Annotated in this window: 62 protein-coding genes and 1 other annotated feature (1 of these 63 running past the window's edge); of the genes, 3 read left to right on the top strand and 59 right to left on the bottom strand. The window is 34.5% G+C overall.

Annotated elements, in window-relative coordinates; translation table 11 throughout:
• Positions 1-749 precede the first annotated feature (749 nt).
• The 45 genes from HMPREF1252_RS09280 to HMPREF1252_RS05410 all read right to left on the bottom strand — a co-directional run bounded on the left by HMPREF1252_RS09280 (position 750) and on the right by HMPREF1252_RS05410 (position 39653).
• Positions 750-4340: an S-layer homology domain-containing protein gene (locus tag HMPREF1252_RS09280; RefSeq protein WP_023059745.1), complete on the bottom strand. Its 3591-nt coding sequence runs from the start codon at positions 4338-4340 to the stop codon at positions 750-752.
• Between the two features lie 756 nt (positions 4341-5096).
• Positions 5097-6020, bottom strand: a complete 924-nt coding sequence (locus HMPREF1252_RS05200) for a pseudouridine-5'-phosphate glycosidase (protein ID WP_023059755.1) — start codon at positions 6018-6020, stop codon at positions 5097-5099.
• 2 nt (positions 6021-6022) lie between these two features.
• Positions 6023-7084 carry a carbohydrate kinase gene (locus HMPREF1252_RS05205; RefSeq protein WP_023059721.1) on the bottom strand — a complete coding sequence of 354 codons (1062 nt, stop codon included), beginning with the start codon at positions 7082-7084 and terminating at the stop codon, positions 6023-6025.
• Between the two features lie 176 nt (positions 7085-7260).
• Complete coding sequence (locus tag HMPREF1252_RS05210; RefSeq protein ID WP_023059717.1) at positions 7261-7839, bottom strand: thymidine kinase; 579 nt, start codon at positions 7837-7839, stop codon at positions 7261-7263.
• Positions 7839-8324 (bottom strand): ECF transporter S component, encoded by a 486-nt coding sequence (locus HMPREF1252_RS05215; RefSeq protein WP_023059754.1) that lies wholly within the window; start codon positions 8322-8324, stop codon positions 7839-7841. The genes HMPREF1252_RS05210 and HMPREF1252_RS05215 overlap by 1 nt, the downstream gene beginning before the upstream one ends.
• Complete coding sequence (gene hslO / locus HMPREF1252_RS05220; RefSeq protein WP_036746959.1) at positions 8325-9200, bottom strand: Hsp33 family molecular chaperone HslO; 876 nt, start codon at positions 9198-9200, stop codon at positions 8325-8327.
• Positions 9184-9891 carry a class I SAM-dependent methyltransferase gene (locus tag HMPREF1252_RS05225; RefSeq protein ID WP_023059711.1) on the bottom strand — a complete coding sequence of 236 codons (708 nt, stop codon included), beginning with the start codon at positions 9889-9891 and terminating at the stop codon, positions 9184-9186. Before HMPREF1252_RS05225 ends, hslO begins: the two co-directional genes overlap by 17 nt.
• A complete protein-coding gene (locus tag HMPREF1252_RS05230; protein WP_023059687.1) occupies positions 9884-10615 on the bottom strand; it encodes an NAD-dependent deacylase in 732 nt (243 codons plus the stop codon). Before HMPREF1252_RS05230 ends, HMPREF1252_RS05225 begins: the two co-directional genes overlap by 8 nt.
• Positions 10616-10617: 2 nt before the next feature.
• Positions 10618-11349, bottom strand: a complete 732-nt coding sequence (locus HMPREF1252_RS09590; protein WP_162146406.1) for a CPBP family intramembrane glutamic endopeptidase — start codon at positions 11347-11349, stop codon at positions 10618-10620.
• Positions 11350-11541: 192 nt separating this feature from the next.
• Complete coding sequence (gene hpt, locus HMPREF1252_RS05240; protein ID WP_023059716.1) at positions 11542-12066, bottom strand: hypoxanthine phosphoribosyltransferase; 525 nt, start codon at positions 12064-12066, stop codon at positions 11542-11544.
• 159 nt (positions 12067-12225) lie between these two features.
• Positions 12226-13209, bottom strand: a complete 984-nt coding sequence (locus tag HMPREF1252_RS05245) for an amidase domain-containing protein (protein WP_023059735.1) — start codon at positions 13207-13209, stop codon at positions 12226-12228.
• A 144-nt stretch (positions 13210-13353) separates the two neighbouring features.
• Positions 13354-13983, bottom strand: a complete 630-nt coding sequence (locus HMPREF1252_RS05250) for a thiamine diphosphokinase (protein WP_023059693.1) — start codon at positions 13981-13983, stop codon at positions 13354-13356.
• On the bottom strand, positions 13980-14621 hold the full coding sequence (gene rpe / locus HMPREF1252_RS05255) for a ribulose-phosphate 3-epimerase (RefSeq protein ID WP_023059681.1): 642 nt from the start codon (positions 14619-14621) through the stop codon (positions 13980-13982). The genes HMPREF1252_RS05250 and rpe overlap by 4 nt, the downstream gene beginning before the upstream one ends.
• Complete coding sequence (gene rsgA, locus HMPREF1252_RS05260; protein WP_023059727.1) at positions 14621-15472, bottom strand: ribosome small subunit-dependent GTPase A; 852 nt, start codon at positions 15470-15472, stop codon at positions 14621-14623. The genes rpe and rsgA overlap by 1 nt, the downstream gene beginning before the upstream one ends.
• Entirely contained in the window at positions 15469-17445 is a 1977-nt protein-coding gene (gene pknB / locus HMPREF1252_RS05265; protein ID WP_023059697.1) for a Stk1 family PASTA domain-containing Ser/Thr kinase, read from the bottom strand. The genes rsgA and pknB overlap by 4 nt, the downstream gene beginning before the upstream one ends.
• Before the next feature lie 2 nt (positions 17446-17447).
• The gene (locus HMPREF1252_RS05270) at positions 17448-18167 is read right to left on the bottom strand and encodes a Stp1/IreP family PP2C-type Ser/Thr phosphatase (RefSeq protein WP_023059742.1); all 720 of its coding nucleotides are present in this window, start codon (positions 18165-18167) and stop codon (positions 17448-17450) included.
• The gene (gene rlmN / locus HMPREF1252_RS05275; protein ID WP_023059744.1) at positions 18145-19173 is read right to left on the bottom strand and encodes a 23S rRNA (adenine(2503)-C(2))-methyltransferase RlmN; all 1029 of its coding nucleotides are present in this window, start codon (positions 19171-19173) and stop codon (positions 18145-18147) included. Before rlmN ends, HMPREF1252_RS05270 begins: the two co-directional genes overlap by 23 nt.
• Positions 19173-20426, bottom strand: coding sequence for a 16S rRNA (cytosine(967)-C(5))-methyltransferase RsmB (rsmB, locus tag HMPREF1252_RS05280; protein WP_023059734.1), 1254 nt, complete (start codon positions 20424-20426; stop codon positions 19173-19175). The genes rlmN and rsmB overlap by 1 nt, the downstream gene beginning before the upstream one ends.
• Position 20427: 1 nt before the next feature.
• Positions 20428-21129: a zinc metallopeptidase gene (locus HMPREF1252_RS05285; protein WP_008902684.1), complete on the bottom strand. Its 702-nt coding sequence runs from the start codon at positions 21127-21129 to the stop codon at positions 20428-20430.
• A 2-nt stretch (positions 21130-21131) separates the two neighbouring features.
• Complete coding sequence (gene fmt / locus HMPREF1252_RS05290) at positions 21132-22052, bottom strand: methionyl-tRNA formyltransferase (protein WP_023059699.1); 921 nt, start codon at positions 22050-22052, stop codon at positions 21132-21134.
• Positions 22049-22531 carry a peptide deformylase gene (gene def / locus HMPREF1252_RS05295; RefSeq protein ID WP_023059698.1) on the bottom strand — a complete coding sequence of 161 codons (483 nt, stop codon included), beginning with the start codon at positions 22529-22531 and terminating at the stop codon, positions 22049-22051. Before def ends, fmt begins: the two co-directional genes overlap by 4 nt.
• A gap of 7 nt (positions 22532-22538) precedes the next feature.
• Entirely contained in the window at positions 22539-24845 is a 2307-nt protein-coding gene (gene priA, locus HMPREF1252_RS05300; protein ID WP_023059680.1) for a primosomal protein N', read from the bottom strand.
• Between the two features lie 62 nt (positions 24846-24907).
• Positions 24908-25243, bottom strand: a complete 336-nt coding sequence (rpoZ, locus tag HMPREF1252_RS05305) for a DNA-directed RNA polymerase subunit omega (RefSeq protein WP_238318189.1) — start codon at positions 25241-25243, stop codon at positions 24908-24910.
• Positions 25218-25850, bottom strand: a complete 633-nt coding sequence (gene gmk, locus HMPREF1252_RS05310) for a guanylate kinase (RefSeq protein WP_023059703.1) — start codon at positions 25848-25850, stop codon at positions 25218-25220. The genes rpoZ and gmk overlap by 26 nt, the downstream gene beginning before the upstream one ends.
• Before the next feature lie 8 nt (positions 25851-25858).
• Positions 25859-26176: a DUF1732 domain-containing protein gene (locus HMPREF1252_RS09295; protein ID WP_023059695.1), complete on the bottom strand. Its 318-nt coding sequence runs from the start codon at positions 26174-26176 to the stop codon at positions 25859-25861.
• A complete protein-coding gene (locus HMPREF1252_RS09300) occupies positions 26173-26733 on the bottom strand; it encodes a YicC/YloC family endoribonuclease (protein WP_023059748.1) in 561 nt (186 codons plus the stop codon). The genes HMPREF1252_RS09295 and HMPREF1252_RS09300 overlap by 4 nt, the downstream gene beginning before the upstream one ends.
• Positions 26734-26760: 27 nt before the next feature.
• Positions 26761-27273: a molybdenum cofactor biosynthesis protein B gene (locus HMPREF1252_RS05320; RefSeq protein ID WP_023059738.1), complete on the bottom strand. Its 513-nt coding sequence runs from the start codon at positions 27271-27273 to the stop codon at positions 26761-26763.
• 243 nt (positions 27274-27516) lie between these two features.
• Positions 27517-27696 carry a 50S ribosomal protein L32 gene (rpmF, locus tag HMPREF1252_RS05325; RefSeq protein WP_008902692.1) on the bottom strand — a complete coding sequence of 60 codons (180 nt, stop codon included), beginning with the start codon at positions 27694-27696 and terminating at the stop codon, positions 27517-27519.
• 2 nt (positions 27697-27698) lie between these two features.
• Positions 27699-28223, bottom strand: a complete 525-nt coding sequence (locus HMPREF1252_RS05330; RefSeq protein ID WP_023059726.1) for a DUF177 domain-containing protein — start codon at positions 28221-28223, stop codon at positions 27699-27701.
• Between the two features lie 103 nt (positions 28224-28326).
• Positions 28327-28701 (bottom strand): RidA family protein, encoded by a 375-nt coding sequence (locus HMPREF1252_RS05335; protein ID WP_023059739.1) that lies wholly within the window; start codon positions 28699-28701, stop codon positions 28327-28329.
• The gene (rsfS, locus tag HMPREF1252_RS05340; protein WP_023059753.1) at positions 28701-29042 is read right to left on the bottom strand and encodes a ribosome silencing factor; all 342 of its coding nucleotides are present in this window, start codon (positions 29040-29042) and stop codon (positions 28701-28703) included. Before rsfS ends, HMPREF1252_RS05335 begins: the two co-directional genes overlap by 1 nt.
• Positions 29043-29051: 9 nt before the next feature.
• Entirely contained in the window at positions 29052-29945 is an 894-nt protein-coding gene (locus tag HMPREF1252_RS05345) for an LCP family protein (RefSeq protein WP_023059750.1), read from the bottom strand.
• Entirely contained in the window at positions 29938-30504 is a 567-nt protein-coding gene (gene yqeK, locus HMPREF1252_RS05350; RefSeq protein WP_023059749.1) for a bis(5'-nucleosyl)-tetraphosphatase (symmetrical) YqeK, read from the bottom strand. Before yqeK ends, HMPREF1252_RS05345 begins: the two co-directional genes overlap by 8 nt.
• A complete protein-coding gene (gene nadD / locus HMPREF1252_RS05355; RefSeq protein ID WP_023059707.1) occupies positions 30497-31087 on the bottom strand; it encodes a nicotinate-nucleotide adenylyltransferase in 591 nt (196 codons plus the stop codon). Before nadD ends, yqeK begins: the two co-directional genes overlap by 8 nt.
• Entirely contained in the window at positions 31084-31371 is a 288-nt protein-coding gene (gene yhbY, locus HMPREF1252_RS05360) for a ribosome assembly RNA-binding protein YhbY (protein WP_008902699.1), read from the bottom strand. The genes nadD and yhbY overlap by 4 nt, the downstream gene beginning before the upstream one ends.
• Positions 31372-31377: 6 nt before the next feature.
• Complete coding sequence (gene obgE / locus HMPREF1252_RS05365) at positions 31378-32643, bottom strand: GTPase ObgE (protein WP_023059732.1); 1266 nt, start codon at positions 32641-32643, stop codon at positions 31378-31380.
• 100 nt (positions 32644-32743) lie between these two features.
• Positions 32744-33031 carry a 50S ribosomal protein L27 gene (gene rpmA, locus HMPREF1252_RS05370; RefSeq protein ID WP_008902701.1) on the bottom strand — a complete coding sequence of 96 codons (288 nt, stop codon included), beginning with the start codon at positions 33029-33031 and terminating at the stop codon, positions 32744-32746.
• On the bottom strand, positions 33024-33365 hold the full coding sequence (locus HMPREF1252_RS05375) for a ribosomal-processing cysteine protease Prp (RefSeq protein WP_008902702.1): 342 nt from the start codon (positions 33363-33365) through the stop codon (positions 33024-33026). The genes rpmA and HMPREF1252_RS05375 overlap by 8 nt, the downstream gene beginning before the upstream one ends.
• Positions 33365-33670 (bottom strand): 50S ribosomal protein L21, encoded by a 306-nt coding sequence (gene rplU / locus HMPREF1252_RS05380; RefSeq protein WP_008902703.1) that lies wholly within the window; start codon positions 33668-33670, stop codon positions 33365-33367. The genes HMPREF1252_RS05375 and rplU overlap by 1 nt, the downstream gene beginning before the upstream one ends.
• Positions 33671-33683: 13 nt before the next feature.
• Positions 33684-33751, bottom strand: a sequence feature (ribosomal protein L21 leader region).
• 228 nt (positions 33752-33979) lie between these two features.
• Positions 33980-35983: a sodium-translocating pyrophosphatase gene (locus tag HMPREF1252_RS05385; protein WP_023059718.1), complete on the bottom strand. Its 2004-nt coding sequence runs from the start codon at positions 35981-35983 to the stop codon at positions 33980-33982.
• Between the two features lie 21 nt (positions 35984-36004).
• A complete protein-coding gene (locus HMPREF1252_RS05390; protein WP_008902705.1) occupies positions 36005-36232 on the bottom strand; it encodes a preprotein translocase subunit SecG in 228 nt (75 codons plus the stop codon).
• A 165-nt stretch (positions 36233-36397) separates the two neighbouring features.
• Positions 36398-37588: a threonine ammonia-lyase gene (gene ilvA / locus HMPREF1252_RS05395; RefSeq protein ID WP_023059715.1), complete on the bottom strand. Its 1191-nt coding sequence runs from the start codon at positions 37586-37588 to the stop codon at positions 36398-36400.
• A 2-nt stretch (positions 37589-37590) separates the two neighbouring features.
• Complete coding sequence (locus tag HMPREF1252_RS05400) at positions 37591-37815, bottom strand: DUF951 domain-containing protein (RefSeq protein ID WP_008902707.1); 225 nt, start codon at positions 37813-37815, stop codon at positions 37591-37593.
• Between the two features lie 9 nt (positions 37816-37824).
• Positions 37825-38901, bottom strand: a complete 1077-nt coding sequence (locus HMPREF1252_RS05405) for a hypothetical protein (RefSeq protein WP_023059728.1) — start codon at positions 38899-38901, stop codon at positions 37825-37827.
• 95 nt (positions 38902-38996) lie between these two features.
• Positions 38997-39653, bottom strand: a complete 657-nt coding sequence (locus HMPREF1252_RS05410; protein WP_238318190.1) for an S-layer homology domain-containing protein — start codon at positions 39651-39653, stop codon at positions 38997-38999.
• 127 nt (positions 39654-39780) lie between these two features.
• On the opposite strand from HMPREF1252_RS05410, the gene pgeF reads away from it, so the two are divergent.
• Entirely contained in the window at positions 39781-40611 is an 831-nt protein-coding gene (gene pgeF, locus HMPREF1252_RS05415) for a peptidoglycan editing factor PgeF (RefSeq protein ID WP_023059722.1), read from the top strand.
• 102 nt (positions 40612-40713) lie between these two features.
• On the opposite strand, the gene phaC is transcribed toward pgeF, so the two are convergent.
• Both phaC and HMPREF1252_RS05425 read right to left on the bottom strand, forming a co-directional pair.
• On the bottom strand, positions 40714-41784 hold the full coding sequence (phaC, locus tag HMPREF1252_RS05420; protein WP_008902711.1) for a class III poly(R)-hydroxyalkanoic acid synthase subunit PhaC: 1071 nt from the start codon (positions 41782-41784) through the stop codon (positions 40714-40716).
• A gap of 9 nt (positions 41785-41793) precedes the next feature.
• Positions 41794-42864 (bottom strand): poly(R)-hydroxyalkanoic acid synthase subunit PhaE, encoded by a 1071-nt coding sequence (locus HMPREF1252_RS05425; protein ID WP_023059723.1) that lies wholly within the window; start codon positions 42862-42864, stop codon positions 41794-41796.
• 168 nt (positions 42865-43032) lie between these two features.
• On the opposite strand from HMPREF1252_RS05425, the gene HMPREF1252_RS05430 reads away from it, so the two are divergent.
• The gene (locus HMPREF1252_RS05430; RefSeq protein WP_023059724.1) at positions 43033-44715 is read left to right on the top strand and encodes a M3 family oligoendopeptidase; all 1683 of its coding nucleotides are present in this window, start codon (positions 43033-43035) and stop codon (positions 44713-44715) included.
• Between the two features lie 110 nt (positions 44716-44825).
• A complete protein-coding gene (locus HMPREF1252_RS05435) occupies positions 44826-45398 on the top strand; it encodes a stage II sporulation protein M (RefSeq protein ID WP_023059741.1) in 573 nt (190 codons plus the stop codon).
• Between the two features lie 70 nt (positions 45399-45468).
• On the opposite strand, the gene HMPREF1252_RS05440 is transcribed toward HMPREF1252_RS05435, so the two are convergent.
• From HMPREF1252_RS05440 to HMPREF1252_RS05495, 12 genes are all read right to left on the bottom strand, one after another.
• Positions 45469-46185, bottom strand: coding sequence for a hypothetical protein (locus HMPREF1252_RS05440; protein ID WP_023059725.1), 717 nt, complete (start codon positions 46183-46185; stop codon positions 45469-45471).
• 139 nt (positions 46186-46324) lie between these two features.
• Complete coding sequence (gene yihA, locus HMPREF1252_RS05445) at positions 46325-46927, bottom strand: ribosome biogenesis GTP-binding protein YihA/YsxC (RefSeq protein ID WP_023059751.1); 603 nt, start codon at positions 46925-46927, stop codon at positions 46325-46327.
• Complete coding sequence (gene lon, locus HMPREF1252_RS05450) at positions 46924-49224, bottom strand: endopeptidase La (protein WP_008902717.1); 2301 nt, start codon at positions 49222-49224, stop codon at positions 46924-46926. The genes yihA and lon overlap by 4 nt, the downstream gene beginning before the upstream one ends.
• Positions 49225-49237: 13 nt before the next feature.
• Positions 49238-50449: an ATP-dependent Clp protease ATP-binding subunit ClpX gene (gene clpX, locus HMPREF1252_RS05455; protein WP_023059746.1), complete on the bottom strand. Its 1212-nt coding sequence runs from the start codon at positions 50447-50449 to the stop codon at positions 49238-49240.
• Position 50450: 1 nt separating this feature from the next.
• On the bottom strand, positions 50451-51035 hold the full coding sequence (gene clpP, locus HMPREF1252_RS05460; protein ID WP_023059679.1) for an ATP-dependent Clp endopeptidase proteolytic subunit ClpP: 585 nt from the start codon (positions 51033-51035) through the stop codon (positions 50451-50453).
• 91 nt (positions 51036-51126) lie between these two features.
• On the bottom strand, positions 51127-52488 hold the full coding sequence (gene tig / locus HMPREF1252_RS05465; protein WP_023059696.1) for a trigger factor: 1362 nt from the start codon (positions 52486-52488) through the stop codon (positions 51127-51129).
• 25 nt (positions 52489-52513) lie between these two features.
• Positions 52514-52732 (bottom strand): YdbC family protein, encoded by a 219-nt coding sequence (locus tag HMPREF1252_RS05470; protein WP_008902721.1) that lies wholly within the window; start codon positions 52730-52732, stop codon positions 52514-52516.
• 9 nt (positions 52733-52741) lie between these two features.
• Positions 52742-54490 (bottom strand): proline--tRNA ligase, encoded by a 1749-nt coding sequence (locus HMPREF1252_RS05475; RefSeq protein ID WP_023059683.1) that lies wholly within the window; start codon positions 54488-54490, stop codon positions 52742-52744.
• A 62-nt stretch (positions 54491-54552) separates the two neighbouring features.
• Positions 54553-55209 carry a DNA alkylation repair protein gene (locus tag HMPREF1252_RS05480; RefSeq protein ID WP_023059710.1) on the bottom strand — a complete coding sequence of 219 codons (657 nt, stop codon included), beginning with the start codon at positions 55207-55209 and terminating at the stop codon, positions 54553-54555.
• 111 nt (positions 55210-55320) lie between these two features.
• Positions 55321-56013: a V-type ATP synthase subunit D gene (locus HMPREF1252_RS05485; RefSeq protein WP_008902724.1), complete on the bottom strand. Its 693-nt coding sequence runs from the start codon at positions 56011-56013 to the stop codon at positions 55321-55323.
• A 4-nt stretch (positions 56014-56017) separates the two neighbouring features.
• On the bottom strand, positions 56018-57394 hold the full coding sequence (locus HMPREF1252_RS05490; protein ID WP_023059705.1) for a V-type ATP synthase subunit B: 1377 nt from the start codon (positions 57392-57394) through the stop codon (positions 56018-56020).
• Positions 57387-57545, bottom strand: partial view of a V-type ATP synthase subunit A gene (locus tag HMPREF1252_RS05495; RefSeq protein WP_023059752.1) — the 3' end only. Its footprint extends 1611 nt past the window's final position; only the last 159 of its 1770 coding nucleotides appear in the window; its start codon lies beyond the right edge, outside the window; the stop codon is at positions 57387-57389. The genes HMPREF1252_RS05490 and HMPREF1252_RS05495 overlap by 8 nt, the downstream gene beginning before the upstream one ends.

The following is a 57545-nucleotide window of genomic DNA, read 5'->3' on the forward strand; positions in this document are numbered from 1 at the left end:
TCTTTTTTTATGTCCAAATAAAAATTTTCCATAAAATTTATAAAACTAACAAAAAAATAAATTTTATAATCGAATAGGGGCTAAGAACTAGCCCCTTTCACACCACCCATACGTGCCGTTCGGCATACAGCGGTTCAATATTTTCTTGTATAATATTATTTATTACTGATGTTTCTATTTAACTTTATTCTTTTTGTATCCGAACCTTGAGAAATGAATACGTCATTCCTTGTATTCCATCAAGTCATAGTACATCCTTTTCAAATATTACAATAAATATCGTTCATCCCTTCGCTCCATTTCCATTACAGAAACTTCTTCACTACTATGGAGTCTGCTGACTTCTCATAATTCGTTGTTACTACTGAGTCGTCTATGAGACCTCACTGGATAAGCCCTAATACTTTCATCGTTTACTTGCAGAATTTACGCCTTGGGTTTACGGTTACCTTTTGGTCCTTTGCTATCTTTGGCTAGCTTACCCACCTTTTACGCCTTATATTCTGTTCCTGTTCCTCAAGTCACGATTTCGCTATTGCTTCTTCTCTCCTAGATGTCACCATCTAAAACTTGCAAGTCGCTATTAGATTCGTTGATAACTACGCTCTGTAGGGAATTTCATCCCAGCATTAGAACATGCCCGTCATACAAAAAAAGAGATGAATTAATTATTAATTCACCTCTTTTGGAAATATCCTTCTTTAGTGATTTTACATTGCTAGATGATATAAAAATAAAAATAAATCAATCTAATCTCCAATTTCAATATATATTTCGTTAGATACCTTTGATCCGTCAACCTCTATACTTGTAGAACCGTATTCTGGAGTTGATACAACCATAGTATAAATTTTATTTTTTTCTAAAGTTATAAAAGCATCTCCGTATTTATTTATTCTTAAAGTTGCAATTTTTTTACCCTCTTCATAAACTTCAACGGTCCCCTTATTTGGTCCTCCATCTTTTCCCCCAATGTGAATCCAATGTTTAGGAGCATTAACTCTTATTTCTGTAAGCTCTTTTGAAGTTTTTTTATTTACAACTTCTATTTCTTTAGATGCAACAAAATTACCACGTTTATCTTCTATTATTAAAACATATTTTCCATTAGGAATATTTTTAAAAAGAAATTCTCCGCCTAAACCTCCTAGATTTTGCTTTCCTTTGACTTTATTATCTTTTAAGGATTTTATCTTTATTGTAAGTCCATCATAAGCCCATCCGTTATTTGAATAATTATACACGTTTACAAAGCCTTCTAAGCTATCATCTATTTTCCCGAAATTGTAACTATATTGATAAACTTCTTTTGGTCCAAAAAGTTTTGTTTTTTTGTCGATATTAAATATCTTTTCCAGTTTTATTACAGCCATACCACTAGCAGATAACTTTCCGTTGCAGCTTAACTTACCAGTATAATAGTCATTACTTTTATTATTCTTATACTTATAAACAAATTCCCCTTCTCCTTTAAATGTATTTATAAGCTCACTATTGATCATTAGATACATATTTCCTAAAGTAATTAATCCAATATCCACACCAGGGGTAAGTGTCAAGTTTGCATTTCCGATTACTCCAGCTTCAAGTGACGCTTCTGGATATCTTTTACTGCCTCTTGTTCCATAAACATAATTGAAGTCTTTAATTTTGAAAGTTTTATTAATAAAGTTTGGTAGATCTACATGGATATTTGTTAATTTAGCATTTTTCCCTTTAACTGTATAATTGGTATAATTTTGAATTTCTTTATTTGCCAGTGATATTTCATAGGTGTGTCCAATTTTTGTGTTTAAATTTGCATAACAATCAACCTTTAAATTGCCATTCATATCTATATATACACCAGCAAAAACACCTAAAAGACAACCACTCATTGCCCCTTTTGCAGTTTGAGAAGTTCCAGCGGACGTTTTGACCTTGGGCTTAATAGATTTTATTGGAATAGTAATAAACATCAAGTATTTCCTATTGTTATATTTATCTAATACACCCTTTAGTGGTATTTGTAATAAGTGTTTAGATTTAACTTTATTGTCTTTTGTATTACCTTTTAATGAGCTAGATGCTGTAATTGCAAGCTTCATAGAGTTCTTGTCAGTAAGGACACAATCAGATTTCATATACATTCCTACAGGAATTGATATATCTGCGTATTTAGAGTATTTTTCAAAAAGTTTCATTTCTTGGAATTTTACTGTTGAATCTAAATCCAATGTGAGATCTTTGTTATAATTAAAAGATATATCAGCTCCAAAACCTATTTTTGCATTTGGGTTTCCATCGGGATTTCCTTTTTCAGCAAAATATTTATTAAAACCTTTTTCGATATTAACTATTTTATCTCCGTTTATATCAAGATTTGCTGTGTAACCAAAACTTGCACCTACGCTGTTTTTAGATATTCTTTTTACTGTTTTTTTCTTCTTTACATTAAAAGTAGTTTTAAATTTTCCAATATTTACAATCATATCGCTAAATGCAGATCTAGCCATATATGGCTGTATTCCTGAAAATTCTTCTGATTCATCATAATTCATTTCATTAATAGAATTATCTGTTTCTAAATTTTCAGTATTTTCACTGAGTATAGCTTCAAGTTTTTCTTCTAGTAATTCCTTATTATTTATTCCTTCTTCAGTAAGGAATACATTGTCTTCAGATGGCATTAATGCTTCACTTGTAACCATATTAACAACATCTTCATCATAAAGTCCTTCACTTTGATTTTCTTTAAATGCCATTAATATATAATCATCTGGATTTTTCTCTTCAAGATCTTCATCGCTATATCCATCTAAGTCACTTTTTATATCGTTGTAAGTGTAATATCCAGCAAACCCTCTAGAAAATATAACATCATAGTCAAATACAACTATACTACTTCCATCTTCATCAGAGTGAATTTTTTTAAATTCTTCTACAAAGCTAGAGTCTTTTGGATATGCAACATAAACTATATCTGGGTCATTTAATGAGTCATAAACGAATGTAGCTTCTGTAAAGAACTTATCAGTCCATTCTTTTGTTATAGTTGTAATGTTGTCTTTTATTGTTATTTCTTTATTAACTCTTTCAATGAAAACAACTTTTTCTTTAACTGACCCATCTTTCATTTCGAAGAAAACTTCAAGACGGTTACTACCAATCTCTACATTTTCCAAAGGAATCGTAAAATTATTTTCATCATCAAGTTTAGTTTCTCCCTTTTCAGGATTTTGATAACCAAAAGCTCCTCTTCCATACCTAATTTTATTTACTTGATTACCATTTATAACAAATCCCTCTACATTAAGTTGCTTTTCGTCTGTTATTAAAGATTGGTAATCATTTATTCCAATTATATGTGCAATAGCATCATCACGTTCAACCTTATCCTTGTCATAAGGCATTGGTATATCAACTATATCTACAGTACCTTTATTTTCAGAATCTGGATTTTCATTTGGATCCTCAGTTTCATTGCCTGTACCTGGTTCTGTTGGATCAGGTTTTGTGCCAGGATCTGATGGATCAGGCTTTTTACCAGAATCTGATGGATCAGTTGTATCTGGATTTTCGTTAGGTTTGTTAGGTTTATTTGGATCAGCTGGATTAACTATATTACCTGACTTCTTATCATCTTTTGATGGATAGAATGGATAGTAATTATAATAATTAAACCCAGTATTGTTGTTTTCTGATTTCTTGTTCTTATCTAAGTTTTGTGCTACTTCTTTATCTCCATTTTCTTCAATAAGTTTTATTAAATTAAATAAGTTAATAAAAGCTTCTCCCCTAAGTATATTTTTTCTACCTTCAAAAAATGTTGGTTCATATCCTTTATAAAGTCCAAGAGAATTTGCCTTTTTTGCCATAGAAACAACCCAAGAATCTTGGCTTTCTAAATCCGTGAAAGAATGTGACCTATCTTCTTCTAGTTTAATGTTTTTAGTTAAACTAAATAAAATGCTTGCCACTTCATTTTTTGTAATTGTGGCGTTTGGTCTAAATGTTCCATCTGGATAACCCTTTATATAATTCGCCGCACACCCCTTAGCAATTTCCTTATAATACCAAGAATCTTTACTTACATCTGTAAAAGAAACCGCAGTCTCTTCTTTAAATTTGAAAGCTTTATTTATTATTGTCACAAATTCAGCCCTAGTTAAATTAGCCAAAGGACGAACGCTTCCATCTTCATAGCCTTCTACATAGCCATTTTGTACAAGGAAATCTATCTTATCTGCTGCATAGAAATCCTTATAATCTGTTTTTGGTTGAGCTGCCTCCACTGATTCAAACGGTATTGAAGTAAGAATCATAAGCATTGCCAAAACAAATGATAGCCATCTTTTCAATAAAATCTCCTCCTTTTTTATTGTTTTATCTTAATAAAGTATATCATTTAATAAGCTTAAAATCAATTTTATATATTAAAATATATATATTTTATTTTATAATTTTATCTACTTAATTATCTCTACTACAAATCGAATATGGGCTAAGAACTAGCCCCTTTCACACCACCCGTACGTGCCCGTTCGGCATACGACGGTTCAATATTTTCTTGTATAATATTATTTATTACTGATGTTTCTATTTAACTTTATTCTTTTTGTATCCGAACCTTGAGAAATGAATACGTCATTCCTTGTGTTCCATCAAGTCATAGTACATTCTTTTCAAATATTACAATAAATATCGTTCATCCCTTCGCTCCATTTCCATTACAGAAACTTCTTCACTACTATGGAGTCTGCTGACTTCTCATAGTTCGTTGTTACTACTGAGTCGTCTATGAGACCTCACGGGATAAGCCCTAATACTTTCATCGTTTACTTGCAGAATTTACGCCTTGGGTTTACGGTTATCTTTTGGGTCTTTGCTATCTTTGGCTAGCTTGCCCACCTTTTACGCCTTATATTCTGTTCCTGTTCGTCAAGTCACGATTTCGCTATTGCTTCTTCTCTCCTAGATGTCACCATCTAAAACTTGCAAGTCGCTATTAGATTCGTTGATAACTACGCTCTGTAGGGAATTTCACCCCAGCATTAGAACATGCCATCATACAAAAAAACCATAGATATTTCTATCTATGGTTAATTTTTTTATATCTATTTATTCATAGCTACTGCTATCTTAGCTCCTACTTCTGCATTATGTTTTACTAGAGCGATGTTTGCTTCTAGTGATTTACCTTCTGTTGCTTCCAATACTTTTTGTAGTAAGAATGGTGTGGTTTCTTTGCCGTGGATTCCCTTTTCTTCCGCTTCAACTAGGGCTTCTTTAATTGCAGTATTTATTTTATCTTCGTCCATTTGTGATTCTTCTGGAATTGGATTTGCAACTACGATTCCGCCGTTTAGTCCAAGTTCCCATTTTGTGCTTGCGATATTTGCTGCTTCTTCTTCTGATTTAACTTCATAGTCTAGTTTAAATCCTGATCTTCTTGTGAAGAAGGCTGGCATTTCTTCTGTTCTCATTCCAAGTACAGGTACCCCAAATGTTTCTAGGTATTCTAGTGTAAGTCCAATGTCTAGAATTGATTTTGCTCCGGCGCAAACTACTAATACTTCGTTGTTTGCAAGTTCTTGTAAGTCTCTAGAAATATCGAAAGTCTTTTCTGCTCCTCTGTGAACTCCACCGATTCCTCCTGTTACAAATACTTTTATTCCTGCGATTGCACAGGTGATGATGGTAGATGCAACTGTGGTGCCTCCGTTTAATTTATTTGCAACGATGTATGGGTAGTCTCTTCTAGAACATTTGATAATATCTTTTGAAGTAGCCATAAATTTAAGTTCTTCTTCTGAAAGACCTACCTTTATTCTTCCATTTATAATTGCTGTTGTAGCTGGTGTTGCTCCTTCTTTTCTGATGATATCTTCAACTGCTTTCGCTGTTTCTAAATTCATTGGATATGGCATTCCATGGGAAATAATTGTGGATTCAAGGGCAACTATTGGGCGACCTTCTTCCATTGCTTTCTTAACTTCGTCACTGTAATCAACGTATTTTTTTAAAACTTCTTTGTTCATTTTTACCTCACACTTTCTATATTTAATTTATCTGATACTGCTCCTTCTGATTCCAATGTAATTTTGGAACATTTTGAAGCAAACTTAAGTCTGTCTTTGATATCCATATCATTTAAGTATGCGTGGGCATACCCAGCACAGAATGCATCTCCTGCTCCAGAGACGTTCACTATATCCGCCTTAAGGGCACCTTGTTTAACATAATTTCCTTCTGAATAGTAGATTGCTCCTTCCTCTCCCATAGTTAGGACGATTTCTTTTATTCCCTTATCTATTAGAGATTTAAGTGCCTCTTTTAGAGATTTTTCATCCTTAACTTCGATTCCAGATATCTCTTCTATTTCATATTTGTTTGCCTTTAGGATTGAAATCTTCGAAACATGGTCTCTAAGTTTTATTGCTTTATTCACAGACACAGCTTCAACCATGGTCTCAATTCCCAAGCTGAGCAGGTATTCTATAGCATCTTCCCTTAGATTTGTATCGATGACTAACATGTCAAAACTCTTTATAATGCTAGATTTTGTTTTCAAAAATTCTACATTTAAAGAGTCCATAATGTCCATATCTGCAACGGCGTAGATCATGTCGTGGTTTTCATCGTGAATCGCCAAGTACTTAGAAGAATTCTTGCCATGGATCCTCATCATATCCTTGGTATCGCAGTTTACATTTGTAAGAGACTTTTCAATTATTTGAGCCTCCGCATCGGAACCTATAACTCCTATAAAGGAAACTGTTGAGCCAAGCCTTGCCAAGTTTTCTGCAATATTTCTGCCTACTCCTCCAGGAGAAGTGGTTATGTGACCAGGATTTGAATCTCTCATAATAAGTTTTTTAAACGGCACTGAGAGAATATCTGCATTGGCACCGCCTACTACCATTATCTTTTTTCGCTTTCCAAGAATATATCCTCTGCCTTCTATATATCCCTTCTCTGAAAGAGCTGAAATATATGTGGCTACAGAACTTCTAGATATATTAAGCAAATCCGCCATTTCATTCTGTGAGATGGATGGATTTTTTTTAATAAGAGCTAGTATTTCTTCTTCTCTTGGAGTCATATAATCACCTCGACTTTTGTTTATATTATAATCATAAGTCTAGTCTTTTTCAATAGAATTTCTGTGAAGTTTATATTATCTATAAATTTAAAATTTAAAAATTTATTTAAATTTTATTTTGTTACTTTTAAATAAAAAACTTCCAACAAAAAAAGATAGTGTCTCCACTATCTCTTCTATTCGTCTTTATTCTTTTTCATAAGATTGTAGCAGTTTCTACAGATTGGTTCGTATTCGTTTTGCGCTCCGATTACGACCCTTTGGGTGTCGTCTGATTTTCTATGGGAAACCCATGCGTCGCTGCCGCATTTTACGCATACTGCGTGATGTTTGGTGATGTAGTCACAAATTGGCATAAGATCTTTTACAATTTCAAATGGATGAGCTTCGAAGTCCATATCAAGCCCTGCCACTACGACAGTCTTGCCATCGTATAATAGTTTATTTATATCTTCTAAAATCTCTTTTCTTTCGCCGCCGAGGAATTGAATCTCATCTATTCCCACCACGTCAACGGGATTTTCTTCTACAAATTTTACAATATCTTTTACAGAATCAACCATCACCGCTTCTATATAGGTCTTGTCGTGGGTGGTGATTCTGTCCTTCTTATCCCTTGTATCCATTGCAGGTTTAAATGCACAGGTTTTGTATCCTGCAATGGCAAATCTCTTCATTTCTCTTTCCAGACTAGATGTTTTACCAGAAAACATGGAGCCTGTGTGCATGATTAATTTACCTTTATATTGATGCATTATATATTTTTAAGTCCTTTCTTGATTGGAGATATTATAATAAATACCACCACTGCACTTACAATTATCTGTACAACATTTCCAGGTATTGATGCGAATGGTGCTACGAATGAATGATACATAATTGCTTCGCCGAAGTAATATCCTAGTACCTTTATCACTACCATTAGTACAAATCCTATTAAAAGATTTTGTACGTTAAATTTTTTGGTCACATTTCCTAGTACGTATCCCATGATTAGACATGTGATTACTGTAATTGGTGCCCATGCTAAGTATCCAGAGAATATATCAAACATTCCCATACCAAGTGCTCCTGCTATGGCTCCCACATATGGTCCATAGACGATGGATGCCACGAAGAATGGAACATTACCCAGGTGAACTAAGCCTCCGGCAATTGGTCCCGGAACTTTTAGCCATGTAAATAGGAAAATTAGTGCTGCTGATAGAGCTGTGATAGTTATATTTTTTGTACTTTTCATTTATTTCGCCGCCTTTTTAATTATTTCTTCTAAATCTTCTTTGTTAAAATCATATTCCTTTGAACAGAAATGGCAAACCACGTGGGCCTTACCATCTTCTTCTATGATCTTTTCTATTTCGTGGACTCCTATGGATGCTATGGAATCCTCTACCTTTTCTCTGCTACAGTTGCATCCAAATTCTATATCTTTTACTTCTAGAATTTCATATTCCATTTCTCCATAGATCTTCTTTATTATTTCTTCTGGAATATATTCAAGAAGTAAATCCGTTATGGATTTGATAGGTGCCAGATTTTTCTCAATTATTTCTATATTTTCTTCGGGACAGTCAGGCATAAGTTCTAGGATAAATCCTCCCGCTTCTTTTATGCTTAAGTCCACATCCACAAGCACCCCAAGACCAACCGCTGATTTAACTTGGTTGGAATTTAAGAGATAGTATGCAAAGTCATCTCCTATCTCTGATGTTAAAAGTGGTACCGAGCCGGAGTAAGGCTCTTTCATTCCAAGGTCCATTGTGATATTTAATGTTCCCTTGCCTATAAATCCGCTGACGTCAATCTTGCCATCAGATTCTCTCGCAGGCAAATCCACATTGTTATCTACATATCCTTTTATCTTTCCATCATTTTTTCCTGTTACAACTATCCTTCCACCAGGTCCATCTCCTGCAATGATAGCTGTAATGGTATCATTTTCGTTTTTAAGAGTCGACGCCATTATAGATGTTGCAGTAAGTGTCCTACCCAAAGCACATGCAGCTGTTTTACATAGACCGTGGGCAAGTCTTGCATCATTTACCACATCCGTCGTGTCTGCAAACCTCATCTTAATCGTCTTGTCTTTTGAAATTGTACTATAAATTTTCCCCATAACAAACAAACGTGACACGTTTAGCTGTGTCTATACCTCCTTCATCGCTGTAATTATTATATAGTTCTACTCTAAAACCACATCCTTCTAAGTAATTTTTAACAGTTTTAATATCGTGGGCACATTCCACATGATTTTCTATAAATCTTCTGTATGTACCATTTTCTTCTTTTACAAAGAAATTGATATCGTAGTAGTTGAGCCTTTCTTCTTCATCGAAGAAATTTTCCCAAATATAAAATACATTTTCCGTTTCATCTATATAGACCTCTTCCATGTTTTGAAACTTATAAAATGTATTTAAATCAAAAATAAATATTCCGCCTTCATTTAAATTATTGGCTACGTTCTTGAAAATATCTTTTAATTCTTCAGTATCCAAGATGTAGCTTAAACTATCTCCAGAAGATATGATTGCATCATAGGACTTATGCATATCGAAACTTCTCATATCGAGACAGTAGAGATTGCCTTTCACCTTATTTCTTGCCATTGCAAGCATATCCGGTGAAAGATCAAAACCATCTATTTCAAAATCATCTTCTAGGAGCTTCATCATAGTTCCTGTGCCACATCCCATGTCTAGAACCGATTCTTTCCCCTTTAGTTTTTCTTTTATAAACTCTGCAAAACCTTTGTAGTCTAAGTCATACATGAGTTCATCGTAAATATATGCAAAACCCTTATACAATTTTTAGTTCCTCTACAATCTCAGAAAGTACTTTCGACGAATTTTCGTGGAATACAAAGTCCGCTCTATAATCGAATGGAGTCCTATCGTTATTTATTATTATTAAATGAGGAAACATCTCTGGAAAGAAATTGACAGGACTTACCGTTAGAGATGAACCCACTACTATAAGCGTATCCTTTCCACTTGCAGCAGTGTATGCCTTTTGAAAATCGAGAGGCATACTATCTCCAAACATGACTACATTTGGTCTTACTGTCCCACCGCATTTTTCACATTTTGGTGGTATTTCTTTCTCCTCTACCTTTGAAACCAGGTACTCAAAAGGATAGACAGCGCCGCATTTGATGCAGTGGACGTCTCTAGTTTCCCCATGAACTTCAAAAATATTTTTAGATCCTGCTTTAAAATGAAGATTGTCTATGTTTTGAGTTATAATTCCATCCAAGTATCCTAAATCTTCCATCTTTGCAAGAGCGAGATGCCCTTTATTAGGCTTTCTATCGAAGAGATCTTTTAGAATTACATATCCTTCGCTGTAGAATCTCTCTGGTTCATACATTAAAACTTCTCTTGATAGGGCGGTAACTGGATCAAACTTTTGATAGTAGCCTGTGCTTGATCTAAAGTCTGGGATTCCAGAGTCAGTAGATATTCCTGCACCGGTAAGTGCAAATACTCCATTTGAATTTTTAATAAGTTTTGCCGCTTCTTTAATACTCATGACTACCTCCTAAAAATAGATAAGTTGTAAATAATGTAGAGAATAAACTCTGCGAACACTGGAATAAAACTAAACCACTCAAAATCATCTATGGAACGTCTCGGCGTCTTCAAAACTTCACTATTTTGTCTGATGGTTCTCTTTTGGCTCATATATTTAAATATGATTACTAAAAGCACTACACTTATTACAGAAAGAACTGTTAGTACCACTACTGTAAAAGCTTCTGTAGAACCAATGGATTTAGCTAGGTTTGAATTTGAAAAGATGCCGATGAAATTGTCATTAAAAAACTTCGCCACAAGGATTGCTATAATATTATTGGTAAAATGGCTTATGATTGGAGCATAGATAGAACCAGTTAGTTCCATAAGATTTGCAAACAAAATTCCTAGAAGAAATGGTGCCACGAAATTTTGTATATCGAAATGGCTCATAGCAAAGATAAAACTGCTAAGAAGTATTGCAAACTTTCTTCCATAGATATCATAGGCATTTAAAATCATCCCCCTGAAGAATACTTCTTCACAGATTGAAGGTATTAGACAGGCGAATACTAAGTATATCGAGAAAGATGATTTTGTAAATATGTCCTGTGAAAAGTTGTTAAACTCGACAACTTTTGAAATTGCATTTAGAAATAGTCCATTTAATAGAAGTATTATCGGATATGATAGGATCGTTACAAATATTACAAGGACTATATTTATAAATGAAATTTTGTTTACCGACAAAAGTCTCTTAACATTTCCAGAAAAGAATAGAATTATAATGGCAGGTATGAGAAGTAGGAACACTTCTGTAATAAATGTGCCTAGAAAGAAATTTTTTTCTTGGATGGTATTTCCAATGGTTAGAAATAGTATTCCAAAGATAAGACAGAAAATATTGACGGTAAAGATATTTATATTTTTTTGTAATAATTTCTAGTTCTCATAGGTAAATATATAAGGGATATTTCTCATATAATCCCCATAATTTAATCCGTATCCAACTATGAACACATCTTCTATCTTAAATCCTGTGTAGTCTGCTTCCACGTCCACTTCTCTTCTAGAAGGTTTATCTAGAAGCACACAGGTCTTTAAAGATTTTGGATTCTTGCTATTTATATGTTCGATTACAGATTTCAAAGTATGGCCGGAGTCGATTATATCATCGACTATAAGTACGTCTCTTCCTTCAACTTGTGATCTAAGATCAGAGATAATTTTGACTTCGCCACTGCTCTTTTCTTCGTGACCATAGGACGCTGTGGTTAAGAAATCAACTTCCAGTTCCAAATCCATATTTCTAATTAGGTCTGCACAGAAAATAAATGAACCTCTAAGTAGTGATACTACTAGTAGATTCTTGTCCTTATAATCTTGTGTCAGCTCTGCACCTAATTTTTCAATTCTATTTCTTATATCTTCTTCCGAAAAAAGTATTTTTTTAGTCTTATTCTTCATTTTTTCTCCTCGAATTTATTTCTTTTAATTCTAAATAAATCTTATTAAGCGTAAGTTGGATTGTAAAGAGTATGATAATTATAATTGCGAGTACAAAATAAACACCCATAAATCCCTCCTTATTTTATTATACCATTAATTTTCATAAAAAAATCCCACTTAATGAGAAGTGGGAGTAAAATAAATTGTTTTGCTGCCAAGGGGTAAAATTTCATTTCGTCTTGGTTTTGTGTGGGCTGTATACTTCATGGTTACTGTATCTTGGTAGGTTATAAGAGCAACATGGGACGCATCTGTCCAATAGACGATTGACCCGGGCTCAACCTTTCCTCGAAATTTTTCTTGATAGAAAAATCCGTGGCGAGTAAGGTATGGAACAAGCCCTGAACCATCATTTTTAAATCCTGTTGTGATCCAGTTTATTGCTCCTGGATAGAAACTTCCCTTTTCAGATATTCCGCCTTTGTTTATACAGGTGGATACGAAATTGGCACAGTTGTTTTCGTACTCTGGTTCGTCTTTATAATGTTCTAGTGCGTATGTGCAAGCTTCTTTTCTATCATAATTTCCTTCGCCGATTGTTTTTTTGTAATTTATTGCTGCAGATTTTCCAAGACTACTAAGCCTAGCTTCGTCTATCTTAATTGCAGAAAGTTCTAGAGTTTTTTCATGGAGAGGAAATTTTAAATCACCGAAACTACTTTTGCCATTAGGCATGAGAAAAACTAGACTCGTCTTTGATTTATTTTTATAGAAATTATTTGCATAGTTTTCTAAGTACTTTGCATAATCTTTTGCTTCATCTGTGGTCGCATTTTCTCTAAAACTTTTTATAAAAGGTAGGTCATTTGGAGATTTCGTTAGAGTCATATTAAATTCTGTGGTAAATTCCAGTCCTCTATCCGTTTCTTCTGTGGATGTGATTTTGAAATTTTCTATGTCGTAGTATCCTCTGTAATTTTCAATTAAAAATTCTTCCACATCCTTTTCTATATTCTTTACGATTTGTGGTTTTGGAGTAAATAGTTTTATATTTTTTACATTTCTTGCAATCCTAGGGAAGATAAATATTAAAAGTCCTAGGAAAAATATCAAAATAATTATTCTAAATAAAAATGAAAAAAGCCTTCTTAAAAATCTCATAATACACCTCCTAATTATAGTACCAGGAATGTTTTACAAAATTTCTAAGAAGACTCTAAATTTGTTTTAAATTAATATTATTAAATTTTATTTTTTGATGAATTAAAATTAACCTAAACTACTTGAAAATAATTTAAATTAAAATCAATCCTTGGAAAGAATTAAAAATCCTTCTCCATCTATCTTTATCTTCGCAGAATCATCCTTAATTTGATTTGAAGTTGCACGAATTGTGTACCTGTTGAATTTAAAATCTTCCACATCGTAGTGGGCTCCTTTTATTGAAAGTGTGACCTCTTTTGAAACGGGAACTATGGAAAAATATTTGTAATTATTTTTAGGAATTTCAACTTCTTCGTTAGAAATAAATCTAACTTCATTGTGGTCATCGATAAATCTTCCAGCCACATTTTCTTTTTTCAGTCTCTCTAAAAGAAACATGGAAGAAAACATATGGTCAAGTCTCGTTCCCGTTGCAGCGAGAATCACAATATCATCTGCACCCTTTTCAAGTAGCACTTCAAGACATAGTTCTGTATCGGTGAAATCTTTTTTTGTAGGATATTTTTTTATCTTAATATTATTTTTTTCGATAAATTCTCTTCCCACATCATCTATGGAATCAAAATCTCCAAGCACTTCGTCTGGAATTATATCTGTTCCAATCAAATTTTTTATTCCGCCATCAGCAACTATGATGTACCTTCCATCTATATTTTCAAGAAGAGTTTTTTCACTGACCTTAGTGCCTCCGCTTATTAAAAGTCCCTTCATCTTAGTGCCTTAAACCTCTTTATATTTTCTATTGCATCTCCAGTGAATACTCCGGAGCCTGATACCAACATATCTGCTCCTGCTTCATAAAATCTCATTGCGTTATCTAATTTTACTCCGCCATCGACTTCAATCTTTATGTCCAAGTTTTTTTCTTCAATGAGTTTTTTTATTTCTTTTATCTTTTCGAAGGATGACTCAATCATCTTTTGTCCGCCAAATCCTGGATTAACACTCATTACCAGTACAAGATCAACCTTATCCAAGATCCAATTTAATATTGAAATATCATCGGAAGGATTTAGTGCCACTCCAGCTTTAACTCCATAGGACTTAATTAGAGAAAGTGTCCTATCCAAGTGTTTCGTTGTTGAAGGATGCACGGTTATAATATTTGCACCAGCATTTACAAAATCTTCTATAAAATTTTCTGGTCTTTCAATCATTAGATGCACATCGAATGGAATCTCTGTGTGAGGTCTCATCGCTTTTATAATTGGAGCTCCAAAGGTTATATTTGGAACGTAGTTTCCATCCATTACATCTAGATGAACGAAATCTGCTCCTCCAATATTTAATTTTTCAAGTTCTCCTTTTAAATCTGCAAAGTCACATGAAAGCATTGACGGTGAAATCATTAGTACTTCCTCCTATTTTTTAATTCTTCATACAGTCTTATATAACTTTCGTACCTGGTTTCTTCGACTTCCCCATTTTCTAATGCAGCTTTAACTCCACATCCAGGTTCATTTACATGGTGACAGTCGTTAAATTTACAAGAATATTTATTAAACTCTCTAAAATAATATTTCAGATCTTCTGCTTCAACATCTACTTCGTAGCTAGAAAATCCTGGTGTGTCAAAGATAAATGTATTATTTTCTCCAGGAAATATTTCCACATGTCTTGTGGTATGTTTACCTCTATTTAGCTTTGAAGAAACTGTTCCCGTTTCAAGATTTATATTTAAAATATTTGAAATAAGGGTTGATTTTCCTGCTGCTGATACTCCCGATAAGGCTGTAGTTTTACCTTCCAAAAGATTTTTTATACTTTCTTTTCCTTCTCCAGTAATCGCACTGTAAATGAAGGTTTCGTATCCGGCTTTTTCATAAATATTTTTAAGCTCGTTTGCATAATCTTTATCCAAGTCCGCTTTAGAGATGACAATCTTAACAGTCATATCTTCTTTTTCATATTCGGCAAGGACTTTGTCGATTAAAAATATATTTGGGTTGGGATTCTTCGTAGGAATTATCACAAGTGCCAAGTCCACGTTGGCAACAGGAGGTCTCTTTAGCATGTTTTTTCTAGGATGAACATTAGTTATGTAGCCAAGCATTTCCTTTTCAACTTCGAAATCAACGATATCTCCAACTACAGGTTTTTCATCTTTATGGCGAAAAAGTCCACGAGCTCTTGTCTCGTAGACTTTGTCATCTTTTACATAATAAAATCCGCCGGTTAATTTAATAATCTTACCAATCATTTAAGCACCGTTGTATCGACTTCTTCGCCATCTATTGAAAGTACGAATTTGTCTCCAGATTTTCCTTTTATTTCTATTGAAATATCTCCATCTTCAAAAGTTTTGTGGTAGTCGTAAAATACCATGCTTTCTCCATCTCTATACCTAGTAACTACGACTCTATGTCTTTGACCGTCATCGTTTACTTTTGTTTTAAATACTTGACTTACTTCTGAGCTATCACTTTCATTTTCGCTAGGTTCAGTGCTTTGAGTAACAGGTCCACTAGAAACTATTAGATGAACAGTGGAGTTTTTAGCAACTTCTCCGATTGGATCTTGTCTTACGACTTCATCCTTACCAACTTCATTTGATTCTTGGTATTCAACTTCAACCTTAAGGCCACTATCTTCCAAATATTTTTGTGCAACGGTTAGTTTTTCACCCCTGAAGTTGATTGCATTTACAGGATTGTTGTCTATTCCCTTTGAAATTACTAGATCGACAGATTGACCTCTCTTAATTTCAAATCCTGCTTTCGGTTCTGTGGAGATGATCTTACCTGCTTCGATTTCATTTGAATATTCTTCTTTTACTTCACCAATATTAATTGAGCTTGAAGTGAATAGATCTTCTGCTTCTGCTCTAGTTCTATTGATAACATTTGGAATGGTCACTACTTCGTCTAGTTTATTTAAAAATACCTTAATTGTATCTCCAGTCTTTATCATAGTTCCCATTACTGGTTCTTGAGAAAGAACAACTCCATTAGGTCTGTTGTCTTCTTCGTCGTATTCTATTTCAAGTTTAAGTCCAAGGGTCTTTAAGATTGATCTTACTTCAGCTTCAGATTTTCCAAGTAGGTCTGGTGCTTCAAATTCTGTAACTTCTGGTTCTTGTACCTTTGGCTTGTCGTCACTTCTACTTGACATAACTTTTGGAACTATAAATACAAGTAGTGCAACGGTTAGTAGCGCCGCAAGCACTCCTAGTAAAAGTGGTCCAGTAGAATTTTTCTTTGGTTTCTGTCTTTTTTTCTTGAAGTTTTCTTCGTTATTTAAAGCTATATTGCTATAAGGAGAATGATCGGAATCATCTCGTCTTATTACTTTTTTATTTCTGCTTACAGGAGGATCTACTTCCTTTTCTGTAATACTAATGCCTCTACCTAAGAGTATTCCCTTAATCGCTTTTATTGCAGCAGACGCATCTTTGAATCTGTCATCAGGATTTTTCATGGTGAGTTTTTCTACCAATATATCTGCGTCTTCACTTATGTCTGAATAAGTATCTGATGGTTTAGGCATCTTGGATTGAACTTGCATCAGTGCAACTGAAACAGGATTTTCCGCATCGAATGGAAGTTTGCCAGTAAGCATTTCATATAGAACTATCCCCAAAGAATAGATATCGGATCTATTGTCTACCTTTACTCCCCTTGCTTGTTCTGGTGAGAAGTAATGAACAGATCCCATAATAGCATTGGTTGCAGTTACAGTTGTGTTGTCGGCGATTCTTGCGATTCCAAAGTCAGTTACCTTTACCCTGTCATCGTGGGTAATCATGATGTTCGGACTTTTGATATCTCTATGAACTATTCCCTTTGAATGGGCAACCTTAAGTGCATCCAAGATTTGAATAGCGTAGTTAAGCGCTCTCTTTTCAGGGATACGCCCTTCTTCTTTGATAACTTCTTTTAATGTTCTGCCTTCTATATATTCCATTACGATGTAATGTACTTTTAAACCTGCTAGATCTTCTGTTCCAACATCGTAAATACTTACTATGCTTGGATGTGAAATTGATGCAGCAGCAAGTGATTCTCTCTTAAATTTCTTTATAAAACCGGTTTCGTCATTGTACTGTGCTTTTAATATTTTGATTGCGACTATTCTGTCAAGTCTTCTATCATGAGCTTTATAAACGTCGCCCATACCACCGGTGCCAATTTTTTCTAAAATTTCGTATCTAGTTCCTAAAACTTTTCCTATCATTCTTAACACCTACTTGTAAATATTATAAAGGTTATATTATCGACTCCGCCATTATCCAGTGCTTCTTTTAAAAGTTCGTCTGCGGCAGCTTCGAGATCTTCATTCTTTAATATCTCTTCTATTTTGTTATTTGTAACCATGTTGGTTAGTCCATCAGAAGTCATAAGAAATATTTTTCCTTTTATAGGACTGACAAACACATTCTTCTTTTTTAGTTTCGATTCTGTGCCTAACGCTTGAGTCAATACATTTTTGTTCGGATGATTTTTTGCTTCTTCTTCCGATATTTCTCCCATATCGAGAAGGTAGTTTACATAGGTGTCATCTCTAGTCAAAAGTCTTAAACCTTCTTCGTCCATTTCATAAATTCTGGAGTCACCTATATTTGCGTAGTAGAGATTGTCTTCGTAAACAAGACCTAGTGATAGGGTTGTGCCCATACCTGAGTATTTTTCATTTTCCGAAGATAATTTTAGTATTTTTGAGTTGGCTTTTTCTATTGCTTCTATTATAGCCTTCTCAATTTCCTCACTACTTTCTATTTTTAAATCTTTAAAATATTCGCTTATTTCTAGGACGGCAGTCTTGCTTGCAGTTTCTCCTGCTAAATGACCTCCCATCCCATCGCATAAGATGAAGAGGTTAAGTTCAGAGTTCGCATATAAGTAGTCTTCGTTGTTTGCCCTTACCAATCCCTTATCAGTTCGCTTTGCTATTTTCATTTTCCAACCTCTTTCTTCTAAGCTGGCCACAAGATGCAGAAATATCTGATCCAAGCTCTCTTCTTATTGTAGCATTAATACCACCTTTTAAAAGCATATTTTGAAATTTCTTTGCACCTTTTGGTGATGTCTTTCCTTTATTATACTCTTTAATTGGATTTAGTGGAATAAGATTCACGTGTACTTTTATATCTTTTGTAATTCTTATTAGTTCATCTGCATCGATTTCTCTATCGTTTACATCTTTTATAAGAGTATATTCAAGGGTTATTCTCGTGCCTGTCCCTTCACTATAATATTTTGAAGCAGAAAGCACTTCTTCTATAGAATATCTATTTGTAATCGGCATTATCTTTTTTCTATCCTCGTCAAAAGGACTGTGAAGTGAGATTGCAAGATTTATCGGTTTCTTTAACTTTTCTAAATCATATATCCTTGGAACTATTCCACAACTAGAGATGGTAATGGATCTGTTGCTTAGATTTTTTCCATTTTCATCGTGGATGATGTCAAAGAATTTAATTACATTTTCATAATTATCTAGAGGTTCTCCACTTCCCATAAGCACAATATTTGAAATATTTATTCCAAGTTTATTTTCAACTAAATAAATCTGTCCTGCCATTTCCGATGGAGTAAGATTTCTTATAAGTCCACCTTTTGTTGACGCACAAAATGAACAGCCCATCCTACATCCAACCTGTGTTGAGATACACTGAGAGTATCCATGTTCATACTTAAGAAGTACCCCTTCGATTAAATTGCCATCGTTTAACTCAAATAAAAATTTAATCGTTTCATCGATTTTGGAATGGTACTCCTCGAATATCTTTATCTCTCTTACAGGAAGACTTTTTAAATCTTTTGGAAGGTTTGAAGAACTATTCAAATCCCATTTTTTATTTTTGTTGAAGAAGGTAAAAAGTTGTTGTGCCCTGAACTTTTTTTCTCCAATTTCTTCGATATAGGACTTCATTTCTTCAAAAGTCAAATCGTTTATAAACATTAAATCCTCCTCAAAAGACTTATGGAAAATCCATCTGCTTCCATTGTAGCATCCGTCTTAAAGGTATCCTTTCCAAAGGTCTTTATCTTTTCAAAATCTCTATTTTTTTCTAAAAATTTATCTACTATATTTTCGTTTTCTTCTTCTAATACTGAACAGGTTGAATACATGAGAAGTCCGCCTGGTTTTAAATATTTACCTGCGTTATCTAACAGTTTTTCTTGAACACAAGTTATGCTTTTTAAATCTACTTCTTTGTACCTGATTTCTGGATGCCTTCTAATAAGTCCAATGGCTGAACATGGTGCATCCAAAAGCACATAGTCAAACTTTTCATTATACTTTTCGTCGTAAATGGTAGCATCTCTAGTTTCAATTTCTAAATTAGAAAGCCCTAATCTCTTTGCGTTTTCTCTAAGTTCCACCATGTCCTTTATGTCCCAGGCTACTACTCTTCCAGTTTTATTTAATATTTCTAAGAGATGAGTGGTCTTGCCGCCAGGATTTGCGCACATATCCAAAACCAAACTTCCCTCTTTTGGATTTAGAAGTTCAGAAATTAAAATTGAACCAGAATCTTGCACATAAAATTTTCCATTTTTAAATTCATCTGTTTTAAAGATATCCTTTGGATCTTCTACGATAATTCCAGATTTTGTCAGCATATCTTTTTTTACATTATATTTTACGCCTAGAGATTTTATAAGTTCGTCTCTTGTTAATTTTGTGAAGTTTGTCCTTATGGTGAAGTTGTCGTCTGTATTATTTAGTTTAAGTATCTCTTCTAATTTATCTTTTGAATAATTTTTTTCTAAGTAGTCGAAGTATTTTTCTGGGACAGAGTACCTGGTTAAGTAGTAGTCTCTTCCCTTTAAATCCACTTCAAAATCTTTTGTTCTCATAAAATTTCTAAGAAGTCCATTTACAAATCCGACACTTCCCTTGTGGGAAACCTTCTTTGTAAGTTTAACCGCCTCATCTACTATTGTGTAATCCGGTATTCCATCCAAAAAAATATATTGATATAGACTCATTTCCAGTATTATTCTAATATCTTCGTGGATCTTCTCAAACCTGATCTTGGAATTCTTTTTTATAAGATAGTCAAGATAAATTTTATTTCTAAGAGTCCCAGTGGTTATATTTCTAAGTAGAGCAATATTTTCGCTCCTACTTTTATTTAATTCTTCTGATAAAAATGCACCGCTAGATACATTTTTGAGTATCTGCAGTGCTTCTCTTCTAACTGACATACTAATCCCTTCTTGATCTTGCAATTGAAAGTATCCTAAGTAGGTTACCTATTGCAGTTATCATAGATGCTAAATAGGTTAGAGCTGCCGCTGATAGCACGTCCCTTGCCCCATCTAGTTCCTGCTCTGTCATTATATTATCTGCAAGCTGAAGTTTCGCTCTCCTTGATGCATCCACTTCTACTGGAAGTGTGATGATTGTAAATAGAACCGCAACTATAAACATAGCTATCCCAACATTTATAAGTATTTCACTCACAAACATTCCAAGTATTACTAGTGTTATTGCAAAGTTTGAACCTATCTGTGCTGCTGGGGCCAATGTCTGTCTTAAAACAAGCGGTCTATAACTTTCCTTATCTTGAATCGCATGACCTACTTCGTGGGCTGCAACTGCTGCGGATGCGATGGACTCACCGTCATAAACATTCTGTGAAAGGGAAAGTGATTTGTCCCTAGGATCATAGTGGTCCGTAAGTGTTCCGTTAATTCTTCTTATGGTTACATCGCTAAGTCCGTTTCTATCGAGGATTATTCTTGCTACTTCTGCCCCAGTTAGTGAACGAGAATTTCTAATTTTAGAATATTTCGCATAATTTCTAGTTATCTTAGATTGGGCGTAAAGAGCAAGGATAAGTCCTGGTAGTACGTATACCATGTAGGAATAATATCCTAAATATGCTCCACCTGTTTGTCCAAACATTTTTAGCCTCCTATTATACTTCCTTTTTCTATCTTTCTACCTCTGAAAAAATCTTCTGCATCCATCATTTTCTTGCCTGGCCATTGAAGTCTATGTGCCTTTATAGAGCCGTCCTTTGTAGCAATTTCTAAATATTTACTAGATTCTAAAACTTCTCCCGGCTCTCCTTTTCCCTCAGAAACTTCTATTTCATCGAGTTTAATTCTATTTCCATCATATAGGATTGATATTCCATTTTTCTTGGTAAGTCCTCTTGAGAGTCTTTCGATATAATTTTTATCCATAGATGTAAAATCTAAATATCCAAAATCTTTTGAAATCTTTGGAGCGTAGGTGGACTCATCGTCATTTTGCTTAGTCCAATTTAGATTTCCATCTATAAATCTGTTTACAAACTCAACTATTAAGTCTGCTCCCATTTCTGAAAGTTCCTCTTCTAGTTCTTCCACATTCTTCTTTCCGATTTCAGTCTTTCCAACTAGAGAGTAGTCCCCTGTATCTAGTCCTTCTTCCACTTTCATTATGGATACTCCTGCTTCCTTATCACCATTTATGATTGCGAAGTTAATCGGAGCTGCCCCTCTTAGTTTTGGAAGGATAGAAGCGTGAATGTTCATAGGATTATCTCCGGTTAAATTTAAAATTCCATCTCTTAAAATCTTTCCATAGGCGCATACTACTACTAGATCTGCGTTAAATGATTTTAAATATTCTATTGAGTCTGAAGAATTTACATTTTTGGGTTGAAAGACTTCGATATTTCTTTCTAAAGCAGCCTTTTTAACTGGAGGCATGGTAATTTTTTTGCCTCTTCCCGAACTTTTATCCTCATTAGTAACCGCTAAGACTACTTCAAAATTGTCCGCAAGTTTTTCAAATGGTTTAACCGCAAATTCGGGTGTTCCCATGTAAATTATTCTCACTCTTCCACCTCATCATCTTCATCTTTAATACTATGGATTTCTGTAGCAAGATCGGTGTAGAGTATTCCATTTAAATGATCAATTTCGTGTTGAAAAATTCTTGCAGTGAATCCCTCAGCTTCCAAAGTTTTTTCTTCTCCATTTTCATCCATGTAGGTCACTACAATATGGTTTGCCCTATTTACGGTTCCCTGTTTTCCAGGCACGCTCAAGCATCCTTCTGGACCTACTTGTTCCCCATCTTTTTCAATAATTTTAGGATTTATAAATGCTCCTCTAAGTCCGTCTTGGTCGTCTACAGTTATTATTCTTCTAAGAATCCCTACCTGTGGAGCCGCAAGACCTACTCCGTTAGAGTAGTCCATGGTTTCAAACATGTCACTGATTAGGGTCTTCATTCTGTCATTTATATCATTAACTTCTTTTGAAATTTTTCTAAGTATCGGATCTTCATCTGTCCTTATATTTCTAATTGCCATATTCACCTCAAAATTCTATAAATACTTCTATTCTATTATTCTTCATATTCTCTTTTACCCATTCTAACACAGTTAATAACTCATTTCTTCTCTGTGGCATTACTTTTAACATAAATCTCACCTTATATACATTTTTTATCTTTGGCATAGTGGTTACTTGAGAATATTTAATCATGTCTTGACATTTATAAGTTAAAACTTCTAAAAAGTCTTCTGCAAAACTCTTGAGCCCTTCTTCTTTATTGGATGTAAAAACCACTGAGATCAGTTCTTCAAATGGTGGGTACTCCATCTTTTCTCTCACATAGAGTTCGTCTTTGTAGAATCCTTCATAGTCACTTCTCGCCGCATGGGTTATGCTATAATTATCTGGAGTGTAGGTCTGGATTACGCAGCTGCCTTCTATGGATCCTCTACCTGCCCTTCCACTCACCTGGGTGATGAGTTGGAATGTGGTTTCATTTGCCCTGTAGTCTGAAACGTAAAGGCTCATATCCGCTGCAATTATTCCCACCAAGGTCACATTTTCAAAGTCAAAACCTTTTGAAATCATCTGGGTTCCGATTAAGATGTCAATATTTCCTGACTTCATGTTTTCATACATCTTGTCATAGGAATCTTTTCTACCCATGGTGTCCCTGTCCATCCTAAAGACTTTTGCTTCTGGATAGTATTTTTTCACTTCTGCTTCGACCTGTTGAGTGCCTACTCCGAATCTCTTTATAAAGCTTGATCCACAGTTTGGACATGTGGTCACCATTTTTTTCGTCGCTCCACAGTAGTGGCAACGAAGTATATTCATGTCCTTGTGGTAGGTCATGGAGATGTCGCAGTTATCACATTTTATAACTTCTCCACAGGATCTACAGCTTACAAAGTTTGAAAATCCTCTTCTATTTAAAAATAGAATTGCTTGATTTTTATTTTTTATAGTTTCATCTAATTTTTCTTTTAATATTCCACTGAAGATGCTGGTGTTTCCTCTAATTAGTTCAGATCTCATATCTGCTATGTGAACCTTAGGAAGTAGAGCTCCCTTTACCGCTCTATTTTTAAGTTTAAACAGGCCGTATTCACCTTTTTCTGCCTTGTAATAGGAGTTTACTTTTGGAGTTGCAGATCCAAGGACTACTTTTCCTATGCCTTCCATTCTAAATTTTGCAACTTCTAAAGTGTCATATGCATTTTGACTGGTAAAATTATAGGAATTATCATGTTCTTCGTCTATGATTACCATCTTCAAATTTTTAAATGGAGCAAAGACTGCAGATCTCGCCCCTACTACTATGTCTACTTCATCATTCTTTATCTTTAGGTACTGATCAAATCTCTCTCCAAGGGATAATCTAGAATGCAAAATGGAAACTCTGCCCGGAAATCTTCCTCTAAATCTCTCAATCATCTGTGGTGTTAGCCCAATTTCTGGAACTAGCATGCACACCTGTCCACCCTTTTCGATTACATCTTCTGCAAGTTTTAAATATACTTCTGTCTTGCCTGATCCGGTCTTGCCGTGAAGAAGGTTTACAGTTTTATCAGAATTTAAAATTCCGTTAAGGGCATTTAGTTGTTCTTCATTTAAAGGATGCCTTATAGTTTTATATTCTTCTCCGTAAGGATCTCTAGTTTCTTTCTTTTCATAGGTTGTGACTATTTTTTGTTTTACTAGGGTGTTAACGGGAGAGTTGGAGATGGATAGAGCTTCTAAAATATCTTTTAGTTCGCTATCCCCATTTTTTGAAAGGTATTCTATTACATATTTTCCTTGGGTAGATATTTTCTTGTTAAAAAGCAGGTCAAGGTAATCGTCACTTAATCTGTAAATAGTTACAAACTTTTCTTTTACATCGCTTCTTACTTTGTATTTTAAATTTACTAGACCTTTTTCTTTATATGCTTTTAAAACTTTTCTGTCTTCTTCTCTTAGAGTCTTTATGTCTTTATTTAATATTTCTTTTGGAACTTCATTAGAGTCACTTTCTGCGTATACTTCTATGCTCTTAATATCTCCCGGTGGGAGTATCGGTTGAAATGATTTAAAATATCCTCTTAGGTACCTCTTCTTTAAGAATAGTCCAAGCTCGATTAATTTTTCGTCGATGATCGGTTCTTCATCTATGACCTCTAAGATGTCCTTGGTCTTTTCTACGTCACTCTCTTCTAAATTATAGAGTACAAGTCCTATCGCCGTTCTATTTCCTCTTCCAAAGGGAACTACTACCCTACATCCAGGTTCTACATATTCATTTGTTCTATATGTGTAAAGTGTATCGAAACTGGATGCACTCTTATCGATAAATACCTTGATATACATTGTTTCTCCCTATAAAAAAAGTAGGAACAATCCTACTTTAAATCCAATTAGAAAATATTTTATTATTCTTCCTCTACGTCTTCTATAGCTTCAGTCTCTTCTACTGTATCTAGCTTGATTTCTTTTAACATTTCTGCTTTTAGTATATTTAGCTTTTCATTTTTTTGTTCTTCGATATATTCGTCGTATTGGTCGTCAGTCATAGTTGGTCCGTAAACTACATCACCTTTTACAACTTCATCAAGTGCGATACTTACAGGTTTTTGTAGTTCTGTTTCTTCAAGTGGTTCGTTTCCGTCTACGATCTTTCTAGCACGCTTTGAAACAAGCATAACTAGTTTATATCTAGAGTCTGTTACTTTTTTTATTTCTTCAAAGGATGGTATTATCATCGTCATTACCTCTTTCTAACACTTCTGCTTTTATACTTTTAAATCTCTTTGTTCTAAGTTTTTCTGCTGCAATTATATGTTCTATATCTTGCACCGCTTGATCCACCGTATTATTTACCACGAAGAAGTCATATTCCCCGACGAAGTCAAGCTCCTTGTAGGCGTTTGAAAATCTGGTATTTATCTCTTCTTCGGTTTCTGTATCTCTATTTATAAGTCTCTGTTTAAGTTCTGACATGGATGGTGGTAGAAGGAATATAAATACAGCTTCTTTATAGCGCTTCTTAATTTGGAGCGCTCCTTGAACATCTATTTCCAAAAGGACTATCTCGCCTTTTTCTATTTCGTTAAAGACAAATTCCTTTGGTGTTCCATAATAATTCGTATGAACAAAAGCATATTCCAAAAGGCCGTCGTTTTGCACCATGTTTTCAAATTCATCCACCGATACAAAGAAATAGTTCTCACCATTTACTTCTCCTGGTCTAGGTGTCCTAGTGGTTACCGATGTGGAAAATACAATTTCTTTATTTTTTTTCATAAGTGCGGCACTTACTGTTCCCTTTCCACTTCCGGAAGGTCCACTTAGCACCATTAAAAAGCCTTTTGACATGTTGCCTCCTATTCAATATTTTGAATCTGTTCTCTTAGTTTTTCGATTTCGCTTTTAAGATTCACCACAAGTTTCAAAATTTCACTACTTGTGGTCTTTGAACCAATTGTATTTGCTTCTCTGTTGAATTCTTGTAGTAAGAAATCTATTTTTCTTCCTACTGAATCTGTATCCTTTATTATATCATTAAATTGAGAAATGTGGGAGGTTAGACGCGTAATTTCTTCATCAATTGATAGTTTATCTGCCATAATTGCAAGCTCTGTCGTAAGCCTTGGAAGGTCTAAATCTTCCTCTTTTAATCTCTCATATATATTTTCAGTCAATTTTTTTCGTTTTCTTCTATTACTTTTGGAGAGAGAAGTTTTATTTCTTCTACGATTTCTTCTATATTTACAACTTTTGTTTTTAAATCTTCTTTTAGATTTTCTCCTTCAGCTATTCTCATCTCATCCAGATTTTCTACTGCAACTCTAACAGTTTGCAGCACTTGGTTTAAAAGTTCTTTGTCAGTTTCGTTTGTGCTAGATTTCTTCAAGACTCCTTCTAAAAATACTATGTCTTTTAAAGTTATCTTTTCTTCGATTTCCAAAATATTTCTAAGGTCTTCCATATCTCGATAGTAAGCCTTAGCAAGATCTTTGTTTATAGATAACTCTTGAAGATCTGGATTTTGAACATCATAGCTTAGGTATAGGTCTACTTTTCCTCTTTTTAATTTTGATTTTACTTCCTGTCTAATCTTGTCTTCAATGGACATAAAATCCTTTGGAACTCTTAAGTTTAATTCTAAGTACCTGGAGTTTACAGATTTCACTTCCACCTTTGTCATATAATTTTCGCTCTTTACAAGCGCCATTCCGTAGCCAGTCATGGACTTCATAATATCACCAACTTAATCAATTATTAATTATCTTCTGTGTCTTTGAGTTCCTGTTTTTGAACAATCTATCTTTTCTTCAGACATGATTTCTAAAGCATATGGTAGTAGATCAATGATAAACTCAAGATTTTCCTCTGCTGCATCCGGGTTGCCTGGAAGATTTATAATTAGTGTCCCGTGTCTAATTCCACATACTCCTCTTGATAGAATTGCATTTCTAACTTTTAAAGCGGAGCATCTTCTCATCTCTTCTGATAGTCCTGGCACTATTCTTTCACAGACATTTAATGTAGCCTCTGGGGTGTTATCTCTAATAGCACAGCCTGTTCCTCCTGCTGTTACTATAAGTTTTATTTCTTTTTCTGCAGCAAGTCTTATTAGTTCGTCTTCAATTTTGTATCTCTCATCGCTTACTTTTGATTTGCCTATTACGTTAAATCCGTTTTTTTCTAAAATTTCTATGACCTTTGGTCCAGTCATACCTTTTTCATCACTATTAAATGATGAATCATTTACTAAAACAACATGTGCACCAAACATTTTTATCTCCTTTTGTTAGAAAAATTTAAATTTTTTCTTTAAATCTAAAAATTTCTCAAATATATATTAAATATTTTTTATAGTTTTCTTTACATATAATATATCAGAATGACCTTTAAAATGCATTCTTATTTTATATTTTATCTCTAATTTTTTATCTTAAAATCAACTGTTTTTAAATCATTTCTATGTAATTAAAAATAAAAAAAGCGCCACATGCGCTTATTTTATAAGCTGTGGCACTTAGTCCATTGCAATAACTTCTTTTCCATTGTAAAATCCGCAGCTTGGGCACACTCTGTGTGGAAGCTTAGCCTCATGGCAGTTAGGGCATTCTACAACTGTAGCTTTGTTTAATCTATAGCTTGAAGCTCTTCTCTTATTTCTTCTTTGTTTTGATGTTTTCCTCTTTGGTACAGCCATTCTTACACCTCCTCATTAAAGAGATTTAGTAATCCCTCAAATCTAGGGTCAATTTCCCTTTCATGTTCACAATCACAAGGACCTTCGTTTAGATCCTTTCCGCATTTTGGACATAGTCCTTTACAGTTCTCACTACAAAGATGTTTATTATTTGTATCTGAGATGACTTGGGATATGATTATGTCTGAAAGATCGATCCCATCTGCTTTTAGTTCAAAATATTCAGTCATTGCATCGTCGTAATCTTCTAAGTTACCTAAATCTTTTATAAAATAGCAACATACGAATGACTCTACGTCCTTTTGCAATTTCTTTAGACATCTGTCACAAGAAGTATTATACTTATATTTCATGTATAAATCAAGTTTAATTTCTGGATTTAAGTTATATAATACTCCTCTATACTCTATTGGAAACTCTATATCTATTCCGTCAAGTACATAGTCGCTTTCATTTTCTTCAAGAAATCCTTTAATTTCCCAGGTTTTATCTGGAGATTCAAGGAAATTCTTTACATTTAAAATCATATTATCACCTCAAAAGCGCTATAATATTTTATACTTTTTTTGCAAATTTGTCAAGAATTTTAAATATTATAAAAAAATCCCGAGATAATCTCGGGACAATTTTTTAAGCTAATGCTATCATTTCTATTTCAATTGGTGCTCCTTTTGGTAGTGCAGCCACTTGAACGCATGATCTTGCTGGTTTATGATCTGAGAAGTATCTTCCGTATACTTCGTTTACTTTTGCAAAATCGTTGATATCTGCTAGAAATATTGCAACTTTAATTACTTTTTCTAGTGATGAACCTGCATTTTCAAGAATTGCCTTGTTGTTTTCAAGTGATCTTTCTGCAGCTTTTTCAATAGTTTCTGTAACTAATTCTCCTGTTGCAGGGCATAGTGGTATTTGTCCTGATGTAAAAATCATTCCGTTTGCTTTAATTGCTTGTGAATAAGGTCCAACTGCTGCTGGAGCTTTGTCAGTGTGTAGTACTTCCATTATTTTTCCTCCTTTTGATCTTCATCATCCCAAAGTCTTTCCAAATTATAGTACTCTCTTTCATCTCTGTGGAATACATGTACTATTATATCACCATAATCAAGAAGTATCCACCTCATGGAGTTTTGTCCTTCTTTATTATTGACAAATTCTTTTGCTTCTGCCATTTTATCTTCGATTTCATCGGCAAGAGCTCTCACTTGGTTAGAAGAATTCCCGCTTACTATTACAAAGTAGTCGGCAACGCTTGAAAGCCTCTTTATATCTAAAATTTTTATATCTATTCCAAGCTTATCTTCGCAAGATTTCTTAATTATTTCTAACTTCTTATTAGTATCCATAGTACCTCCTTATTCAATTCCCAAACTTCTTACAAGTTCTCTACTCTTTTCTTTGTCGTAAATAAAGTAGGAAATTCTATTAATGTATTTTGGATTTCCTGGCAATGTCATGGTTTCCATATTGCTTAAATCACATCTTGTTATATTTTTACCCATTTCAACCAAGTTTTCAAAAGGAATATTCGTTTTTGTGTGAAGTTTATAAGAATTTAATATTTTTGGTACTCCTAAGATTCCCCTTGGAGTCTTAAGTGTATGAATAAAACTTGATACAAATTCTCTTTGCGCTCCTACTCTTCCTAGGTCCGCATCCTTGTATCCATGTCTAAATCTCAAAAATCCGATGGCTTTATTTCCATCTAGAGTTTGTAGTCCCTGTTTAAGATCTATTACTAGTGGTGGCTCGTCCCATTCGTCGGTGTACTGCATATCCATTGGAACGTCTATTTCTACTCCACCTACTGCATCTACAGAATCTTTTACGAAGTCGTAGTCAATTGCCAAGTAGTAAGGAATATTTGTTCCAAGCATTTCGTTTACAGTCTTAAGGGTAAGTTCTGGACCTCCATAGCTGAAGGAATGGTTTAATTTTTCTTTGTTTCTCTTTCCATCTATGCTTACTCTTGAGTCTCTTGGTATGGATATCAAGCTTATTTTATCAGTTTTGTAGTTAAAATTAAAAAGTATCATGGTGTCAGATCTAGAACTCTTCTTGCTATTTATATCTAGTTTGTCTGCACCCATAAGTAAAAATGTTATATTGTCATTACTTGCCTTAAGGCCTTCTAGTATATCTGAAGGATTGTCTGCTCCCAGTTTTGAAACTGTAAATACGAGCATTCCTGCTGCTATTATTATGACTAGTAGTAGGGTTATAAAAAATGCTTTGAAAAATTTAGCCATTTCTCTTCTCCAATAAATAATTTCTAGTTTCTATAGTGGAAATATCTATAGATGCTCTCTGTTTAATCAAAAATTCAATGTTCATGTCCAGTTTCATGATAGATGCAAGCACTATATCTTCGTAAGCCATATGTCTTACTTCATCTACTCCTTTAAACGCCCTGCTAGGCTCTATATAGTCAGAGATGAAGATAATCATATCGAGCGTAGTCATAGGAATTCTGCCAGTTGTATGGGCTGCTATGGCGTCTAGAATCTCTTCGTCTTCAATCTTGTAATCGACTCTTGCTTTTATAGGTCCCACATAGGTATGGATCAATTTATTATTTTCAAGATACTTCTTAGGTAGCTTAACATTGTATAGTTTTGCTGCGTATTCCTCTCCCTTTGCATACTTTGCACAGTCATGTATAAGTCCTGCTAAATATGCCTTGTCCTCATCTACATTGTAGACCTTGGCAAGCCTCTTTGCTGTATTTGCAACTTGAAGAGAGTGTTCGTACCTAGATTTTTTTAAATTTTTCTTTAAATCTTCCTTAATTAGTTCGATACTAATCATAGAGACCTTCCTTTTCTATATATGAAATAACATCATCTGGTACCAGGTACTTTATGCTTCTACCTTCTTTTACCCTATTTCTTATATCGGTAGAGGAAATTTCGTACCTAGGTATGCTTGCTAAATATATTTCTAACCCAAATTCCTTCTTTAAATTATCTATTTCTTCATGAATCTTTAAATCGTCATCGTAATCAGGTCTAATTGCAACGATAAATCTTGTTAGTTTTGAAATCTTTTCAAAATTTTTCCAAGACCTAAGCAGGAACAAGGTATCTGTTCCGATTATAAAATAATATTCATCTTTGGTTTTGGAAAGTTCAGTCATCGTATCAACAGTGAAAGATTTGCCTTCCCTCTTGGATTCAATATCTAGCACTTCAAAATCCCTATTGTCAGAAGTTGCAATTACTGTCATCTCATATCTTTTTTCGCTTGAAACTTCTAATTTCTTATGAGGAGGATCTCCCGTCGGGATAAAGTATATCTTATCTAGATTAAAATCCTCCTTAATATGCTCAGCTATCATAAGATGCGCCAAGTGAATAGGATTCATAGTGCCGCCCATAATTCCTATCTTCATAGCTCTATCTTTTTATTTTCCTTTGATTCTCTATAAAGAGTTAGTTTTTTCCCTATTAAATTTACAAAATCAGCTCCAGTAGCTTCGATTATTTCATCTACTACTTCTTTTCCTTCTACAGGAGAGTTTTGTAAAAATGTTATTTTTATAAGTTCATGGCTCTCTAAAGACGCGTCTATTTGAGAAAGTAAACCTTCTGTTATCCCACTCTTGCCCACCTGGATAAGTGGCTTTAAATCGTGGGCTAGGCTCTTTAGATAAGCTCTCTGTTTTGAATTAATCATACTACCTCACTTAAAAAATTCGAATTCGAATCCGCCTATGATTACAGTGTCATCATCGGTTGCTCCAAGTTCACGAAGCTTGTCAATGACTCCATTTTTCGAAAGATTTTCTTGGAAATATCTCACTGAATCTCTGTCGTCAAAATTGGTTGAGCGAAGAAGTTTATCTATATAAGGTCCGTCAACAGTGTATTCACCGTAGCTATTTACATATACCTTTATTCCTTCTTCTCTTTCTGGTTCAACATATTCTATATCATAGGTTTCTTCTTCTAGTTCTGTAGTGTTTACAAGATGTAGGACATACTTCATAAGTTTGTCTACATTCTTTGTAGTTGCAACAGAACCTGAAAATATTTCGTACTTATCTCCCAGTTCTTCAGTCACCTTTTTAAGACCTTCTTCAGAACCAGGAATATCCATTTTGTTCATAAAGATTACCATAGGTTTTTCCATAAGTTTTTCGTTATAGCCTTTTAGTTCATCCATTATCTTGTAGAAATCAGAGATTGGATCTCTTCCTTCAGATCCTGATGCGTCTATAACATGGATCAAAACCTTGGTTCTTTCAATATGGCGTAAAAATTCGTCCCCAAGTCCAATTCCTTCAGATGCACCTTCAATAAGTCCAGGAATATCCGCAAGGACAAAACTTTCTTCTGGACCAAGGCTTACCACTCCAAGGTTTGGTTCAAGGGTTGTGAAGTGATAGTTGGCAATCTTTGGTCTCGCATTTGAAACCACTGATAAAAGCGTAGATTTACCCACGTTTGGAAAACCAACTAATCCAACATCCGCAAGCATCTTAAGTTCTAGAACAATATCTCTATTTTCACCTAAGTTGCCAGCTTCCGCAAAAGATGGCGCCTGTCTCGTAGAGTTTTTAAACTTTGCATTTCCTCTACCGCCTCTGCCGCCTTTTGCAATTATATATTCCATATTTGGCTTATTTAAATCGACTATTACTCCGCCGGATTCTTCGTCCTTAACAAGAGTTCCCACCGGTACTTTTAGGATGATATCTTCACCCTTTGCACCGTATTTTAGTTTACTCATGCCATTTTCACCATTTGGAGCTTTGTATTTTCTTTTGTATCTAAAGTCCATCAAGGTGTGTATACCTGTGTCAGTCTTTATAATTACACTGCCACCTCTACCACCATCTCCGCCATGTGGACCACCTGCTGGTTCGAATTTTTCTCTTCTCCATGCAACAGCTCCATCTCCACCTTTGCCGGCTTGGACATTGATATGTGCTTTATCTATAAACATATTAACCTCCAAAATATTATATCACATGATCATTTTATGAAATTTTAAAAAATTTTTAAAATCTCTAAATTTAAAAAAAGTCGCAACTTGTGCGACTTAACTATGCTTCTATTTTATAAACACTTGCGTATTTTTTCATCCCTCTGCCACGAGTTTCGAATCTAAGTATTCCTTCTTCTGTAGCAAATAAAGTGTCATCTTTTCCTCTCATAACATTGTGACCCGGGTGAATTTTGGTTCCTCTTTGTCTAACTATGATGTTTCCAGCTAGTACAAATTGTCCGTCACCTTTTTTAACTCCAAGTCTCTTTGCTTCAGAGTCTCTACCGTTCTTTGAAGAACCGGCTCCTTTTTTAGATGAAAAAAGTCTAAGATCAAATCTAATCATTTTGCACCTCCAGTTTAATTACTTCTAGGTTAATTGGAAATTGCTTACTAATGAGCCTAAGTCCCAGCTCCATCGAAGAGAATAGTGTTTTAACATCTTCTCTTAAGTAAGCGTCATCCTCTATCATTACTTTTAAATATCCATCTTCTTGATAGTCGTATATTTTATTTTCATCAAGTCCACATACTTCTAATAGGGAAAAATACAGCGTCTGTGTCAGAGCAGAAACTCCGTTACAAACTATTTCTTCGTATTCGTCTATCCCAGTAGCGTGATCCTTCGATTCAAATCCGAAAGTTACATTGTCTTTCGTATAAATACTGACCTTTGTCATTATGCGATATTAGTGATTTCCACTAATGTGAATGGTTGACGATGGCCTTTTTTAGTTCTTTCGTTTTTCTTAGCTTTGTATTTGTATGTGATTACTTTTTTTCCTTTTCCGTTAGCTAGAACTTTTGCTTCTACTTTAGCTCCGGAAACCACTGGAGTACCGATTTTAATCTCTTCTCCACCTATTGCTAGAACTCTATCGAAAGTAACCAAGTCTCCTTCTTCGACATTTAGTTTTTCAACTTTAACTTTGTCACCAACTTTAACTTGGTATTGCTTTCCGCCTGTTTCAATTACTGCGTACATTGTAGCACCTCCTTAAATATTTAAGACTCGCCTGTGCAGGTGTATTACTTAAAAACCTACTTAGAGCGGTTACAGTTAATTATAATATCATATGAAGTACATAGTTTCAAGTGTTTAGACGATTTTTTTAATATTTTTTGTCAAATTAAATTTTATTTTTTATTTGTGTAAATTTCGTTCTAAATTTTTTTAATTTTTAATAATATTATAACTTTATTTTATTTTAACATAATTATTCATAAAAATATTTTTAAGAATATATTTAAGCAATAAAAAAGGACCTCTTGCGAAGTCCTTGATTTTATTATTTTATAGGAAAAGTCCGCCTATCTTAACGAATAGTGGTGCAAATACTAGTGAAACTACTGTGATTAGTTTTATTAGTATGTTTAGTGATGGTCCTGAAGTATCTTTGAATGGGTCACCAACTGTATCTCCGGTTACTGCTGCTTTGTGAGCATCAGATCCCTTTCCACCGTGAGCTCCTGTTTCAATATATTTCTTTGCGTTGTCCCATGCTCCACCTGCGTTAGACATGAATATCGCCATTAGAACTCCAGTTACTAGTGCTCCTGCTTGAAGTCCACCTAGTGCTTCTGGTCCTAGGCATATTCCTACTAATATAGGAACTATAACTGCGATAAGTCCTGGGATAATCATTTCTCTAAGTGCTGCTGTTGTAGAAATATCTACACATCTTGCATATTCTGGAGTTGCTTTTCCTTCCATGATTCCTGGAATTTCTTTGAATTGTCTTCTAACTTCGTCAATCATTGATGAAGCTGCGTTACCTACTGCTGCCATTGTAAGTGCTGAGAATGCAAATGGAAGCATACCACCTACGAATGTTGCTGCTATAACTGCTGGTTTAGAAATATCAATTCCTTCTAGTCCAGTTGCGTTTATATATGATACGAATAGTGCTAGTGCTGTTAAAGCTGCTGATCCTATTGCGAATCCTTTACCTATTGCTGCTGTTGTATTACCTACAGAGTCAAGTGAGTCTGTGATTTCTCTTACGTCTTCTGGAAGTTCACACATTTCTGCGATACCACCAGCGTTGTCAGCGATTGGTCCATATGCGTCTACTGCGATTGTCATACCTGCAGTTGAAAGCATACCTACTGCTGCAAGAGCGATTCCGTAAAGTCCGTGGATTGCTGATCCATGTCCACCTGCTCCTATATAAGATGCAATGATTCCAATTGCGATTACAATGATTGGTCCAACAGTTGACATCATACCTACTGATAGTCCAGAGATGATGTTAGTTGCGTGACCTGTAGTTGATTCTTCAGCTATTGTTCTAACTGGTTTATAAGAATCTGCAGTGTAGTATTCTGTAAATTTAGAGATGATAAGTCCTACAACGATACCGATTATAACTGGTATAAATGGTTTCATTTCTCCAAAAATTCTATTTGAGAAGAATGCTGCTGCCGCTATTGTAACTACGGATGCAATATATGTTCCCATGTTAAGTGCTTTTTGTGGGTTCTTATCTCCTTTTACGAAGAACGCTGCTATGATACATGCAACGATACCTACTGCTGCTATTATAAGTCCAAATTCAACACCTTTTTCTTGGTATGCTACTGCTCCAAGGGTGATTACTGATAGTAGAGCTCCTACGTATGATTCGAAAAGGTCTGCTCCCATTCCTGCTACGTCCCCTACGTTATCTCCAACGTTATCTGCTATTACTGCTGGGTTTCTTGGGTCGTCTTCTGGAATTCCTGCTTCTACCTTACCTACTAAGTCTGCTCCTACGTCTGCAGCTTTTGTATAGATACCACCACCAACTCTTCCGAATAGAGCGATTGATGATGCACCTAGTGAAAATCCTGTTACGATTGTAGGATCTTTGCCTGTTAGTAGATATGCTAGTGAGATACCGATGATACCAAGTCCTACAACGCACATTCCCATTACAACTCCACCAGAGAATGCAATGTCAAGGGCTTTTCCAAGTCCTGATTTCCATGCTGCGTTTGCTGTTCTAACGTTAGCTTTAGTTGCAACCTTCATTCCTACATATCCTGCTAGGATTGAGAAAAGTGCTCCACATAAGAAGCAGATTGCAATTTTGATGTCTTTTAGTCCGATAAATAGAACTATAAATAGTGCCAATACAAAGAATACAAGTGCTTTGTATTCTCTTGTAAGAAATGCCATAGCACCGTCTTGGATGTAGCCTGAGATTTCTTTCATTCTGTCATTTCCAGGTTCTTGCTTAGAAATGAAACTAGCTTTCATAAATGCAAATAAAAGTGCTACTACCCCTATAACAGGTGCTATTACTAGAATATTCATTATGATTCCTCCTGTTTTTTATTATTGGATTGCTAGTAGTACTAGTAAAGATACTATAAATACTATTGATGAGTAAGTTACGATTTTGTTTAACTTCTCTTTTTTGCTTTGACCTGTGTGTTCTCCCCATAAGGATTCTACTGATCCGTCTAGAGTACCAAGTCCTGCTTGTTCAGATTCCATTGATGCTACTGTTATTGTTATTACTACAGAAACCAATAGAATGATGATTGATAATACTGTCTGCATACTGACCTCCCAATCTTTTATCTTAGTCTATAACATATGTATTCTATCACAATAGCTTTCTTTAATCAATTGAAAATTATATAAATTCCCGTATTTCTTCTTTATTTATCTTAAAAAAAGATATGAACCATTTGATTCATATCTTCTCTCTAATTAAATTTATTTTTATTTTTTTGTAAATTTGTATCCTTGTTCAGCAAGTTTTCTTTCTAGTTCTTTTTGGTGTTCAAAGTTTCTTGTGCTTACTACTACGTTTACTATTACTGCATCTATTGCGTCAGAATGTGCTTCTATCTTTTGTCTTATGTGAGAGATATTTGTCTTTTCTTCTTCTAGTATCTTTGTAAGTTTTGACATTTCTCCTGGTGTGTCGTTTAGTACTACGTCGTATTCTGCAGCTCTTCCTGATTTGAATAATCCTTTGTCGATTACCTTTTGAATTCTGGTTACGTCGATGTTTCCTCCGGATACTACGCAGCATACCTTCTTGCCTGCGTGTTCGAATTTATCATACATTACTGCAGCTACCGGTGTTGCTCCTGCTCCTTCTGCTACGATTTTGTCTTTTTCAAGTAGTGTTAGGATTGCACTTGCGATTTCTTGTTCGTCTACTAGTACGATTTCATCTACGAATTCATTTATTATTTCATAGGTAATTTTGCCCGGAACTTTTACTGCGATTCCATCTGCTATGGTTGATCCGCCAGCTACTTCTGTAATCTTTCCGGCTTTTCTGGATTCGTACATTGATGGGATTGCTTTTGTTTGAACTCCTATTACCTTTACATGTGGGCATTCTTTTTTGATTGCTTGTGCTACCCCTGAGATTAGTCCACCGCCTCCGATTGGAACTACTACTATGTCTACTCCTGGTAATTGGTCAGCTATTTCTAGTCCAATGGTTCCTTGTCCAGCGATTACTTCTTCGTCATCAAATGGTGCGATAAATGTGTATCCTTTTTCTCTTACTAGTTCTTCTGCCTTTGCTTTTGCATCGTCAAATGTTTCTGGAACTAGCACTACTTCTGCTCCATAATTTTCTGTTGCTTCAACTTTTGAAATAGGCGCATGTAGTGGCATACAGATTATGGATTTGATTCCCTTTTCTGTTGCAGATTTAGCTACACCTTGTGCGTGGTTTCCTGCTGAGCATGCTATAACTCCCTTAGCTGCTTCTTCAGGTGTCAATGTTGCAATTTTGTTATATGCTCCTCTTAGTTTAAATGATCCTGTGTCTTGAAGTACTTCAACCTTTAGGTAGATGTCATCTCCTAGGTTTGGAGCCTTTACTACTGGTGTTTCTTTGATATGACCTTTTAGTCTTTCTCTTGCATCGTAAATTTTTTGAACGTCCATTTTTACTCCTCTTTTTTCTCGTGGTGAACTATACTTATGAATTTATCATCGACTTTAATTTTTCTTACTCTCTTTTCGAAGTCGATTCTAGATATCCATACAACTCTTTCACAGTTTAGGCATTTTAATTTCATGTCTATACCGAGTCTTGTGATTTCCCATTCATTTTCTCCACATGCATGGGGCTTCTTCAAAGTTACTATATCCCCTAGTTCATAATATAGCATGTTCACCTCCTAATCATTTTCCCCTGAAATATCTCTCATCGTATTCTTGTTAACAGAACGTGAAGAGACTATTTTGTAGATGTTTACCTTGCCATCTTTTAATGTGGCTACGGTAACTCCACCGACTTCCATTCTTTCTATACCCGAACCGAGTCTGGTATAAAACTCTTGAGATGTACCTATTTCTCCACCTATGTCACTTTCTCCATAGGCATAGATGCTTCCTCCCACATCTTTAAGTCTTGTAACATTTGCTGCTACTATCATCTTGTCAGTTTCATCTAGATTTAAATTATATTTTGATAGAATTCCACTGTGAAGTAGGTAAATATGTGAATTTCTATAGAGAACATCTGAAATATTAGGAATATCTTTTTTGTCTATCTTATCCGGTGTGATCTTGTATATGTTTTTGTCAGTTATAAAAAATACCTTTCTATCTTTTATATTTAGTGATAGTCCCACTTCTTGATTGTAGTCCGTCTTTTTAACTTGACCATCAGATATTGTAAGTATGGTCTTGTAACCCTGTGCATAAGGGCTTATCTCAGATACAGCATAATTCTTTTCATTTACCACATACATGGATGTTATGTAGTTGTCTGTCTTGTATACATTTTTAATAGTTAGTCCATCTAGAATAGATATTTCTTCTCTATTTCCCTCTTTTAAATGAAGCACTATCTTTGAACCTTGTTCTTCAATATTGTAAACGTCAATATTTGTAGTTATGCTTCCTAGGTACTCCCCGTTTTCTCCGTACTTGTAAAGTTTCTTTAGATCCTCATCGTAGAGAAATCCGAAATTACCTGCGAAGAAAGATACATAGGTCTCTTGAGATTTGTCTATCTTTCTAAGAAGTTCTCCATCCTTGTCGGTAATGTAAAGGTAGCTTCCATCAAAGATCATAATGGTAGACGAGGTTATGTGAAAATCTTGAGCATTTTCAACGAAACCCGGAGTTTTAACCTTAATCATCATCTTTGATCCTGAAATATTGCCAATATTAAAAAGTAGTGTTATTAAAACAATGAAAAAAGAAGCTCCTATAAAAACCTTTTTTTTATTTTCTTTGATAAATTCCATACCGTCCTCCAAATTTATTATATCATTTAGAATTATTTACTTCAAAAATAATAATATATTTTTACAAAAAAATGAAAAAGAGTGCCTGGGCACTCTTACTCATATAGATCTTTTTCTCCAAATTTGATCTTGCTATCTGGTACTGATCTTTCAGCTGGAAGACCTGCTTTATCAATTAAACCTATCAGTATTCTCGAAATCTCTGCTCTAGATACTGCACCACCTGGTTTGAAATTTCCATCTGCATATCCACCAAGCGCTCCTACAGATACTAAAGCTCCAAGGCTTCCCTTGTCAGATTCACTTAAATTCTGTATGTCTTTAAAATCTGGTGCAGCTTTCTTCTTTAAATTGTACATATAACCAAGTACCTTCACAACTTCAATTCTAGTTATATCAGCATTAGGATTTAGAGGTCCTGAAGTTGGTACGATATAACCAGCCTTGACAGCTTTTTGAACTTCCTTGTAGAACCAGTCATTTTGGTTTACATCTGTGAAGAAGATCGGATAAGTTTTTTTAAGGTTTGCCATTTGATTAACGACAGCATAAAACTCAACCCTTGACATAGTTTGATCCGGTTTGAAATAACCACCATCATAACCAGAGATAAGCCCCATGTCCGATAATTTGTCCACATATTCTCTTGACCAGTGATCTCTCGTATCCAAAAAACTTTTGGCGCTTGCAAAGTTTGGTATTAAAATACATACTGAAAGGAGTAGTACAAGAATTTTCTTATGCATTTTCATATTCTCACCACTTCCAACTACATACATTATATCAACTCTAGGCGTCTATATATATTATGTTTATGTTACATATTTTTTTAAATTGTAATACTTATGAAATATTTGATAAAATAAACTCGGTGATATTATGAAAAATGATAATTCAAATGAAAAAATATTAAAATCAAATGATATAGATAGTAATTTTTTAGTTGAAAATTCCGATAAATCTTCTGATCATATAGGTCCACGTTCAAAATCTTTTAGAGATTTATTTTCTAAGGTTTATGGAATTCCCTATGATTTTAGATTTAAAACCGTAGGTGATAAAGTAGCTTTAGATGTAAAAAATATTCTTAAAAGCGAAAATTTAAATGCAAAAGTCTACTCCTGTTTTCAAACCCATTCAAAAAATGTACGAATAATTGAAAAAGATGAAGATAAACCATTTGTATACGGAAGAATTTTTATGGATTCAGATGGCATCGTTACGAATAGAAAAAATGAAATTCTCCTTATAAAGTTTGCCGACTGCACACCGATTGTCTTCTATGATTCTAACAAGAAAATCTTAGGCTCATGCCATTCTGGTTGGAGAGGAACCGTCGGAGGAGTTTCAAAATCCACCATCGAAGCTATGGAGAGTCTCGGTAGTTCTATAAAAAATATACATGCCTACATCGGTCCTTCTATCGGGCAGGAAAATTATGAAGTTGGTCTCGATGTTTACGACGAATTTTTAAAAATTTCAGATGAGGTCCCTCATATCTTAACTGCATTTAATAAATCTAAAACGAAAGAGGATAAATACTATTTAAATATGAAACTTGCAAACTATTTAGTTCTTACATCCCTTGGAATAAAAGAAGAAAATATCGAGGTATCCCCAGAATTTACATTTGGAAATCCTAGGATTCACTCTGCAAGAGAAGAAGGCGAAGGCTACGGTTTAAATGCTATTCTTACTATGATTAAATAAAACTATTTTTATTTTTTAAAAAAATCTAATCTAAACAGAATAATTTTGTAAATCTCTTCTAGATTTGCATTAAAAAAGGAGGTCATACCTCCTTTTAATTTTTTATTTATCTCTCTTAGTTAAGAATTCTATTATCTTTGGACTTACTTCCCTTTGACTTCTTCCACTTACGAATAGTCCTATATGTCCTGTGTTTATTTCTACCAGTTCACAGTCTTTTGAGCCTATCGCTTCTGGAATTGGTCTAGTTGCTGATGGTGGCACTTGGTTATCCTTTGTACCAAGCATCGCAAGCACTGGGCAAGTTACGTTCTTAAGATCAACTTTTTCTCCTTCTAGATAGAATTCACCTTTTATCAAGCTGTTTTTATGATACATTTCGTTTTGGAATTCACGATAAGCTTCCCCTGCTTGGTCCGGTGAATCGAAGATCCATTGTTCCATTCTTAAGAAGTTTGCAAGTTTTTCTTCGTCATCTAGTGTGTCTATTACTCCAATATACTTATCTATCATAAGATCGTATGGTTTTAAGAACACAAATCCAGCATTCATAAAGTCTCCTGGCACGTTTCCAAATGCTTCTACCATTTTATCTGCATTTAGATGTGGTCCCCATTTAAATAGAAGTCCATCGTCTTGATCGAAGTCTATTGGAGTTACTAGTGATACAAGATTTTTAATCTTTTCTTGGTGGGTTGCTGTGTAGATAAATGAGAATGTACCACCTTGGCAGATACCCATTAAGTTTACTTTGTCTACTTTTTTATCTCTTCTTACAAATTCAACCGCTTCATCTATATATCCATTGATGTAGTCCCCTAAGGTTAGGTATCTATCATCTGCTGTTGGATATCCCCAATCTATAATATATACATCTATTCCACCTTCAAGAAGTTTTCTCATCATGGATTTATCAGGTTGGATATCCATCATATATTCTTTATTTACAAGAGCATACACTACGATTAGTGGAGTCTTAGTTGTATTTTCAACTCTAGGTTTGTAGTGGTAGAGCTTCATCTTGTCCATTTGGAATACTAATTCCTTTGGAGTTTGGTTGTATCCAGAATAGTCCACATTCATTAGAGTTTCTATTCCCTTAACCATCTTTTCTTGTGAGCCCATTATCTGTAATAGTGATTCTCCTACTCCCATGTCAAATAAATTTTTCATTTGATCCTCCTATTTGCTTTTCCCTTTTTTAAGAGTTTCTAGCTCATCTGTTAAGTTTCTGATTTCTCTTCTTTGTTTTCTAACTTCTGCCTTTAGATCGTGAACTGTCTTATAAAGTGAGTCCATGTCCTTGTTGGTTGGGATTGGTAAATATTTAAGTGCATTTATGATTACCTTATCCATTTGAATCTTAAGACTTAGTACAGAATCTACAAATCCACCTAGGAATTTAGAAAATTCATCTGAGTAGAATAGTCTGTCGAAGTTTCTGGATAGAGAATCTCTCCAATAATTGTAGAACTCTTCGAAAGTCTTAGGAGTCTTTTCGGTCTTCATAATTTCAAATGATTCTCTGATTACATTTTCTGTGGTTTCTTTTACCAATGTTTGAAGTTTAAATGAAAGTTCTGTTGAGTAGGTCAAGTACTTGATATATCTATCTAATGTTTGAAGTTTATCTTGTTGAGCATTTCTTGAAATACCCATCATCGGCATATTTAACATCTTGCCAAAGGTATTTTTATAGTTTTCTTTCCATTTGTCAAAATATTCTATGAATGCTTCTGGATCTTGGAAAAGTCCCTTAGCGTATGAATCAGCTAAGTCCTTTGCATTATCTTTCCATGGTCCATAGATTGCATCCATTGAACTTTGGTATGAAGTTCCAATATCTTCTGCCTTTTGAAGCACATCTTGTACTTCTTTTGGCAGATAAGGCATAATATATTTGTTCATATATTCTGTTGTGGAATTCATATATTCTTTTATTACTTTTTCTATGTTATCCTTGGTAGGTTCTAGGTTTTTTTCATAAATGTCGCTGTAAAGCTTGTACATGTTGTAGTATATTTCTGCACCTTGGTTCATCTTTTGAAAGATGTCTGATGTGGATCCATCAAAAGAAAATAAAGGGCTACCTGACATTGAACTCATCATTTTTTGGTATCCTTCAAATGGATTTGAAATATTAAATGGTGCGTTTATATTCTTTGTGAAGTTGTTTATAGTTTCTTGCCAGCTTTCTGTCATCTGTTTGTTTGTGTTTAAAATCGCTTCAAAAAAATTAAAATCTTTATCCATGATCTTCCTCCTTTTACTATAGTAATATTATACCCTATTTATCCATTATAATTCATACTTTAAACAATTAATTCGAAAAATTTTTCTAAAAATTCAGCTAAATTCTTGTAAACCTTTCCATTTAATATTTATTTTATTTATGTTAATATATTTATTGGAGGTATTCGAATGAAATTTAATGAAATGACTTACACTAGACCTGACTTTGAAAAATCTAAGAAGAACTATGAAGAACTTTTTAAAAACTTCAAAGATCAAACTCTAGAAGAACAAATTACTACTATCAATGAATGGAACAAGCTTTCTGACGACTTTGCTACCAATGCAACTCTATGTTCAGTGCGCCATTCAATTGACACAAGAGATGAATTTTACGAAAAGGAAAACGAATATTTTGATGAAGTAGGACCACTTTTTTCTAACCTAGCTGTTGAAGCTAATAAAACTATTCTTTCTTCAAAACATCTAGAAGATTTGAAAAAACATTTTGGACCACATTACTTCGAAATCCTTGAATGCTCACTTGTTATGAAGGAAGAAGCTATTCCATTTATGCAAAAGGAAAATGCTTTGGTTTCTAAGTACAACAAACTTATCGCTTCTGCAAAGATCGACTTCGACGGCAAGACAAACACTCTTGCTCAAATGGGTCCTTATACTCAAGTTGCAGATAGAAAGACTAGAAAAGAAGCTCACGAAGCGATTACTAAATTCTTCGAAGAAAACGAAGCTGAGTTTGACAAAATCTATGACGACTTAGTAAAAGTTAGAAACGAAATGGCTCTAGCTCTAGGATACAAAAACTATGTAGATCTTCAATACAAATTCCTATATAGAACAGATTATAATTCTGAAGATGTTAAGAGATATAGAGAATACATCTACAAGAACTTCACTCCTCTTGCAGTAAAACTTCGTGAAAAACAAGCTGAAAGAATTGGACTTAAGGACGACTTCAAATACTATGACTGGGGATTCTCATTCAAAGAAGGAAATCCAAATCCAATTGGAGATCCTGAATTTATAGTTAACCAAGCTATCAAAATGTACCACGAACTTTCAAAAGAAACTGGTGAATTTATAGATGTTATGACTGGAATGGAACTTATGGATCTAGTTGCAAAACCAGGTAAACAAGCTGGTGGTTACTGCACAGATATTCCAAACTACAAGGTTCCATTTATCTTCTCAAACTTCAACGGAACTCAAGGAGACGTAGAAGTTGTAACCCACGAAGCAGGACATGCTTTCCAAGTTTACAGCTCAAGAAATATGATTGTGCCTGAATATAGATGGCCAACCTATGAAGCTTGCGAAATCCACTCAATGTCTATGGAATTTTTAACATGGCCTTGGATGGAACTATTCTTCGGCGAAGCTGTAAATAGATTTAAAAATTCACATCTATCTGGAGCTATTGAATTCTTGCCATACGGAGTAACTATCGACGAATTCCAACACTTCGTTTATGAAAATCCTGAAGCAACTCCAGAAGAAAGAAAGAAAAAATACCACGAAATAGAAATGAAGTACAGACCAAACGTTGACTACGCAGACAATGAATTCCTAAAGAAAGGAACTTATTGGTTTAGACAAGGTCACGTGTTCAACACTCCATTCTACTATATCGACTACACCCTTGCACAAGTTTGCGCATTCCAATTCTTAATAAAATCACTTGAAAATAGAGATAAGGCATTCGATGAATACTTAACTCTATGTAAAGCTGGTGGATCAGAATCATTCTTCGGACTTATGAAGATTGGTAAACTTGAAAACCCAATGGTGGAAGGAACTTTGGAAAAGATAATTCCAAAACTAGAAGAAATTTTAGATTCTATTAAGTTCTAAATATTTTAAAATTTAAAGGAGGCTACGGCTTCCTTTTTTTGTGTGTGCTAAACACTATTCGGGTAATATATAAATGAATAAAATTTTTACTAAAAGATTTGAGGTGAATTATGAAAAATCTAAGAAAAGAAATAATTGTTTCCTTGGTGGTTTTTATCCTGGGAATGATTCTTTTGTTCCTATACATTAAACCAGAAGCTGCAAATGAAATGATAAAGAATTTCTTCGAAGGAAAGACAGATATCCTTGCTCCTGATGGACGTGTAACAGCCCTTGGGCTTTTAAAGAACAATGTTACTGCATCTCTTGTAATGTTTATATCTGGAATAGTTCCTTTTATATTCTTACCACTTATCGGAATATTTTTAAATGGAGCCATCATTGGTTCTCTATTTAAACTATTCTATTCAAATGGAATTAATGTGGTTGCACTATGTATAAGAGGAATCCTTCCCCACGGAATATTTGAAATCCCCGCCCTTGTAATTTCTGCAGCGATGGGAGTTAAACTCTGTTTGACAGTGATTAAAAAGATTAGAAGAAAAGATATAAGTGTAGTAGAAACATTAAAGGAACTAGGGACTAAATTTATAACCATAGTAGTTCCACTACTAATAGTTGCAGCATTTGTAGAAGCATATGTAACTCCTTCACTACTTGGCGGAATGGTTCCAAACCTATAAATAAAAATTATAAAAATTTGCATTAAAAAAAGTGGCTTAGACCACTTTTTATTTTTTATAAAATTTTTATTTATATTTCTTCTTCATCTTCGTCGAGGCTTAGACCTTCTTCTTCGCTATCTATTTCGTACCTCCACACTACTTTACCTTGGAGTACATTTGGTTCCCAATATCTGTAGTCCACTATATCTCCTTCAACAAGGCTGAATTTTTCTACATCATAATCAGAAAGAGTTATGACTAACGGAAGATTTTGTTTGTAGGTTGAGTCAATATAAAGTGTATTTAAAATCTTATCGTTTTTAACTTCTGCATACTTAACTTCGCGTCTGTTTGTTTCTTCTGGTTCATCTAATTTTTCAACTATTTCGTAGCGATACTTAACTCTTCCAGGTTGGAAATTGTATTGAAATATTGGTGTAGCCTTGATCCAATCACCTTCATCTAGTTCGTTAATTCTTATAAATTTTTCTGGTACATATACTCCGAAGTCTTCTATCTCTCCACCTTGGAGTTTAAGTCTTAGTTGTCCTAGGCATTCATTAGTAGATCTATTGTGGTAGCTAATCCTTCTCTTTTGTGCTTCGTCACTTTCATAAGATTCTTCTTGGTAGTAATTTCTATACAATTCTTCATCAGAAAGTATAGGTAGTTCATTAATATTTTCGATTAAATTTACATACTTTTCGATTTTGTTTAATATTTCGTCATAATTATCGTAACTAATCTTTTCTACTAAGGTCACTAAGTCTTCTCTTATCTCTTTTAAAATATTATCCTTATCCATAGCTTCTCCTTTTTATTAAATTATATTACCTCTTATTCTTATTAAATTTTACCATATATCTATATAAATAGTTTATGAATTTTAAATTTAAAAGTTTGAACGCGTTTAAATAATTTACAAAAAATTTAAAAAAGCCGAACTAGTCGGCTTCATTATGATATTCTAAAAGATCCTTTATGACCATCCACATTTCATCCACCATGTTTTTGTCCACGGAAGAATAAGGGATTATATAGTCAGTATTTTCAATTTTTAGAACTTTTGCTATATTTTTAATTTGAGTTATTGCTTTGGATTTTGAAATTTTGTCAGATTTTGTAGCTACAACTATTCCTACAAAACCTGCTTCTTGTATAAATCTAAACATCTCTATATCTTGTTTTGTCGGGTCGTGTCTTATATCTACAAGTAGAAAAACTTCTTTTAAATTTTCTCTAGATTCTAAATATTCATTTATAATCTTAGCCCATGAAGATTTTTCTTCCTTAGACACTTTTGCATAACCATATCCCGGAAGATCCACAAGTCTAAGTTCATCATCGATATTATAAAAGTTAATAGTTCTAGTCTTACCAGGGCTTGAACTTGTACGAGCCAAGTTTTTTCTTCCTAGCATAGAATTTATAAATGAACTCTTGCCCACATTACTTCTTCCTGCAAATGCTATCTCCATGAGATTCTCATCTGGGTATGTGTCTCTATGAACTGAAACTTTTTCTAATTTTGCGTTATTTAGATTCATTTTTGCTCCAATGCTATTTCGATTACTTTTTCCGCATCGCTTACTGGAATGATTTCAAGAAGATTCTTTACATTGTCCTCGATTTCGTTTAGATCTCTTATATTTTCCTTAGGAATTATAACAGTCTTAACTCCCATTCTCTGTGCCGCCAAAAGTTTTTCTTTAAGCCCACCAATTGGAAGGACTCTTCCACGAAGAGTTATCTCTCCTGTCATGGCGACATCTCTTCTCACTGGACGCTTTGTAAGTGCGGATACGAGCGCCGTTGTAATTGTCACACCTGCAGATGGTCCATCCTTTGGCACTGCTCCTTCTGGAACATGGATGTGGATGTCGTTTTTCTGTCTGAAATCTTCTTTTATATTAAATTTCTCTGCGTTTGCAGCTATATATGAAACTGCTGCTGTTGCAGATTCCTTCATTACATTTCCAAGTGAACCTGTAAGAGTTAGGTTGCCCTTGCCCTTCATAACTGTTGCTTCAATGGTAAGTGTTGTACCTCCCACAGCAGTCCAAGCTAGACCGTTTACTACTCCCACTTGATTCTCTTTATTCACCAAGTCGAATAAAAATATCTTTTCTCCAAGGAATTTATTTAAATTCTTCTTAGTGATGGAGATCTTTTCTTTTTCTCCTTCTACAATGTTCATTGCAGCTTTTCTAATTATTTTAGAAATATTTTGCTCTAGAGTTCTAACTCCAGCTTCTCTCGTGTAGTAAGCGATTATATCTTCTATTGCTCCGTCGGAAATAGTTACATTTTCTTCGCTTAGTCCACTCTCTTTAAGTTGCCTTGGCACCAAGTATCTCTTCGCAATGTTGAATTTTTCATTTGGTGTGTAACCTTCTAGATTTATAATTTCCATTCTGTCTAGAAGTGGTCCAGGGATAGTAGATGTGGTGTTGGCTGTCGTTACAAAGAAAACTTCTGAAAGATCAAATGGAAGTTCCATATAGTGATCGGTAAAAGTTTTATTTTGCACAGGATCTAGCACTTCTAGAAGTCCTGATGCTGGATCTCCTCTGTAGTTATTTCCAACCTTGTCTATTTCATCCATAAGGAACACTGGATTTTTCTGCTTAGCTTCCTTCATAAGACTTATAACTCGTCCAGGCATCGCACCTATATAAGTTCTTCTGTGTCCTCTGATCTCTGCTTCATCAGTCACTCCTCCAAGGCTCATCCTTACAAAATTTTTGTCTAGGGCATGGGCAATTGAACTTGCAATAGAAGTCTTACCCACTCCTGGAGGCCCTACTAAACATAGAATCGGTCCCTTCGCACCCTTATTTAATTTTCTAACTGCAATAAATTCTAGAATTCTCTCTTTTACTTTTTTTAGTCCGTAATGTTCTTTGTCTAAGATCTTTCTAGCGTTTTTAATATCTATATTTTCTTCAGCACTATCATTCCAAGGTAGGTCCATTATCCAGTCGAGGTAATTCATAATTACCGCATATTCCGGAGATTGAACCGAAATGGTGCTTAACTTTTCAATTTCTTTTTGAGCTCTTGCTCTTATTTCTTCTGGAAGATTTTTCTCTTCAAGTTTCTTCGTATATTCATCGGATTCTTTCTCTTCTCCAAGTTCCTTCTTTATAACTTCAAGCTGTTCTTTTAGATAGTATTCTTTTTGCATCTTGTCCAGTTGGGATTTAACCCTTGTGTCGATTTCTCTTTCTATCTTTAAAAGTTCAACTTCTTTTGAAAAGATTTCGTGGAATATTTCCAGTCTTTCTTCTAAATCTTCTACCTCTAATATTTCTTGGGCATTCTCAACGGATAGATCGATGTAGCAACATGCTGTGTCCATCATTGTTTCCGGAGTATCCTTGTTTATTAGAGAGTCGAGCATTCCAGGTAACATCTTCTGATCCATTTCAGAATACTCTTGTATATCTTTTTCACAGAGTCTCACCAAAGCTTCCACATTTGAATTCATCTCTATATCTTTAGATTCAAATACTTCCACTTCGACTTCTGTGTACTTTTCTTTTTCTTCGGAAGATATTATTCTTCCTCTCTTTTCCCCTTCGATTAGTATTCTAACTATTCCTCCAGGGATTTTTAAAATTTGTTTTATGCTGGCGATGGCGCCCACTGTGTAGATTTCATCCATAGTAGGATCTTCTACTTCTTCATCTTTTTGCGAAACTAGAAATACTTTAGAATTTCTAATTTCAGATTCTTCGATAGCTCCTATGGTTCTATCTCTTCCACAATCAAAATGGGTTACCATGCCTGGAAAAACAACGATTCCTCTAAGAGGAATCATCGGCATTTTTTCTATATTCATTTAATCACCAAAGTTATTTCTTCTTAATTATCTTTACTGGTTCTTTTCCTTCTACTGATTCTTTGGTAATGATCACTTCTTGTATATTGTCTTGTGATGGAATTTCAAACATAACATCCATCATAGTATCTTCTATTACTCCACGTAGTCCTCTAGCTCCAGATTTTTTCTTAATCGCCATAGAAGCTATATATTTAAGAGCTTCTTCTTCGAACTTAAGATCTACTCCATCTAATTTTAAAAGCTCGGTATATTGTTTTACGAGAGCATTCTTTGGAGTCTTTAGGATTTCCACTAGAGCTTCTTCATCTAATTCTTCAAGTGTTACTGTAACCGGAAGTCTACCTATTAATTCTGGAATAAGTCCAAATTTAATTAGGTCTTCTGTGTGTAGTTTGGACAATATATTTTTATCTCTTTCTGTTTCAGAGATGACTGTTTGTCCAAAACCTATGGAGTTCTTGCCAACTCTGTGTTCAATAATTGGAGCAAGTCCATCGAATGCTCCTCCACAGATAAATAGTACATTCTCTGTGTTAAATTGGATAAATTCTTGGGCAGGATGCTTCCTTCCTCCTTGTGGAGGTACATTTGCAATAGTGCCTTCTATTATTTTTAGAAGTGCCTGTTGAACTCCTTCACCACTAACGTCTCTTGTTATTGAAACATTTTCAGATTTTCTAGCTATCTTATCTATTTCGTCAATATAGATAATTCCCATTTCCGCTTTTTCTATATCATAGTCTGCGGCTTGTATAAGTTTTAGTAGTATATTTTCTACGTCTTCTCCAACGTATCCTGCTTCAGTTAATGAAGTTGCATCTGCAATGGCAAATGGTACATTTATTATCTTTGCCAAAGTCTGTGCAAGAAGTGTCTTACCAGAACCGGTAGGTCCTATCATAAGGATATTACTCTTTTGTAACTCAACTTCTTCTGATTTGTGATGAATTCTTTTGTAATGGTTATATACAGCAACAGCCAAGGCTTTCTTGGCTGCTTCTTGTTTTATAACGTATGAATCTAAGACTTCTTTTATTTCTTTTGGTGTCTTAAGTTCAAAATCAAAATCCAATTCTTCACTTTCTCTTAGCTCGTCATCCAGTATACTTTCACATAGTTCTACACATTCGTTGCAAATATATGCATCTGGACCAGCTATGAGTCTTTTTACTTGGTCAGAAGTTTTTCCACAAAAAGAGCATTTTATTTTATCTTCTGACATTTTACTCTCTTTCTCTTATTACATTATCTATTAAACCATATTCCTTGGCTTCATCTGCACTTAGGAAATAGTCTCTATCTGTATCGTGTTCAATCTTTTCCAAAGGTTGACCCGTTTCTTCTGCAAGTATTTTATTTATTCTCTGTCTAATTTCTATTATTTTTTCCGCGTGAATCATAATATCTGAGGCTTGTCCTTGTGCTCCACCAAGTGGTTGATGAATCATAATTTCAGAGTTTGGTAGTGCAAATCTCTTACCTTTTTTACCTGCTGCAAGTAGGAATGCTCCCATAGATGCAGCCATGCCTATACAGATAGTTGAAACATCCGGTTTTATATAATTCATAGTGTCAAAAATAGCAAATCCTGCACTTACTGAACCACCTGGTGAATTGATATATATTTGGATATCTTTATTTGGGTCTTCAGACTCTAGGAATAAAAGTTGAGCAACGACTAAGTCAGCTGTAACATTATTTATCTCTCCTGAAATAAATATAATTCTTTCCTTCAAAAGTCTTGAGTAAATATCATATGCTCTTTCGCCACGGTTTGTCATCTCAATGACTGTAGGTACTAATGCCATATTATCACTTCTTTCTATTTAATTAGTCTTCCTTCTTTTCTTCTTTTTCTTCAGATTTTTTTTACTTTTTTTGTCTTCTTTTCTTTCAGTCTTATCTTTCTTTTTTAGCTGTTTTTTTAGTTTCTTTCTTAGCTGCTTTCTTTTCTTCTTTCTTTTCAACGAATTTATTTTCGTTTACAAGAATATCTAGAGCGCGTCTTGCTTTTAAATCATCTTCAACTGCAGCTTTATTAGTTTCAAGCATCATCTTCTTCATGTCTTCTCTCTTTTCTGCATCATCTTTGAAGTATTCGCCTAAAACTTTGTCTATTTCAGCTTCAACTTCTTCGTCTGTAACTTCGATATTTTCAAGTTCAACTATTTTTTCAACGATAAGTCTGCTAATAATAGAAGCCTTAGCTTGTTCTTTTTGACCTTCTCTAAATGTGTTTATATCGGTTCCTAGCATTTGTAGGTATTGTTCAAGAGTGATTCCTTGTCCTTGCATGCTTTGGTTGTAGCTTTGGATAGTTCTATCAACTTCGTCTTCTACCATTCTTTCTGGTAGATCAACTTCTACTTTTTCAGCAATCTTTTTAAGAACATTTCCTTCTCTATCTAACTTAGTTCTCTTTTCAGCTTCTTCTTCAAGTTTCTTTCTTAAATCAGCTTTGTATTCGTCAACTGTGTCAAATTCGGAGATATCTTTTATAAATTCATCGTCTATTTCTGGAAGTTCTTCCACAGTTATAGAGTTAAGTTTTGTTTTAAATGTAGCCTCTTTTCCTCTGAACTCTTCTGCATGGTAATCTTCTGGGAATTTTGTAACTACGTCAAACTCATCCCCGATATTTTTACCAATTATTTGTTCTTCAAATCCAGGAATGAATGTGCCTGATCCTAGTTCTAGGTCTTGGTTTTCACCCTTTCCACCTGGGAATGCTTTGCCATCGATAAATCCTTCGAAGTCTATATTTACCTTGTCATGTTCTGCAGCAGCTCTATCGTCGATGTTAACAGATCTTGCGTTCATCTTTTGTTGTCTCTTTAGATCTTCGTCAAGCATTTCATCTGTAACTTCGTGTTTAGCATCTTCAACTTCTAGACCTTTGTACTTTTCGATTTCGATTTCTGGTTTTACAAATACTGAGAAGTGACAAACTACATCTTCATCAGATGAGATGTTTTCGTCAAAATCAACATCTGGTTGATCTACAACTTCTAGCTTAAGTTCTTTTATTGCTTCTTCATAATATTTTGGAAGAAGTTCGTTTACTGCGTCTTCTAAGAAGATTCCCTTTCCATATACATTTTCAATGATCATCTTAGGAGCGTGTCCTTTTCTGAATCCTGGAATTTGAACGGTCTTCTTTAATTTGTTATAAGCTACTACTTCAGCTTTTTTCACTTCTTCTTTTGGAAGTGTTATATCAAAATATACTTTGTTGTTTTCTCTCTTTAAAATTTCGGTCATATTTTCCTCCTAGTTATTCTTACCACTATTTATTCTCGTTTAATCCTTTTATAATAAGTCCTACTTCTTCTTCAGTTAAGGTTATTCCCTTTCCCATTGCTTTGTGATCTGGAGACCACTCTCTAATGTCGTACTTGGCAGGTCTGTCATTCCAGCTCACAAGATTAAATTCTTTGGTCCAGCCTTTTGCATTTTCAGAAAGGACTGCTATATTTTTTATTATTTCAAATTTGAAATCTGCCATTTTATTCTCCTAAAATGATTTTAATAGATCTTCTAAAGCTTCTTCAATTCCGCTTTCTTCTATCATTTCACTTACAACTCTATCTATAGCTTCCTTCGAAGTCATTTCAATATTTTCTCTATTGTCTCTTCTTGAAAATTCCACTATTGAGTCTTGCGCCTTCTTGCCAACGGTAATTCTAAGTGGGATTCCTATTAAATCTCTATCGTTGAATTTAACTCCAGCCCCCACATTTCTATCGTCAAGAAGAACTTCATAACCCATATTCACAAGAGCTGCGTGAATCTTTTCTCCAAGTTCAAGCTGTTCTTCTTTCTTAGGATTCATAACAGTTATTATTATTTGGTATGGAGCAATTGCCATAGGCCAAACAATTCCATACTCATCATGGTACTGTTCAACTACAGCACTTACAGATCTAGTAACTCCAATTCCATAAGATCCCATGACAAAGTACTGACTCTTTCCATTTTCATCTAAGAATGTAGCATCTAAAGCTTCTGAATACTTAGTTCCAAGTTGGAAAATATTTCCTACTTCTATACCACGGCGAGTCTTGTAAACCTCGTCAGTGCCAGGAATCTTGTCCCCTTCCACTGCCATAAGTAGATCTTCTACTACTTCTCCAGTGAAATCTCTTTCGTAACAAACATTCTTTATGTGGTAGTCCTTTTTATTAGCTCCCACAACAAGGTTATTTATCTTTGTAATTGATTTATCTAATATAACTCTTACATCTTTGTTTAGACCAATAGGTCCTGTGTAACCTGGATGAGAATCTATCTTTATAATATCTTCATCTGACATAAATTCAATTTCATGCTCTGGTACTCCAAGGTATGAAATTAACTTTGCCATATTTAGTTCTCTGTCCCCAGGAATAAATACTATTACTGGTTTGCCTTCTATGGTTAAGTCAATAGCCTTTGCACATCTCTTTTCTTCTACATTTAAAAGTTCTGACAAATCTGCAATGGTCTTAGCTCCGATAGTTTCAACTTCTTCCTTTTCCAAAGGTTCGCTTGTGTCTACAAAGTCATAGTGAACAGGAGCCTTTTCTTCTGTATAAGCCTTGTCGCTGTTTTCAGAATAGAAAATTATTCCTTCCCCTGTTTCAGAAAGGGCAATAAATTCATGGGACATATGTCCTCCCATTGCACCATTGTCACCTTCTACAATTTTGTAATCAAGGGAAAGTCTATCGAAAACATTTTGATATGCTTTGTAGTACATATCGTAAGATTTTTGTAGGCCTTCTTCATCCTTATCGAATGAATAAGCGTCCTTCATCAAGAATTCCCTTGCACGATTTATACCAAATCTTGGTCTCTTTTCGTCACGATATTTTGTCTGTATTTGATAAATATTAAGCGGTAGTTGTTTATATGAACTTACTTCATCCTTAACAAGTGTGGTGAAGTATTCTTCAGCAGTAGGTCCAAGACAGAAGTCTCTTCCATTTCTATCTACTAATTTAAACATTTCCGGCCCGAACTTATCCCATCTGCCTGATTCTTCCCATATTTCTGCAGGTTGAATAGCACTCATAAGTATCTCTTGAGAACCGGCTCTATCCATTTCTTCTCTAACAATCTGTTCAATTTTTCTTACAACTCTATAACCAAGTGGCAGGTATGAGTAAATGCCTGTAGTGGATCTTCTAATCATCGCTGCTCTTAAAAGAAGCTTGTGTGATTCCACTTCAGCATCTGTTGGTACCTCTCTCAAAGTAGGCATGTAAAGCTTTGTTAGTCTCATAATTCCTCCATCTCTTTATAATCATCTATGATTATATTATTATAGCCTAAAACTTGCAAGTATTATCTCAAAGACTTAAGATATAGTTTCGTTTTTTCATCTATTTTTCTAGAGTCTACACATTTCGATATGGTTTTTAAATGGGTAAATCTATCAAGCTTTTTTTCTTCCAAATATTTTATAGCGTCATCACATCTTTTAACCATTGCTTCTTGAAAAAACCATGCTCTCATCATGTTGACATAGTACTCTTTCGATTTGATGTTCGCTACCATATCTAAGACTTCACTATTATAGAAGTCACCTAGAAATAATTTCATAAGAATAGAGATTCCATACCTCTTAAAATATGTACCTTCCTTAGAAATTAAATTTTTTACAAAATTAAGTAAACCTTCTCTATCCTTTGTACTTTTAAAAGATTTCGGTATACCTACATCGGATACCTGCCAATTATCTACATATGGTAGAAAGTTTAAAAGCATTTCTTTTGCTTTATCAAAATTTTTTTCTTCAGTGATAATTATCATGTGCATAATATTTTCTTCGTGATACTTATGAGGAAGAGAGTTTAAAAATACTTCCCTCTCCTCTTCACTCATTTCTTTTACAATATTTCTAAGAACAGGAATCCTTATTCCCAAAACATTTTCTACACCAGGAATAAGTTTTGAGTTAAACTCCCTGTAACTTGGATCGATATACTTTTCTAAATTCATTTTATCTCCACAAAAACATAAAAAAGGTAGGTATTACACCTACCTCTAAACACTCCTATGCCCATTGGCATTTTGTTTTTCTTCTATTATATTGAGATTTTTATAGATAAATTACATCTTAACTTCTAATTCATCTACTTCAAATTCTATCTTAGGCGGTTTATTTTCTTCTTTTGAAATAATATCTTTAACTTTCATAAGTCTTGTGATATTTGCTCTTTCGTTTTCATCTAGTTTCTGTCTTATAAACTTAATCGTTTCTTCGAGATCTGGGATTGTTCTATATTCAAGAGCGTTTACTCTTCTTCTCGTCTTTTCGATTTCGTCCGCCATTAGTTGGGCAGATTTTTCTACTTGGGCAAGTTCTAAAAGTTTTGACATTACTCTATTTAACTTTTCTACAGCCATGTCTAAGTCGGCAGTAGTTTCAGTAAATCCGTATGGATAAATGGATCCGCCTTCTGTGAGTTTTTTAGTTTCAAACTCCATTATAGGGATTTCTACACTCATAACATTCTTCTTTGTAATATCTACAAAGGTTTCTTGAGTTGGCATAGACACCGCTTCTTTTAGCATCTCTGGACTCATTAGAGCTGAAGCTAGTAGAAAATCTTTAAATGATTTTGAAAGTTCTTCTTCTACTTCTTCCCTAAGGGTCTTATTGTGTCTTACCGTCTCTATAAATCTTCTCATGAGCTCATCTTGTTTATCTTTTAAAAGTTTGTGTCCACGAGTAGATGTTGCAAGTCTAGTCTTAAGTGCAGATAGGTTCATCCTCGTAGGAGTTACTTTAAGAAGTGCCATCTAATCACCTATTTCCATCTAGATATTTATCAAGAAGTGCGTCCTTAATTCTCTTAAGTTCTGTTCTTGGTATGATCCTTAGAAGATCCCAACCAAGATCTAGAGTTTCTTCTATGGTTCTATTTGTGTAGTATCCTTGGTTTACATATCTTGCTTCGAATTCATCTGAGAATTTTGCAAATGCTCTATCTGCTGTTGATAGTGCTGTTTCACCTAGGATTACTGAAAGTTCCTTTGCATCTTTACCTGAAGTGTATGCTGCGTAGATTTGGTTCATGGTGTCAGCGTGGTCTTCTCTAGTCTTGCCTTCTCCAATTCCCTTATCTTTAAGTCTTGATAATGAAGGGATTGCGTTTATAGGTGGTTCAATTCCTTGTTTATAAAGATCTCTTGAAAGGATTATTTGTCCTTCTGTTATATATCCTGTTAAGTCTGGGATTGGGTGAGTGATATCATCTTCAGGCATGGTTAGTATAGGAATTTGTGTTATTGATCCGTCACGTCCTTTTATTCTTCCTGCTCTTTCATAGATAGTTGACAGGTCAGTGTATAGGTATCCTGGATAACCACGTCTTCCTGGTACTTCTTTTCTAGCTGCAGATACTTCACGAAGTGCTTCTGCGTAGTTGGTCATGTCTGTCATGATAACTAGTACGTGCATTCCCATTTCAAATGCTAGATATTCTGCACAGGTTAGAGCCATCTTAGGTGTTGCAAGTCTTTCGATTGCAGGGTCGTCAGCAAGGTTCATAAATAGAACTGCTCTGTCGATTGCTCCTGTTTCTGTGAAGTCATCTATAAAGAATTGTGCTTCTTCAAATGTGATTCCCATTGCAGCAAATACTACCGCGAACTTATCGTTTGTTCCAAGTACTCTTGCTTGTCTTGCAATCTGTGCTGCTACGTTGTTGTGAGGAAGTCCTGCCCCTGAGAATATAGGAAGCTTTTGTCCTCTTACCAATGTGTTAAGTCCGTCTATGGTTGAAATACCTGTTTGAATAAATTCTGATGGGTAGTCACGGCTCGCTGGGTTTATTGCTGATCCGTTTATGTCGAGCTTCATCTTTGGAATAATCTTTGGACCGTTGTCAATTGGTTGACCAAGTCCGTCAAAGATTCTACCGATCATGTCAGGAGATACTCCTAGTTCAAGAGGTCTTCCTAAGAATCTAACCTTGGTTTCTGGAAGGTTTATACCTTGAGAACCTTCGAAGATTTGAACCATTGCCTTGTCGCCATTTACTTCGATTACACGGCCTCTTCTTCTTTCGCCGGTTTGAAGTTCTATGTCTACAAGTTCTTCGTAGGTTACCCCTTCTACTCCTTCTACGGTCATAAGAGGTCCTACTACTGCTGTGACTGATTTATATTCTTTAAGCATTTATAGATCCTCCTTTTCTAAGTCCTTCAAGTTCTTCTTTTATTTCATCTAATATTACATCAAATTCTGCTAAATTAGTTTCTTCAATATTCTTAGATCTTGCAATTCTTTCTCTAACTGGTAGATTTTCTATTTCAGATAGATATGCTCC

Source organism: Peptoniphilus sp. BV3AC2, assembly GCF_000478945.1.
Lineage (GTDB): Bacteria > Bacillota > Clostridia > Tissierellales > Peptoniphilaceae > Peptoniphilus_B > Peptoniphilus_B duerdenii.

Excerpts from the sequence above, each read along its gene's own strand:
- rsmB (WP_023059734.1), bottom strand. The coding sequence starts at position 20,426 with ATGTCAGTTAGAAGAGAAGCACTGCAGATACTCAAAAATGTATCTAGC.
- pgeF (WP_023059722.1), top strand. The coding sequence starts at position 39,781 with ATGAAAAATGATAATTCAAATGAAAAAATATTAAAATCAAATGATATA.
- HMPREF1252_RS05400 (WP_008902707.1), bottom strand. The coding sequence starts at position 37,815 with ATGCTATATTATGAACTAGGGGATATAGTAACTTTGAAGAAGCCCCAT.
- HMPREF1252_RS05330 (WP_023059726.1), bottom strand. The coding sequence starts at position 28,223 with ATGATTTTAAATGTAAAGAATTTCCTTGAATCTCCAGATAAAACCTGG.
- ilvA (WP_023059715.1), bottom strand. The coding sequence starts at position 37,588 with ATGGACGTTCAAAAAATTTACGATGCAAGAGAAAGACTAAAAGGTCAT.
- obgE (WP_023059732.1), bottom strand. The coding sequence starts at position 32,643 with ATGTTTATAGATAAAGCACATATCAATGTCCAAGCCGGCAAAGGTGGA.
- yqeK (WP_023059749.1), bottom strand. The coding sequence starts at position 30,504 with ATGATTAGTATCGAACTAATTAAGGAAGATTTAAAGAAAAATTTAAAA.
- HMPREF1252_RS05335 (WP_023059739.1), bottom strand. The coding sequence starts at position 28,701 with ATGGAAGTACTACACACTGACAAAGCTCCAGCAGCAGTTGGACCTTAT.
- HMPREF1252_RS05245 (WP_023059735.1), bottom strand. The coding sequence starts at position 13,209 with ATGAGATTTTTAAGAAGGCTTTTTTCATTTTTATTTAGAATAATTATT.
- HMPREF1252_RS05485 (WP_008902724.1), bottom strand. The coding sequence starts at position 56,013 with ATGGCACTTCTTAAAGTAACTCCTACGAGGATGAACCTATCTGCACTT.
- def (WP_023059698.1), bottom strand. The coding sequence starts at position 22,531 with ATGGCAATTAGAAATATAAGGACAGATGAAGATCCGATACTTAGAAAA.
- HMPREF1252_RS05490 (WP_023059705.1), bottom strand. The coding sequence starts at position 57,394 with ATGCTTAAAGAATATAAATCAGTCACAGCAGTAGTAGGACCTCTTATG.
- HMPREF1252_RS05475 (WP_023059683.1), bottom strand. The coding sequence starts at position 54,490 with ATGAGACTAACAAAGCTTTACATGCCTACTTTGAGAGAGGTACCAACA.
- HMPREF1252_RS05385 (WP_023059718.1), bottom strand. The coding sequence starts at position 35,983 with ATGAATATTCTAGTAATAGCACCTGTTATAGGGGTAGTAGCACTTTTA.
- HMPREF1252_RS09300 (WP_023059748.1), bottom strand. The coding sequence starts at position 26,733 with ATGAAGTCCATGACTGGCTACGGAATGGCGCTTGTAAAGAGCGAAAAT.
- HMPREF1252_RS05480 (WP_023059710.1), bottom strand. The coding sequence starts at position 55,209 with ATGAATTTAGAAAAGTATATCGATCCAAGTTACAGGGAGTTTAACTCA.
- HMPREF1252_RS05205 (WP_023059721.1), bottom strand. The coding sequence starts at position 7,084 with ATGACTCCAAGAGAAGAAGAAATACTAGCTCTTATTAAAAAAAATCCA.
- rsgA (WP_023059727.1), bottom strand. The coding sequence starts at position 15,472 with ATGATTGGTAAGATTATTAAATTAACCGGCGGATTTTATTATGTAAAA.
- HMPREF1252_RS05430 (WP_023059724.1), top strand. The coding sequence starts at position 43,033 with ATGAAATTTAATGAAATGACTTACACTAGACCTGACTTTGAAAAATCT.
- HMPREF1252_RS05470 (WP_008902721.1), bottom strand. The coding sequence starts at position 52,732 with ATGGCAGATTTCAAATTTGAAATAATAAAAAATATAGCAGTCCTTTCT.
- HMPREF1252_RS05390 (WP_008902705.1), bottom strand. The coding sequence starts at position 36,232 with ATGCAGACAGTATTATCAATCATCATTCTATTGGTTTCTGTAGTAATA.
- rlmN (WP_023059744.1), bottom strand. The coding sequence starts at position 19,173 with ATGTTTATAAACGATTTGACTTTTGAAGAAATGAAGTCCTATATCGAA.
- rplU (WP_008902703.1), bottom strand. The coding sequence starts at position 33,670 with ATGTACGCAGTAATTGAAACAGGCGGAAAGCAATACCAAGTTAAAGTT.
- tig (WP_023059696.1), bottom strand. The coding sequence starts at position 52,488 with ATGACCGAAATTTTAAAGAGAGAAAACAACAAAGTATATTTTGATATA.
- pknB (WP_023059697.1), bottom strand. The coding sequence starts at position 17,445 with ATGATAGGAAAAGTTTTAGGAACTAGATACGAAATTTTAGAAAAAATT.
- HMPREF1252_RS05230 (WP_023059687.1), bottom strand. The coding sequence starts at position 10,615 with ATGAGTATTAAAGAAGCGGCAAAACTTATTAAAAATTCAAATGGAGTA.
- HMPREF1252_RS05320 (WP_023059738.1), bottom strand. The coding sequence starts at position 27,273 with ATGTTTGGTGCACATGTTGTTTTAGTAAATGATTCATCATTTAATAGT.
- nadD (WP_023059707.1), bottom strand. The coding sequence starts at position 31,087 with ATGAAGATAGGAATTATGGGCGGCACTATGAATCCTATTCACTTGGCG.
- lon (WP_008902717.1), bottom strand. The coding sequence starts at position 49,224 with ATGAATATAGAAAAAATGCCGATGATTCCTCTTAGAGGAATCGTTGTT.
- clpP (WP_023059679.1), bottom strand. The coding sequence starts at position 51,035 with ATGGCATTAGTACCTACAGTCATTGAGATGACAAACCGTGGCGAAAGA.
- gmk (WP_023059703.1), bottom strand. The coding sequence starts at position 25,850 with ATGTCAAAAGGCTTTTTAATGGTGCTAAGTGGACCTTCCGGAAGTGGA.
- rpmA (WP_008902701.1), bottom strand. The coding sequence starts at position 33,031 with ATGATTAGATTTGATCTTAGACTTTTTTCATCTAAAAAAGGAGCCGGT.
- priA (WP_023059680.1), bottom strand. The coding sequence starts at position 24,845 with ATGTATATCAAGGTATTTATCGATAAGAGTGCATCCAGTTTCGATACA.
- yihA (WP_023059751.1), bottom strand. The coding sequence starts at position 46,927 with ATGAATCTAAATAACGCAAAATTAGAAAAAGTTTCAGTTCATAGAGAC.
- rpe (WP_023059681.1), bottom strand. The coding sequence starts at position 14,621 with ATGATTTCACCGTCAATGCTTTCATGTGACTTTGCAGATTTAAAAGGA.
- hpt (WP_023059716.1), bottom strand. The coding sequence starts at position 12,066 with ATGAAGAATAAGACTAAAAAAATACTTTTTTCGGAAGAAGATATAAGA.
- HMPREF1252_RS05435 (WP_023059741.1), top strand. The coding sequence starts at position 44,826 with ATGAAAAATCTAAGAAAAGAAATAATTGTTTCCTTGGTGGTTTTTATC.
- HMPREF1252_RS05210 (WP_023059717.1), bottom strand. The coding sequence starts at position 7,839 with ATGCATCAATATAAAGGTAAATTAATCATGCACACAGGCTCCATGTTT.
- HMPREF1252_RS05270 (WP_023059742.1), bottom strand. The coding sequence starts at position 18,167 with ATGAAAATAGCAAAGCGAACTGATAAGGGATTGGTAAGGGCAAACAAC.
- phaC (WP_008902711.1), bottom strand. The coding sequence starts at position 41,784 with ATGAAAAATTTATTTGACATGGGAGTAGGAGAATCACTATTACAGATA.
- HMPREF1252_RS05200 (WP_023059755.1), bottom strand. The coding sequence starts at position 6,020 with ATGAACAAAGAAGTTTTAAAAAAATACGTTGATTACAGTGACGAAGTT.
- HMPREF1252_RS05410 (WP_238318190.1), bottom strand. The coding sequence starts at position 39,653 with ATGAAAATGCATAAGAAAATTCTTGTACTACTCCTTTCAGTATGTATT.
- HMPREF1252_RS05440 (WP_023059725.1), bottom strand. The coding sequence starts at position 46,185 with ATGGATAAGGATAATATTTTAAAAGAGATAAGAGAAGACTTAGTGACC.
- HMPREF1252_RS05425 (WP_023059723.1), bottom strand. The coding sequence starts at position 42,864 with ATGGATAAAGATTTTAATTTTTTTGAAGCGATTTTAAACACAAACAAA.
- clpX (WP_023059746.1), bottom strand. The coding sequence starts at position 50,449 with ATGTCAGAAGATAAAATAAAATGCTCTTTTTGTGGAAAAACTTCTGAC.
- yhbY (WP_008902699.1), bottom strand. The coding sequence starts at position 31,371 with ATGATTAATTCAAAACAGAGAGCTTATCTAAAGAGCCTAGCCCACGAT.
- HMPREF1252_RS05375 (WP_008902702.1), bottom strand. The coding sequence starts at position 33,365 with ATGACAAAGGTCAGTATTTATACGAAAGACAATGTAACTTTCGGATTT.
- hslO (WP_036746959.1), bottom strand. The coding sequence starts at position 9,200 with ATGGGGAAAATTTATAGTACAATTTCAAAAGACAAGACGATTAAGATG.
- rsfS (WP_023059753.1), bottom strand. The coding sequence starts at position 29,042 with ATGGATACTAATAAGAAGTTAGAAATAATTAAGAAATCTTGCGAAGAT.
- HMPREF1252_RS05405 (WP_023059728.1), bottom strand. The coding sequence starts at position 38,901 with ATGGAATTTATCAAAGAAAATAAAAAAAAGGTTTTTATAGGAGCTTCT.
- HMPREF1252_RS05345 (WP_023059750.1), bottom strand. The coding sequence starts at position 29,945 with ATGGCTAAATTTTTCAAAGCATTTTTTATAACCCTACTACTAGTCATA.
- rpmF (WP_008902692.1), bottom strand. The coding sequence starts at position 27,696 with ATGGCTGTACCAAAGAGGAAAACATCAAAACAAAGAAGAAATAAGAGA.
- HMPREF1252_RS05215 (WP_023059754.1), bottom strand. The coding sequence starts at position 8,324 with ATGAAAAGTACAAAAAATATAACTATCACAGCTCTATCAGCAGCACTA.
- HMPREF1252_RS05285 (WP_008902684.1), bottom strand. The coding sequence starts at position 21,129 with ATGTTTGGACAAACAGGTGGAGCATATTTAGGATATTATTCCTACATG.
- HMPREF1252_RS05250 (WP_023059693.1), bottom strand. The coding sequence starts at position 13,983 with ATGAAGGGACTTTTAATAAGCGGAGGCACTAAGGTCAGTGAAAAAACT.
- rpoZ (WP_238318189.1), bottom strand. The coding sequence starts at position 25,243 with ATGACGATGATAATACCATCCTTTGAAGAAATAAAAAAAGTAACAGAC.